The sequence below is a fragment of the uncultured Rhodospira sp. genome (assembly GCF_937138205.1).
Taxonomy (GTDB): domain Bacteria; phylum Pseudomonadota; class Alphaproteobacteria; order Rhodospirillales; family Rhodospirillaceae; genus Rhodospira.
In genome coordinates, this window is record NZ_CAKZOT010000040.1 from 1 (window position 1) to 55800 (window position 55800).

Annotated in this window: 55 protein-coding genes (1 of these 55 only partly in view); 19 read left to right on the top strand and 36 right to left on the bottom strand. The window is 67.8% G+C overall.

Annotation, left to right across the window (positions count from 1 at the left end):
- Window positions 1–375 precede the first annotated feature (375 nt).
- A complete protein-coding gene (locus tag Q0309_RS04250) occupies window positions 376–546 on the bottom strand; it encodes a YdcH family protein (RefSeq protein WP_299437805.1) in 171 nt (56 codons plus the stop codon).
- A 148-nt stretch (window positions 547–694) separates the two neighbouring features.
- On the opposite strand from Q0309_RS04250, the gene Q0309_RS04255 reads away from it, so the two are divergent.
- Entirely contained in the window at window positions 695–1276 is a 582-nt protein-coding gene (locus Q0309_RS04255; protein WP_299437808.1) for a UbiX family flavin prenyltransferase, read from the top strand.
- A gap of 10 nt (window positions 1277–1286) precedes the next feature.
- Here Q0309_RS04255 and Q0309_RS04260 read toward each other — a convergent pair whose 3' ends face one another.
- Complete coding sequence (locus Q0309_RS04260) at window positions 1287–2228, bottom strand: DMT family transporter (RefSeq protein WP_299437810.1); 942 nt, start codon at window positions 2226–2228, stop codon at window positions 1287–1289.
- Window positions 2229–2398: 170 nt separating this feature from the next.
- Complete coding sequence (locus tag Q0309_RS04265) at window positions 2399–3289, bottom strand: class I SAM-dependent methyltransferase (protein WP_299437812.1); 891 nt, start codon at window positions 3287–3289, stop codon at window positions 2399–2401.
- A gap of 1154 nt (window positions 3290–4443) precedes the next feature.
- On the opposite strand from Q0309_RS04265, the gene prmC reads away from it, so the two are divergent.
- Together prmC and Q0309_RS04275 are read left to right on the top strand one after the other, a co-directional pair.
- Window positions 4444–5304 carry a peptide chain release factor N(5)-glutamine methyltransferase gene (prmC, locus tag Q0309_RS04270; RefSeq protein ID WP_299437814.1) on the top strand — a complete coding sequence of 287 codons (861 nt, stop codon included), beginning with the start codon at window positions 4444–4446 and terminating at the stop codon, window positions 5302–5304.
- A 543-nt stretch (window positions 5305–5847) separates the two neighbouring features.
- Window positions 5848–6642 carry a DUF4167 domain-containing protein gene (locus Q0309_RS04275; RefSeq protein ID WP_299437817.1) on the top strand — a complete coding sequence of 265 codons (795 nt, stop codon included), beginning with the start codon at window positions 5848–5850 and terminating at the stop codon, window positions 6640–6642.
- 74 nt (window positions 6643–6716) lie between these two features.
- On the opposite strand, the gene Q0309_RS04280 is transcribed toward Q0309_RS04275, so the two are convergent.
- The 10 genes from Q0309_RS04280 to Q0309_RS04325 form a co-directional block, all read right to left on the bottom strand.
- Window positions 6717–7007, bottom strand: coding sequence for a hypothetical protein (locus Q0309_RS04280; protein ID WP_299437819.1), 291 nt, complete (start codon window positions 7005–7007; stop codon window positions 6717–6719).
- A 164-nt stretch (window positions 7008–7171) separates the two neighbouring features.
- Complete coding sequence (locus Q0309_RS04285; RefSeq protein WP_299437821.1) at window positions 7172–7684, bottom strand: DoxX family protein; 513 nt, start codon at window positions 7682–7684, stop codon at window positions 7172–7174.
- Window positions 7681–8514: a DUF2063 domain-containing protein gene (locus tag Q0309_RS04290; protein WP_299437823.1), complete on the bottom strand. Its 834-nt coding sequence runs from the start codon at window positions 8512–8514 to the stop codon at window positions 7681–7683. Before Q0309_RS04290 ends, Q0309_RS04285 begins: the two co-directional genes overlap by 4 nt.
- On the bottom strand, window positions 8514–9428 hold the full coding sequence (locus Q0309_RS04295) for a DUF692 domain-containing protein (protein WP_299437825.1): 915 nt from the start codon (window positions 9426–9428) through the stop codon (window positions 8514–8516). Before Q0309_RS04295 ends, Q0309_RS04290 begins: the two co-directional genes overlap by 1 nt.
- Before the next feature lie 117 nt (window positions 9429–9545).
- Window positions 9546–9806 carry a DUF2282 domain-containing protein gene (locus Q0309_RS04300; RefSeq protein ID WP_299437827.1) on the bottom strand — a complete coding sequence of 87 codons (261 nt, stop codon included), beginning with the start codon at window positions 9804–9806 and terminating at the stop codon, window positions 9546–9548.
- A gap of 325 nt (window positions 9807–10131) precedes the next feature.
- Window positions 10132–10614 (bottom strand): DUF2269 family protein, encoded by a 483-nt coding sequence (locus tag Q0309_RS04305; RefSeq protein ID WP_299437829.1) that lies wholly within the window; start codon window positions 10612–10614, stop codon window positions 10132–10134.
- Window positions 10615–10628: 14 nt separating this feature from the next.
- Window positions 10629–11720 (bottom strand): glycine betaine/L-proline ABC transporter ATP-binding protein, encoded by a 1092-nt coding sequence (locus Q0309_RS04310; protein ID WP_299437831.1) that lies wholly within the window; start codon window positions 11718–11720, stop codon window positions 10629–10631.
- A complete protein-coding gene (locus Q0309_RS04315; RefSeq protein ID WP_299437833.1) occupies window positions 11707–12600 on the bottom strand; it encodes a proline/glycine betaine ABC transporter permease in 894 nt (297 codons plus the stop codon). Before Q0309_RS04315 ends, Q0309_RS04310 begins: the two co-directional genes overlap by 14 nt.
- A 142-nt stretch (window positions 12601–12742) precedes the next feature.
- Window positions 12743–13747 (bottom strand): ABC transporter substrate-binding protein, encoded by a 1005-nt coding sequence (locus tag Q0309_RS04320; RefSeq protein WP_299437835.1) that lies wholly within the window; start codon window positions 13745–13747, stop codon window positions 12743–12745.
- 186 nt (window positions 13748–13933) lie between these two features.
- A complete protein-coding gene (locus Q0309_RS04325) occupies window positions 13934–15085 on the bottom strand; it encodes a diguanylate cyclase (RefSeq protein WP_299437837.1) in 1152 nt (383 codons plus the stop codon).
- 255 nt (window positions 15086–15340) lie between these two features.
- On the opposite strand from Q0309_RS04325, the gene Q0309_RS04330 reads away from it, so the two are divergent.
- The 4 genes from Q0309_RS04330 (at window position 15341) to parA (ending at window position 19443) form a co-directional block, all read left to right on the top strand.
- Complete coding sequence (locus tag Q0309_RS04330; protein ID WP_299437839.1) at window positions 15341–16492, top strand: DUF2336 domain-containing protein; 1152 nt, start codon at window positions 15341–15343, stop codon at window positions 16490–16492.
- Window positions 16493–17105: 613 nt separating this feature from the next.
- The gene (locus Q0309_RS04335; protein ID WP_299437841.1) at window positions 17106–17576 is read left to right on the top strand and encodes a hypothetical protein; all 471 of its coding nucleotides are present in this window, start codon (window positions 17106–17108) and stop codon (window positions 17574–17576) included.
- 88 nt (window positions 17577–17664) lie between these two features.
- Window positions 17665–18699 carry a hypothetical protein gene (locus tag Q0309_RS04340; RefSeq protein ID WP_299437843.1) on the top strand — a complete coding sequence of 345 codons (1035 nt, stop codon included), beginning with the start codon at window positions 17665–17667 and terminating at the stop codon, window positions 18697–18699.
- 90 nt (window positions 18700–18789) lie between these two features.
- Window positions 18790–19443: a ParA family partition ATPase gene (gene parA / locus Q0309_RS04345; RefSeq protein ID WP_299437845.1), complete on the top strand. Its 654-nt coding sequence runs from the start codon at window positions 18790–18792 to the stop codon at window positions 19441–19443.
- Between the two features lie 10 nt (window positions 19444–19453).
- Here parA and Q0309_RS04350 read toward each other — a convergent pair whose 3' ends face one another.
- Complete coding sequence (locus tag Q0309_RS04350; RefSeq protein WP_299437848.1) at window positions 19454–20176, bottom strand: Crp/Fnr family transcriptional regulator; 723 nt, start codon at window positions 20174–20176, stop codon at window positions 19454–19456.
- A gap of 292 nt (window positions 20177–20468) precedes the next feature.
- On the opposite strand from Q0309_RS04350, the gene fba reads away from it, so the two are divergent.
- Window positions 20469–21536 carry a class II fructose-bisphosphate aldolase gene (gene fba / locus Q0309_RS04355; RefSeq protein ID WP_299437850.1) on the top strand — a complete coding sequence of 356 codons (1068 nt, stop codon included), beginning with the start codon at window positions 20469–20471 and terminating at the stop codon, window positions 21534–21536.
- Window positions 21537–21643: 107 nt separating this feature from the next.
- Here the strand turns inward: fba and Q0309_RS04360 are convergent, their stop codons facing one another.
- Together Q0309_RS04360 and Q0309_RS04365 are read right to left on the bottom strand one after the other, a co-directional pair.
- Window positions 21644–22147 (bottom strand): hypothetical protein, encoded by a 504-nt coding sequence (locus tag Q0309_RS04360; protein WP_299437852.1) that lies wholly within the window; start codon window positions 22145–22147, stop codon window positions 21644–21646.
- Window positions 22148–22151: 4 nt separating this feature from the next.
- Window positions 22152–23051, bottom strand: a complete 900-nt coding sequence (locus Q0309_RS04365; protein WP_299437854.1) for a hypothetical protein — start codon at window positions 23049–23051, stop codon at window positions 22152–22154.
- A gap of 329 nt (window positions 23052–23380) precedes the next feature.
- Here Q0309_RS04365 and hslV point away from each other — a divergent pair, with 329 nt between their 5' ends.
- Genes hslV through Q0309_RS04380 form a run of 3 tightly spaced genes read left to right on the top strand, consistent with a single transcriptional unit; the run spans window position 23381 to window position 25683 of the window.
- On the top strand, window positions 23381–23950 hold the full coding sequence (gene hslV / locus Q0309_RS04370) for an ATP-dependent protease subunit HslV (RefSeq protein WP_299437856.1): 570 nt from the start codon (window positions 23381–23383) through the stop codon (window positions 23948–23950).
- A gap of 58 nt (window positions 23951–24008) precedes the next feature.
- On the top strand, window positions 24009–25322 hold the full coding sequence (gene hslU, locus Q0309_RS04375) for an ATP-dependent protease ATPase subunit HslU (protein ID WP_299437858.1): 1314 nt from the start codon (window positions 24009–24011) through the stop codon (window positions 25320–25322).
- A 22-nt stretch (window positions 25323–25344) separates the two neighbouring features.
- Window positions 25345–25683, top strand: a complete 339-nt coding sequence (locus Q0309_RS04380) for a YqcC family protein (protein WP_299437860.1) — start codon at window positions 25345–25347, stop codon at window positions 25681–25683.
- A gap of 32 nt (window positions 25684–25715) precedes the next feature.
- Here Q0309_RS04380 and Q0309_RS04385 read toward each other — a convergent pair whose 3' ends face one another.
- The 5 genes from Q0309_RS04385 to Q0309_RS04405 form a co-directional block, all read right to left on the bottom strand.
- Window positions 25716–26120 (bottom strand): F0F1 ATP synthase subunit epsilon, encoded by a 405-nt coding sequence (locus Q0309_RS04385; protein ID WP_299437862.1) that lies wholly within the window; start codon window positions 26118–26120, stop codon window positions 25716–25718.
- 242 nt (window positions 26121–26362) lie between these two features.
- Window positions 26363–27796, bottom strand: coding sequence for a F0F1 ATP synthase subunit beta (gene atpD, locus Q0309_RS04390; protein WP_299437864.1), 1434 nt, complete (start codon window positions 27794–27796; stop codon window positions 26363–26365).
- A 104-nt stretch (window positions 27797–27900) separates the two neighbouring features.
- Window positions 27901–28794 (bottom strand): F0F1 ATP synthase subunit gamma, encoded by an 894-nt coding sequence (locus Q0309_RS04395; protein WP_299437866.1) that lies wholly within the window; start codon window positions 28792–28794, stop codon window positions 27901–27903.
- Between the two features lie 39 nt (window positions 28795–28833).
- Window positions 28834–30366 carry a F0F1 ATP synthase subunit alpha gene (gene atpA / locus Q0309_RS04400; protein ID WP_299437957.1) on the bottom strand — a complete coding sequence of 511 codons (1533 nt, stop codon included), beginning with the start codon at window positions 30364–30366 and terminating at the stop codon, window positions 28834–28836.
- Window positions 30366–30926 (bottom strand): F0F1 ATP synthase subunit delta, encoded by a 561-nt coding sequence (locus Q0309_RS04405; protein ID WP_299437868.1) that lies wholly within the window; start codon window positions 30924–30926, stop codon window positions 30366–30368. Before Q0309_RS04405 ends, atpA begins: the two co-directional genes overlap by 1 nt.
- Before the next feature lie 502 nt (window positions 30927–31428).
- Here Q0309_RS04405 and Q0309_RS04410 point away from each other — a divergent pair.
- On the top strand, window positions 31429–31851 hold the full coding sequence (locus Q0309_RS04410; RefSeq protein WP_299437870.1) for a c-type cytochrome: 423 nt from the start codon (window positions 31429–31431) through the stop codon (window positions 31849–31851).
- Between the two features lie 215 nt (window positions 31852–32066).
- Here the strand turns inward: Q0309_RS04410 and Q0309_RS04415 are convergent, their stop codons facing one another.
- A complete protein-coding gene (locus Q0309_RS04415) occupies window positions 32067–32900 on the bottom strand; it encodes a hypothetical protein (RefSeq protein WP_299437872.1) in 834 nt (277 codons plus the stop codon).
- Window positions 32901–33136: 236 nt separating this feature from the next.
- Between Q0309_RS04415 and Q0309_RS04420 the strand changes: the two genes are divergently transcribed.
- The gene (locus tag Q0309_RS04420) at window positions 33137–33484 is read left to right on the top strand and encodes a carboxymuconolactone decarboxylase family protein (protein WP_299437874.1); all 348 of its coding nucleotides are present in this window, start codon (window positions 33137–33139) and stop codon (window positions 33482–33484) included.
- Window positions 33485–33541: 57 nt separating this feature from the next.
- Here the strand turns inward: Q0309_RS04420 and Q0309_RS04425 are convergent, their stop codons facing one another.
- From Q0309_RS04425 to efp, 8 genes are all read right to left on the bottom strand, one after another.
- Window positions 33542–34126 carry a hypothetical protein gene (locus tag Q0309_RS04425; RefSeq protein WP_299437876.1) on the bottom strand — a complete coding sequence of 195 codons (585 nt, stop codon included), beginning with the start codon at window positions 34124–34126 and terminating at the stop codon, window positions 33542–33544.
- Window positions 34127–34135: 9 nt separating this feature from the next.
- A complete protein-coding gene (dapE, locus tag Q0309_RS04430; RefSeq protein ID WP_299437879.1) occupies window positions 34136–35305 on the bottom strand; it encodes a succinyl-diaminopimelate desuccinylase in 1170 nt (389 codons plus the stop codon).
- Between the two features lie 37 nt (window positions 35306–35342).
- Entirely contained in the window at window positions 35343–36185 is an 843-nt protein-coding gene (dapD, locus tag Q0309_RS04435) for a 2,3,4,5-tetrahydropyridine-2,6-dicarboxylate N-succinyltransferase (RefSeq protein WP_299437881.1), read from the bottom strand.
- Window positions 36186–36304: 119 nt separating this feature from the next.
- Entirely contained in the window at window positions 36305–41179 is a 4875-nt protein-coding gene (locus tag Q0309_RS04440; RefSeq protein WP_299437883.1) for an NAD-glutamate dehydrogenase, read from the bottom strand.
- A gap of 164 nt (window positions 41180–41343) precedes the next feature.
- Window positions 41344–41814, bottom strand: a complete 471-nt coding sequence (locus tag Q0309_RS04445; protein ID WP_299437885.1) for a hypothetical protein — start codon at window positions 41812–41814, stop codon at window positions 41344–41346.
- A complete protein-coding gene (locus Q0309_RS04450) occupies window positions 41814–42935 on the bottom strand; it encodes an AAA family ATPase (RefSeq protein ID WP_299437887.1) in 1122 nt (373 codons plus the stop codon). Before Q0309_RS04450 ends, Q0309_RS04445 begins: the two co-directional genes overlap by 1 nt.
- A 105-nt stretch (window positions 42936–43040) precedes the next feature.
- Complete coding sequence (locus Q0309_RS04455; protein WP_299437889.1) at window positions 43041–43841, bottom strand: inositol monophosphatase family protein; 801 nt, start codon at window positions 43839–43841, stop codon at window positions 43041–43043.
- A 6-nt stretch (window positions 43842–43847) separates the two neighbouring features.
- Window positions 43848–44414 carry an elongation factor P gene (gene efp / locus Q0309_RS04460; protein ID WP_299437891.1) on the bottom strand — a complete coding sequence of 189 codons (567 nt, stop codon included), beginning with the start codon at window positions 44412–44414 and terminating at the stop codon, window positions 43848–43850.
- 101 nt (window positions 44415–44515) lie between these two features.
- On the opposite strand from efp, the gene epmA reads away from it, so the two are divergent.
- Entirely contained in the window at window positions 44516–45610 is a 1095-nt protein-coding gene (gene epmA, locus Q0309_RS04465; protein ID WP_299437893.1) for an EF-P lysine aminoacylase EpmA, read from the top strand.
- Window positions 45607–46089 carry a GNAT family N-acetyltransferase gene (locus Q0309_RS04470; RefSeq protein ID WP_299437895.1) on the top strand — a complete coding sequence of 161 codons (483 nt, stop codon included), beginning with the start codon at window positions 45607–45609 and terminating at the stop codon, window positions 46087–46089. The genes epmA and Q0309_RS04470 overlap by 4 nt, the downstream gene beginning before the upstream one ends.
- 26 nt (window positions 46090–46115) lie before the next feature.
- Here Q0309_RS04470 and Q0309_RS04475 read toward each other — a convergent pair whose 3' ends face one another.
- Both Q0309_RS04475 and Q0309_RS04480 read right to left on the bottom strand, forming a co-directional pair.
- The gene (locus Q0309_RS04475; RefSeq protein ID WP_299437897.1) at window positions 46116–48953 is read right to left on the bottom strand and encodes a chemotaxis protein CheW; all 2838 of its coding nucleotides are present in this window, start codon (window positions 48951–48953) and stop codon (window positions 46116–46118) included.
- Between the two features lie 229 nt (window positions 48954–49182).
- Window positions 49183–49824 carry a histidine phosphotransferase family protein gene (locus Q0309_RS04480; protein ID WP_299437899.1) on the bottom strand — a complete coding sequence of 214 codons (642 nt, stop codon included), beginning with the start codon at window positions 49822–49824 and terminating at the stop codon, window positions 49183–49185.
- A 232-nt stretch (window positions 49825–50056) separates the two neighbouring features.
- On the opposite strand from Q0309_RS04480, the gene Q0309_RS04485 reads away from it, so the two are divergent.
- Complete coding sequence (locus Q0309_RS04485; protein ID WP_299437901.1) at window positions 50057–50269, top strand: DUF3553 domain-containing protein; 213 nt, start codon at window positions 50057–50059, stop codon at window positions 50267–50269.
- A gap of 80 nt (window positions 50270–50349) precedes the next feature.
- Here Q0309_RS04485 and Q0309_RS04490 read toward each other — a convergent pair whose 3' ends face one another.
- Window positions 50350–51981, bottom strand: a complete 1632-nt coding sequence (locus Q0309_RS04490; RefSeq protein WP_299437903.1) for a calcium-binding protein — start codon at window positions 51979–51981, stop codon at window positions 50350–50352.
- A 227-nt stretch (window positions 51982–52208) separates the two neighbouring features.
- On the opposite strand from Q0309_RS04490, the gene Q0309_RS04495 reads away from it, so the two are divergent.
- On the top strand, window positions 52209–52463 hold the full coding sequence (locus Q0309_RS04495) for a YnbE family lipoprotein (RefSeq protein ID WP_299437905.1): 255 nt from the start codon (window positions 52209–52211) through the stop codon (window positions 52461–52463).
- A gap of 61 nt (window positions 52464–52524) precedes the next feature.
- Entirely contained in the window at window positions 52525–52857 is a 333-nt protein-coding gene (locus tag Q0309_RS04500; protein WP_299437907.1) for a DUF1318 domain-containing protein, read from the top strand.
- Here the strand turns inward: Q0309_RS04500 and Q0309_RS04505 are convergent.
- The gene (locus Q0309_RS04505) at window positions 52839–53267 is read right to left on the bottom strand and encodes a helix-turn-helix domain-containing protein (protein ID WP_299437909.1); all 429 of its coding nucleotides are present in this window, start codon (window positions 53265–53267) and stop codon (window positions 52839–52841) included. The two genes, Q0309_RS04500 and Q0309_RS04505, sit on opposite strands and share 19 nt — an antisense overlap.
- An 89-nt stretch (window positions 53268–53356) precedes the next feature.
- Between Q0309_RS04505 and Q0309_RS04510 the strand changes: the two genes are divergently transcribed.
- Window positions 53357–54022 carry a cation transporter gene (locus Q0309_RS04510; RefSeq protein ID WP_299437911.1) on the top strand — a complete coding sequence of 222 codons (666 nt, stop codon included), beginning with the start codon at window positions 53357–53359 and terminating at the stop codon, window positions 54020–54022.
- 9 nt (window positions 54023–54031) lie between these two features.
- Here the strand turns inward: Q0309_RS04510 and rpoN are convergent, their stop codons facing one another.
- Window positions 54032–55573 carry an RNA polymerase factor sigma-54 gene (rpoN, locus tag Q0309_RS04515; RefSeq protein WP_299437913.1) on the bottom strand — a complete coding sequence of 514 codons (1542 nt, stop codon included), beginning with the start codon at window positions 55571–55573 and terminating at the stop codon, window positions 54032–54034.
- Between the two features lie 86 nt (window positions 55574–55659).
- Window positions 55660–55800 carry the 3' portion of an LPS export ABC transporter ATP-binding protein gene (gene lptB, locus Q0309_RS04520; RefSeq protein ID WP_299437959.1) on the bottom strand. It continues 642 nt past the right edge of the window, so the window shows 141 of its 783 coding nt (coding positions 643–783); its start codon lies off the right edge, out of view; its stop codon occupies window positions 55660–55662.

The following is a 55800-nucleotide window of genomic DNA, read 5'->3' on the forward strand; positions in this document are numbered from 1 at the left end:
AAGAAAAACAATGCTCTCCGCCAGGGCGCCATCCATGTCCATCATCCGTCCCTCCTCCCCCATTTATGGGGGAGGTCGGGAGGGGGGGCAGGCGGAAAACAGCGGCTTTGGATCTGTATGAATCGGATAGCCGGCTTGGCGAGGGCCGGTCCCGGACACAGTTCGGGGCGACCCGCAGGCCGCCCCGATTCGGCGTTGATCAACGTCCTTCTTACTATTGAACCCTTCCTATTGAACCCTTGGACGCCCGGATCCAAGGAGCGCTGCCACGATCCGGGCAGAAGGCTGGCCTTCGAAATCAGGTCCTTTCGATCAACTTGGTCACCAAGCTTGCCGGTCGCCGACGGCTGCCGGGGCACGAATGCCGCAGGCAGGTCAGGCTGGCCGGGACATGCGGCTCATTTCGTCCTTGATCGCCAGTTTCTGGCGTTTCAGCGTCGCGATCAGACTGGAGTCCGGCATTGGGCGCGCGGTTTCACTTTCCAACAGCACCTCCAGTTCGGAATGCCGGCTATGCAGCGCATCCAACCTTGCATCACGACCCATGGCATGACCCTCCTTGATCAGGTGAGAAACGGGTCGAGTCTACCCGAGCCTCGGGCGTAGATAAAGGGTTTCCGCGACGCTTCCGTGAATTTGTCCTCTTTTCCCTTGATCCCGCGTTCCGGATCCGTATTGTCAGGAGTTTTTTCGAATGAGTCTATCCTTGCCCCTGGTCGTCGGCATCAGCGGCGCGTCCGGAATCGCGTACGGTGTGCGCCTCCTGGAGGTGACCCGCCGACTCGGGATTCCGACCCACCTCATCATGACCCGCACGGCCGAGATCACGCTGGCCTATGAAACCGCGCTGAAGGTCGCCGACGTGCGCGCGCTGGCCACCGCGTGGCACCGCGTCGACGACATGACGGCGCCGCCCTCCTCCGGCAGTGTGCGCACCCGGGGCATGGTGGTGGCGCCGTGCTCGGCGCGCTCGCTGGGGGCCATCGCCGCCGGCTCGGGCGATACCCTGCTCAGCCGCGCCGCCGACGTGACGCTGAAGGAACGGCGCCGCCTGGTGTTGATGGTGCGGGAGACGCCGCTGCACCTGGGCCACATCCGGGCCATGGCGGCGGTCACCGAGATGGGCGCGGTCATCGCTCCGCCCATGCCCGCGTTCTACAGCAAACCACAGTCACTGGATGACGTGGTGGATCACGGGGTCGGCCGGGTGCTGGACCTGTTCGACATCGACGCCGGACTGGTCAGCCGCTGGCGGTCCGGCGATCCGGAGGACTGAGGCGAAACGCCTACCGGCGTTCCGACGGGTCCGGCGCCGGCGCATCCCCGCCATGCGCTGGAACCCGCCGGCCCAGCTGCGTCTCGCGGTAGACGATGTACAGCGCCGAGGCGATGATCACCGCCGCGCCCACCAGGGTCCAGACGTCGGGCACCTCGGCGAACGCGATCACGCCGATCAGCGTCGCCCACAGGATTTGCGAGTAGTCGAACGGCGTGACCAGCGACGCCTCGCCCTCGCGGTAGGCGCGCACGGCCAGGTACTGCCCGCCGCTGGCGGCGGCGCCGATGGCCGCCAGCAGCACCCAGGTCAGGGGCTCCGGCCAGCGCCACACCAGCGCCGCCGGCACCGCCGAGGCCAGCACCGCGCCGATGGCGAACCACATCAGGATGGTCAGGGGCTGCTCCGTCTCCGACAGGATCTTGACCATGGTCAGGGCGCCGGCGATCAGCGCCGCCGAGGCCAGGGCGGCGAGGGCATTCACATCCAGCGCCGACGGATCGGGGCGCATGACGATCAGCACGCCGACGAACCCCACGGCCGTGGCCAGCCCGCGCCGCCAGCGCACCACCTCGCCCAGGACCAGCACCGCAAGCACGATCATGAACAACGGCCGCGCGTAGGTGATGGAGATGGCCGCCGCCAACTGCATGTGGGTGATGGCGTGAAACAGGCAGAACATGGCCAGGATGCCGATGGTCACCCGTACCGCATGAAGCCCCGGGCGGGCGGTGCGCAACACGCCCAGGCCGCCGCGCCGCATGAACGGCAGCAGCGCCAGCAGGCCGAACAGGCAGCGGAAGAACACCACCTGGAACGAATGCAGCTCTCCGCCGACAAACTTGATCAGGCCGCCCATGGCCGAAAAGACCATCGCGCTCAGCAGCATGAACAGAACGCCCCGGGCGTTGCCGGACAACGCCCGCCAGCGGGTGGTGACGGACGGGGACACACAAAGACTCCTCGCGGGAGGACACGCGCGGCGAACCGGCCGGGCGGACGCCAAGCCTACCGCCTCGCGCCGGCCGCTGACGACGGAATTCACGGGGTGAGGCCAAGCGTCAGCTATGCGTATAGCGCATAACTGGTCATGTCCGCCCGCCGTCCGTGTGTCCGTCCGGATCAGTCCCCCACCGGGCGCCCCGCCGCCGGCCGGCGCGGATCCACCTTGCGCCACAGGCGCGGCAGGCCGTGGATGTCCTCGCCCGGGAACAGATAGGGGCGGAACTCCAACACGAAGCCAAGCTGGACCAGCGCGCGGTCCAGCTCGTGGTCGAACGCCGCGTCGCTGTCGTCGCGAAGGTACAGCCCCCCGCCCGTGGCCAGGCAGCGGTGGAACAGCGGCAGCATGTGCCGCAGCAGCCGCTGCGTCAGGTGCGGCAGCACATCGACGCAGATGATCATGTCGAAGAACCCGGGGGGCAGCAGGTCGAACCGCCACGTCGGCAGGTGATAGATGCCGGCCTGCTCGCGCAAAGCGAAGTCACGCGGATCCACCACATAGTCGCTCACGGGCAGAACGTTGGCCCGCCGAAAATACTCCGCCTGGGCGACATAGGCCGCCTCGTCCGACTCCAGGGCGGTATAGACCAGCCCCGGCACCTCCTGGCACCAGATGTTGAGCTGGCGGCCGCACCCTGGGTGAAAGTCCAGAATCCGCCGTGTCTTCCAGCGCGTTGGGCGCGGGTAGAGATCCTGGAACCGGTAGTCCTCGGCGTTGCGGATGTCCATGGCCAGCGGGCCTGGCGGCACCGTGTCGATCAGGCCATCGCGGTGCAGGCTCTCCAGCACCAGCCGGGTGACGGCGTGGCTCTGCGCGGCGCGGGCGGGATCGGCGCTGGCATACAACGGCGCCGGCGTGCGCGCCGGGTCGATCAGGCGGGGGACCAGTTCGACCACCTCCGGCTCCAGGTCCTCCGGCGTCTCGCCCGACGGGGCGATCCACGGGGCGATGCCCGGCGGCAGGGCGCGCAGGTCGGTCTTGCGGCGCTGGCGGAACAGGTCGGGCGTCATGGTGGCGCTTTCAGGGTGGCGCGGTCGGATGCGGGATGATGGATCCAGGACGGCTCGTTCCGACTATCGCATCCTGCGCGCCTTGGCAAACACCGCGCGCGGGGTTCCCAAGGCAATCGTGTGAAGGGGGTTCCATCGCTGAGACGGACCCCGGGGCCAGAAGCCAGCACGAACCCCGTATCAGGTCGGAGGGGACCTCGCGGTTCCCCTCCTCCCACACCACCCTGCGTACGGTTCCGTACACGGCGGTTCATGTCGTGTTCAGCTTTGCGGTCCTCCTCGCCCGACACCCTTTAAGCGCCCAGCCTAGCCTTGCGGGTACTGCCCGCTACCTCCGGCTTCAGGCCCTCGTGCGAGGCATCTGCTCAGGGTGATCGGAAACTCGGTCCTGCCTCCTTCGACATGTTCGGCCCTTCACCGCCCGGTCTCGCGGATCCTATGGCCTCTGCTGACTCCTGCCGCCCCCCACCCGTCTACAATGCCGACACCTCTCGGCGCCGGGTGCCCTTGAAACCAAGGGCAAGGCGACAGGCCTCCCAGGGTAAGACGCGCGACCTTCATCCCATATACCCGCCGCATCTACGCCCAGACCCTCCGGGTGACATCGGGCTTCGGGTCGAATGGCCCCCTCGCCCAGGGTCTTGACGCCTCGTATGCGGTTCCTGTCCGTCGGGCCAGGACTTTGCTTACAGCTTCCTTCAGACCCCGCCTCGCGACGACGCCCTTGCTGTTCGGCTAGCGGTTCCCGTCACCAGGGTCCGCAGAGGACTTCCACCCCCAAGTCGCCCGAACCGCCACCACAGCGGACCGGACAGCGCCAGTCACGGCGCTACGGCCCATGCCTGGCGCACCATTGCGAACCCTATTGCGAACCCTCGTCGCAAGGCGAGGGTGAAGCAATCCAGAGCGTAGGGTTCAAATATCCGCTCTGGATTGCTTCCTCGCTGCGCTCCTCGCAATGACGATTACAAACCAAGACGTGTGGATCGGATAGCCTTTTACGGGGAGGGCTGGGGTGGGGTCTTTCGCCGGCCGGCCGGCTCTCGCCAACGCTGGCAGCGAAATGCGACTGTGGTAGGAGCCTTGGCATCTGGGCTCAAGAGCCGGCAGGATAGGGTCCTCACACCATGCCCGTTGACCGGGACGCCTCACCGATGGCTCTGACAACCGCCGCCCTTCTGGCCACCGCGACCGAGCGCCTGCGCGCGGCGGGCGTGCCCGATCCGCGCCTGGATGCGCGTTTGCTCGCCGCGCACGCGCTCGGTGTGGCATCGCCAGGGGCGCTTACCGTCCGCGCCGACGAGCCGGTGCCGGCCGAGGCGGCGGCCCGCTTCGAGACTTTGGTTGAGCGTCGGGCGGCGCGCGAGCCGGTGGCGCGCATCCTCGGCCGGCGCGGGTTCTGGACCCTGGACCTGGTGCTGGGTCCAGACACGCTGGAGCCGCGCCCGGATACGGAAACGGTGGTTTCGGCGGTGCTCGACCGGGTGGCGGACCGACAGGCGCCGCTGCGGCTGTTGGACCTGGGGACCGGGACCGGAGCGATCCTTCTGGCGCTGCTGGCGGAACTGCCGAACGCGCACGGGACCGGCGTCGACATCGCGCCCGGCGCCGTCGCCACCGCCCGCGCCAACGCCAACGCGCACGGCCTGGACGACCGGGCGCGCTTCGTCGCGGCGGATTGGCGAGACGGCCTGCCGGACCCGGCCGGTCCCCTCGACGTCATCGTGTCCAATCCGCCCTACATCCGGACGGCGGACCTGAGCACCCTGGATCCCGAGGTGCGGGGACACGACCCGGCCGTGGCCCTCGACGGCGGACCCGACGGGCTGGACGCCTATCGGCTGGTGATCCCGCTGGCGGCCCGGCGCCTCGCGGCCGGCGGCTGGCTGGCGGTTGAGGTGGGGGCCGGCCAGGCCGAGACCGTGGCCGCGCTCATGCGGGCGGCCGACTTCGGGGCGCCCGCGTGCGTCACCGACCTGGCCGGCGTGCCCCGCTGTGTGATCGCACAGGGTTGACCCGGAAAAAACACGCGGACGGGTGAAAAAGTTCTTGGAAAGACGCGACGGGCGCCCTACGGTCTCGACGACGCGCCTGTTCGGACGAAGTTGCCCGTCGGAAGACGAGGCCCGGGCGTGCGGCGGGCCAGGGATGATTGCGCCCGCACTGGCGGGTTCCGGCCGGCGAGCTGGTGGCGCACACGCCGCGATGCCGCGTGACATCCCAAAACGGATCGCGGCAGCGTCGGGACAGTGGCTCTCTCGTGCGAGATATTTTCGCTCTGAAGGCCGGGTGTCAGCAGACGCCTTCAGGGACCGCGGCGGTCACCGCCGCCGCCCCCCCGGAACGGACACACCGCCGGTGGCGTGTGGTGTGCGGACCGGTTCGGCCCGAATGCGTGAAACCGTCCCGAGATGGGACGATCGTTGTTTCCTTGGCGGACTGAAGCCGGCGGATCCGCCTCGCACCGACCCGACGCGTCGGGTCGCGGGCCGGCTGACCATGATCCAACGCCGATTTGGCGCGATGTGGACCGATTCATCAGGCAACCAGACGGACTCATGAAACAAGGCTCGAATACCCGGGGACGCCCCCGTGGCCGCGTCGGCGGCGGCAGTGGCGGCAAGCGCACACCGAACCGCAACCAGACCTTTGACAGCAATGGACCGAGCGTCCGGTTGCGGGGCAATGCCATGCAACTGGTCGAGAAGTACACGGCCCTGGCCCGCGACACGAGTTCGCAGGGCGACCGCGTGCTGTCCGAGAATTATCTTCAGCACGCCGACCACTACTATCGGGTCTACATGGCGTTGACCGGGCAGATCGACACAAGCCGGCCCGGCGCCTCGCCCCATCACCGCGCGCCGGGGCAGGCCGTTGGCGGCGGCCCGGACGACGACACCGACACGGCGGCGGCCGACAGCGGCGCGCCCGAGGGGGCCGGCAACGGCAACGGAAACAGTGGCCGGCGCGGCAACGGGCGGAGCCGCCCCGGCAACGGCGCCGACCGGTCCGACGAGGCGCGCGCGGACGAGCAGGCCGCAGACGCGACCGCTTCCACCGAGACCGGCGACGATGAGTCCGGGACGGACGAGGGCGAGCGGGACTCCGGCCCGCGCCGCCGCGCGCCGCGCCGGACATCGCGCGGCGGAGGCCGGACCACCCGCGAGGCCCGGGACACGGACGCCGACACCGGGGACTCTGCCGGAGCCGACCAGAACGGCGACGGCGGCAGTGGCTCCGAAGAGGAGGGGACGGCGCGGCCGGCGCGCCGCACGCGCCGTGGATCGCGGCGGAGTTCCCCGTCCGGGGAGGGCGAGTCTGGCGACGGCAACTCCGACGCCCAGATCGCGTGACACCTTCGCCTGACCAGAACGCCGACACGGGCGCGTCGGGACACCGCGCCCGGCGGACAGCGGGCGCGGTCTCTCTATGCTGTCGTTTTCGGCGAGATCATGAGCATGAACGGGATCTCGCCGTGCGCCAGCCGCAAGGCGCCCATGGCGGTGACCACTTTCAGGTCCTTGTTCTTGAACGCCGAGTAGATCTCATAACCCACGTCTTCCTTCGGCAGTTCGACGTGATCGACGTGTTCCATGAACTTGGCGATCAACTCCATGCGCGGGCGGTCAAAGATGTTTTCGTCGGCCTCGAACTCGTAGCTGGCGTCGGGGCCGTCGGCGGCGTCCATCATCTGGGCCACGAAGGTGATGTTGGCCATGGCAGGGGTGTCCTCTTGGCGGTCGGAGGGAACCGGGCGCGACCACGCTGCGCGCGGCGCGTGCCGGGAAAGAGACCTCCACCTTAGGGCACTCCCCGCGCGGACTCCAGAACAGCACCCCAACCCCAGCGGGGGAATTCACGGAACCGCAACACGGGCCGGCCTCACCCGCGCCGGCACCAGAGGCGACCGAACAGGGCGTCCAGCGACACCGGGCCCGGTCCGCGCAGCAACAGCAGCAGCAGCGCCGTCGCCCACAGGGTGTGTTCCGGCCAGTTGCCGGGGTAGACGAAAACCTGGATGACGGCCGTCATGCCCAACAGGCCCAGCGCCGACAGCCGCGTGAACAGGCCCAGGATCAGCAGAATGGGGAACAGGTGCTCGGCGGCGGTGGCGATCTGCGCGGCCAGCTCCGGCGGCAGCACCGGCACGGCGTATTCATCCTGGAACAGGAAGTACGTGCTGTTGGTGATCTCCCAGCCGGACACCTTGGTCTGGCCGGAGCGCCAGAACACGCCGGCGATGCCCAGGCGGGCGAACAGGCCGATGACCCACAGCGGCACGGCGGCGCCGGCGCCGGTGATCGCCAGCCAGGTGCGCGTCAGCGGGCCGCACTGGCCGCCGGCGCGGGCGCTGTGGGGGGCGGTGGATTCCGTGGCGGACGGGGCGGGTGTCATGCGGAGGTCTCCGAATGGCTGAGGGGCGTGCTTAGGGCGTGGTTGTCGCGGGCCGACTGCGGCACGGCGATCTCGGTCAGCAGCCCCAGCGACAGCACACAGGCCAGGGCGCCGGTCAGGTCGAATCCGGGACTGCCGCGCGTGGCCGCCTGGGCGGCGGTTTCCAGCGTTTGCCCCATGTCGAGCGCGAACAGCAGCGACAGGGTGCCCTCGTCGGCCCGCGCCATCCGCACCCTGTCATGGGGCCGGCAGATCAGGATGGTGGCGCCGCCTTCGTCCAGCGAAACGGTCTCGGTCTCGTCCCAGCCGGGCTGGTGCATGTCCCAAATGCGATCCACCGGCCAGGCCGAGACCACGAACCGGAACGACGGATGCACCGCACAGCGGACCATCGGCAGCACCGACGGCGGCACGGCGGCCAGCGTGTCGTGCGCGGCCGGCCGGGCGTCGGCGGCATACAGGGCGCCCAGCCGCGCCCACTCCAGCCGCGCCACGTCGGCCAGATACGGCAGCTTGGCGGCCGGCTCGAACCCGGCCAGGAAGTCCGCGAACCGCTCGCCGTAGTGTGACAGCACCGGCGAGTCCGGCGGCGCCCGGCGGATGAAGGCGCGCGCGGTCTGGGCGAAGAAGGCCTCGCCGACCAGCGCCTTGACCACCGGGAAATTGGCTCCCAAAGCCTCCGTCAGGGTGATCAGGGTGTTGTTGCGGTGGATGGCGATGCGCTGCATCGGGCTCAGGCCCCGACCGTCGATCAGCGCCGCCAGCGCCGGCTCGTCACCCGACAGCACGGCCCGGCCGATCATCTCCTGGATGGCGGCGACTCCGGGCATCACGCGGGCTCCCGTTCCGGGGTCAGGATGGAGGCGACGCGGGCGGCCTCGGCGGCCAGTTCCGGCCAGGGCGGGATGTTGCTGTCGCGCTCGATCAGGGTCGGGCGCGGCCCCGCCAGGCGCAGCGTCAATTCGTACAGGGCCAGCACGGTCTCGCTGACGGCGCTGCCGTGGTCGTCGATGCGGATCTCGACGCCGTCGACGTGGCGCACCGCGTGCCCGGCGAGGTGGATCTCGCCGACCGCATCCAGCGGCAGGCCCTTCAGATAGTCCAGCGGGTCGAACCCGAGGTTGCCGGCGCTGACGACGATGTTGTTGACGTCCAGCAGCAGGCCGCAGCCGGTGCGCCGGACCATCTCGGTGAGGAACGCCGTTTCCTCCATGTCGCTGATGGTGAAGGCGAAATAGCGCGACGGGTTCTCGACCAGGATGCGGCGACCGAGCGCCTCCTGCGTCTGGTCGATGTGGCGGACCAGCAGGTCCAACGACTCGTCGGTATAGGGCACCGCCAGAAGGTCGTTGAGATAGGTGCCGACGGTGCCGCACCAGGCCAGGTGCTCGCTCACCAGGGCCGGCTGATAGCGGTCGACGACGGCGGCCAGTTTCGATAGGTGCCCGCCGTCCAGGTCATGCGCGCCGCCCAGCGACAGGCCGACGCCATGCACCGACAGCGGAAAGTCGCGCCGCACCGTCTCCAGCGCGCGGTGCTGCGGCCCGCCCGGGTGCATGTAGTTCTCGGCGTGGATTTCGACCCAACTCACGGACCCGGGATCGGCCAGCAGGGCGTCGACGTGCTCCGGCTTGAGCCCGACGCCGACCGAGGCCGACGGAATGGCGTCCGGAATGGCGCCCGGAATGGCGCCCGGAATGGCATGGGGTCGCGGGGCGCGCGTGAGACCCTGGGACAGAGACATAACGGACTCCGGCCGTGAGGACCCCGGGGCGGGCGTGACGGGCCGCACCGGCCGTGACCGGTCCGTCCCGCCAACACCCCGTCCACGGGCGTGGGACGCGAGGTGGAGACCGCTGGGTCAGGAGCTCTTCGGCTCCAGGCTGCCGCCCACCAGCTTTTCGCAGGTGCCCTCGGGCAGGGCGATGAAGGCGTCACCCTGGCCGTCCACCTTGGACGTGCCGGCGCAGGACGAGTTGGCGGTCTGGCAATCGTTGTGGCCCGCTTTGACGACGCCGTAACACTTTTCCATGTCGGCGGCGGACGCCGTGGTCGGCGCGGCCAGGGCGAGGGCGGCGGTCATGGCACCGGCGACGAGGGTCGAGGTTTCGATCACTTTCATGGTCTGAGTCTCCTGGTCGGTCAGAGAGTGAGGATCGTTCGATGGCGCGATCCCGGTGGTCCGGTCTGCCGGCCGGGGCTCGGTCGCTGCGTCCGGCCCGGCCTGGGGGTGGCGAAGGCTGATCGCCACCGCCCACACCTCCAATCTGGCGCCGCGATGCGAATAAGTGAAATTCCAATGTGGCATTCTTTTCATAGCCGCCAGGCATGATGCCCGTGCATGGGTGTCATGCGCTGGTGTGATGTCGGGTAGATTCGCAGGCCGATGAACGCGCACCGCGATCGCCCGGCCGCCAACGCGACCACCTGCCGCGCGGCGACCTTGCTCACGGCTTCGCGATCATCAGGTACAGGTTCACCGCCGCAAGCCCCGTGGCGACGATGCCGACCCACAGCCACCGCAGGGCCAGCCGGCGGTAAGCCGGCGGCACCTCGCCGTCCTGTTCGAACCGCAGGGCCATGCGCGCCTGCCGGATCTGGATCGGGATCAGCACGACCAGCCACATCAGGCCGGCGACCACGAACAGCCCGATGCCCCACCACAGCCACGCCGCCCCGGCGGTCCACCATCCGCCCAGGATCATCAAGGCGATGCCGCTGACCAGCACAAGGACCACGCCGCCGAAGGTGAAGACCCAGTCGGTATAGGTGACCAGTCTCTGCGCGAAGGCGATGGTCGCGGGATGGTGGGTGCGGTCGGCGAAGACCTTCCAGACCGCCGTGACGGTCACGTTGCCAACGAACAGGACGACGCCGACGAGGTGAATCACAAGCCAGTGCGTATAATCAAACAGCAGGAAGGTGTCCATGCGGGCTCCGGGGGTCAGGTCATGGCCGACGCCCGCGCATCCGAAGGACCCACATTGGGGCGCTCGACGGCCCGCAGGATCTCCGGCAAGCCGACCGATCCCATGACACCGCGCTCTTCCACATGCACCGGGCGGCGACCCGAGGGGTCGCTGTGGAAGAACGTCAAGGCCTCCTCAAGGGTTGCCTGGGCCGGGACAACCGGGCCGCACGCGCCGTTCGTCTCGGCGGACATCACCGCTTTCACCCGCAACACCCGCGCCCGGTTGATGTCCTTGACGAAGTCGGCGATGTAGGCGTCGGCGGGGTGCATGACGATCTCGGGCGTCGTGCCTTCCTGGATCACGGCGCCGTCGCGCAGGATGGCGATGCGGTCGCCGATGCGCAGGGCCTCGTCCAGGTCGTGGGTGATGAAGACGATGGTCTTCTTCAACTCCCCCTGGATGCGCAACAGCACGTCCTGCATGTCGGTGCGGATCAGCGGATCGAGCGCCGAAAACGCCTCATCCATCAGCAGAATGTCGCAGTCAGTGGCCAGCGCGCGGGCCAGGCCGACGCGTTGCTGCATCCCTCCGGACAGGGCGGCGGGATAGCGGTCCTCGAAGCCGCCGAGCCCGACGCGGTCGATCCACACGCGGGCGCGCTCCTCGGCCTGCGGTCGCGTCAGTCCCTGCACGCGCAGGCCGTAACCGACGTTGCCCAGGACGGTGCGATGCGGGTGCAGGGCGAAGCGCTGGAACACCATGCTCGCCCGATGGCGGCGGAAGGCACGCAGGTCCGGCGGCGCCAGCGCCAGGACGTCATCGCCGTCGACGACGATGGAACCGGCCGTCGGCTCGATCAGCCGGTTCAGGTGGCGGATCAGGGTGGACTTGCCGGAGCCCGACAGGCCCATGACCACGTGCACGTCGCCCTCGCGCACGTTCATGGTGATGGCGTCCAGGCCGAGCACGTGGCCGTGCTGCTCCAGCAACTCGGTCTTGCCGATGCCGTCGCGCACCAGCGGCAGCACCGAGGCCGGGGCGCGCCCGAAAATCTTGTACAGGTCACGGATGGCGATCTTGGCGCCGTTGGCGCCGTTGGCGCCACCGGCCTCAGCGGGACTCATGGCGGTACCTCTGCATCCGGCGCCCGTAGGACTGGGTGACCCGATCAAAGATGATGGCCAACAGCACCACGGCGAGGCCGTTCAGCACGCCCATGGCGAAGTACTGGTTGGTCACGGCCCGCAGCACCGGCTGGCCCAACCCCTTCACTCCGATCATCGAGGCCACCACGACCATGGCCAGGGCCATCATGATCGTCTGGTTGATGCCGGCCATGATGTTGGGCAGCGCCAGCGGCACCTGCACGCCCCACAGGCGTTGCCACGGGCTGGCGCCGAAGGCATCGGTGGCCTCCAGCACCTCCTTGTCGACCAGGCGAATGCCCAGGTCGGTCAGGCGGATCACCGGCGGGATGGCGTAGATCACCACCGCCAGCAGCCCCGGCACCTTGCCCAACCCCAGCAGCATCACCACCGGGATCAGGTAGACGAAGCTGGGCATGGTCTGCATGACGTCGAGCACCGGCACCACGCCGCTTTTCAGGCGGTCGGAACGCGACATCAGAATGCCGATGGGGATGCCGACGACGATGGCGATCAAGGTGCACACCGAGATCATGGCCATGGTGCGCATGGTGTCTTCCCACATGCCCATGACGCCGATGGCCATGAAGGACGCCACCACCAGCACCACCAGCGTCCAGCCGCGACTGGCCGTCCAGGCCAGCCCGGCGACAATGGCGATCACCAGCCACCAGGGCGCGCCGAGCATCGCCTGCTCGAACCACACCATGAAGCGCAACAGCGGGGTAAAGGCGTCCTCGATGGCCGCGCCGTAGGTGCGGGTGAAGGCCAGATAGGCGTCGTCCACCGCGCGGTTGAAGGCACGCAGCGTCGCGTCATCCAGGGCCGGGAACTCGATCAGCCAGTTGGACTCGGCCATGGGTGGGGTGCTCCGGGTGGGACCGGCGATTCAGCCCGTCAGGTGCGTTCGCGCGGCAGGCGCGGGCGCACCATCCGTGGGTTCCCGGTGCGTTGGCCGCCACATCGCCCCGCGACGCGACGGCCGAACGCATCCGACCGCGCTACAACGCCGCCTTGACCTTTTCGGCCACATCCGCCGGCACCCACCCGGTCCAAACGTCCGGGTATTCCTGCAGGAAGTGCACGGCCGCGCCCTCGGCGGTGGCCTGGGAGTCCTCCTGCCACGCCAGCACGGCGTTGATGACGTCGTTGGGCACCGTCACGCTTTCAACGAAGCCATAGGCCTCCGGCGCCGATTCGGCGAATCGGGTCGTGGCCACCGTCAGCACGTCGGACGAGGGGTACATGTTCGGCCGCGGATCGGCGCAGTCCCGTTGCGTCACGCAATCCCAGGTCTCCGGGTCGTGCTCCATGCCGCCGATCATAACCATGTCGTACTTGCCGAGCACGGCCGTGGGCTCGAAGTAGTAGGCGAAGATGGGCTCGCGCCGCTCATAGGCCTTGGCGATGGCGCCGGCCAGGCCGGGGCCGGAGCCCGGATCGAACATGGTATAACCGGCCTCGTCCAGGCCGTAGGCCTCGAACAGGTTCTCGTTGACGATCTGGCACTGCCAGCCGGCCGGACAGGTGTAGAAGCGGCCCTTGCCCGGCTCCTCGGCGTCCGGGAACAGGTCGGGGTTGGCCTTGATGCCCTCGATCGTGGCCAGCTCGGGATGCTCCTCGACCATGTAGGACGGCACGAACCAGCCCTCCTGGCCGCCGTCCTCCAGGGTGTGGGTGGCGACCTTGATGCGCCCTTCGTCGACCGCCTTGGCGATCACCTCCTTGGCGGCGTTGGGCCAGATCTCGGGGGCCAGGTCGGGCTCGCCCTTCTCGGTCATGGAGGTGATGGTTGGCACGGTGTCGCCCGGCACCAGCTCGGCGTCGCAGCCGTATCCCTCGTTGAGGATGATCTTTTGCATGTGGGCCAGCATGGCCGCCGAGTTCCAGCTCATCTCGGCGATGGAGACGTCGCCGCAGTCGGCGGCCCGGGCGGTGGACGGCGCGGCCAGCATGGCCAGCGACGACGCCAGCGCCACGGCGGCGCCCGCGATTAGCGTTTTCATGATGTGAGGTTCCCTGTTCCGGTGACGCTTGGGGTTCGGTCGGATCGGATGGGGCGGGTCCCCGGGAAAGCACTGCGAGGCGCGTCGGTCGGCCGATGGCGATGTCGCGCCCCGTCCCGGCGTGTGTCTTCCAAACGTAGCGACCCGGGGCCGTGGGTGCAAACCCCGGGCGGGCTCCGGGGGCATTTAACCGGCGCGAACCCAGCCGGCCAGTTCCTCCAGCGTCTCCGCGTCCAGCATCAGGGCCTCGACGTGGAGCGCGTCCTCCATCGAGATCGGGCGGCCGTCGACGATCAGGTCCTCGGCGAACGGCGCGGCGAGGCGCGGTCCCAGGTCGGCCACGTCGTCCGCCTGGGCCACGGGCACCAGGGCGACAAAGGTCTCGTCGCCCACCCAGGACAGAGTCCCCGCCTGCGGCAGCGCGGCGGCCAGCCGTTCGGTGGCGGCGGCGAACAGGGTCTCGCCGCCCTCGGTGCCCAGGTGCTCGGCGATGCCGGCCAGCCCGTCCATGCGCACAAGCGCCAGCACGGCCGGCTGGGCGTTGGCGAGGGCAGTCCGGGCGGCCTCGACCAGGGCGGGCGCCGGCGTCAGATGGGCCAGGGCGGCGACGGGATCGGGACCGAACAGGCCCGGTGTGGCGGTATCCGGCTTCGGCGCCGGCGCGGTCTCTGGGTCCGGTGTGGGTGCGGGTGGCGGGGCAGGCGCGGACTCAGCGGCCGGCGTTGGCGTTGGCGCGGGCGGCGGGGGCGCGTCCTCCCTGGCCACCGGCTCGGCCGCCGGCTCGCGCACTGGCGCGCTCAACGCCACCAGCGCCGACGGGGCCAGCGCCGCCGCCAGCAGCGTCACCACCAGCGGCGACACCGCGCCCCCGCTCACCAGGACCGCCGCGCACAGGCCAAGGACACGGGCCGCCTGGGTGATGGCCGCCGACCCCTGCGGCGTCCGGTCCACCAGCAGCACCAGCGACTGCCCGCCCAGGATCACCAGTCCGAGCGGGTTCCAGACCATCAAGGGGAGCGTCACGCCGAGCAGGGCGCCCGCCGCCCCGAGTCGGGCCGCGCCGAGGCGCGCGGCAGCATAGCCTCCCACGGCGGCGACGCCGGCCAAGCCCGCCAGCGTGGCCAGCCCGCCCGGCGTCCAAAGCACCGCCGGCGGCGGCGAGAGCCACCCGCCCAGCGGCAGCGGCAGCATGGCGAGCAGACCGCCGGCACCCAACGCCCAGGCGTGCCCGGCCACGGCCACGCCGAGCAGGTCGGTCAGGCCGAGCAGCGCGAAGGCCGCGAGCGCGGACGCCGTGATCCCGGCCGCCATCCGCGCGGCGGAAGGGCCGTTGCTCATGGGCGCCCCCGCCGGTTCGACGGGTTCGGGGTGGGCGAAACCTGTGAATCAGCCATGGCCATGCCACCTTTGCTCGGCATCGGACGGGGCCCCATCCTTACCCCATTCCACCGTTCGGGGGGAGCCCCGGCGCAAGGGGACGCAGTGACCACAGTCACTGCCGCGCTCGACGTTTTCCGTCAAACGTCTTGTTGAGAGATCGTTTGACGTGCCGATGACGAGGCGCCGCAATCAGCCAGAGTCCGAGGGCGGGCGATGACGCAACACGGGGACAACAGCGTGCCCAACAAGGGGGTCCCGCCGTCCGGGAGTCCGCGTTCCTGGCGCGACGTGGTCGAGCCCTTGGACGCCGGAAACCTGCTGGACCTGGCGCGCCAGCGGTCCCAGGAATCGCGGGAATCGCTGGCCTCCTTTATGATCGAGTTGCTGGACGGTCAGTCCGGCGTGCTCTCGGACAGCGAACGCTCGCTGACGAGCGACATCCTGCGCACCATCATCTTCAAGGTGGAACGGTCGATCCGCGACCGTCTGGTCAGCGTGATCGCGGACATCGAGGGGTGTCCCTATGACCTGATCTGGTTCCTCGCCAACGAGCCGATCGAGATCGCCTATCCGATCCTGTTGCGCAGCACGGTGTTGCGCGACGCCGACCTGATCGAACTGGTCCAGCGCAAGGCGATCGAACATCGGATGACGATCGCGGCGCGGCCCAACCTGTCGCCGGCCGTGTCCGACACGATTGCCCGCGTGGCCGAATCAGAGGTGATCGTCAGGCTGCTGCGCAACGAGACGGCGGCCCTTGGCGAGTCCACGCTGGCGTGCCTGGTCGAGCGGGCGCGAACGGACCAGGTCCTCCACGAGCCCTTGGTGAAACGCCCCGAAATGACGGCGGAGCTGGCGCAAAAGCTGGTCCACTGGGTGTCCGACGCCTTGCGCGAGTACATCCTGTCGCACTGGACGATCCCCGCCGCGACCCTTGACGAGAGCCTGGAAACCGTTCTCGAGGATGCGGCAATCCTTACGGACACGGACGAGATCGAGGCCCCGGTGGACCCCACGATTCAGACCGTGCCCGGCGATCCGGATCGCCTGAAACGCCTGATCATTTCAGCCATGGGCGTGGGCGACCTGCGCTTGGTCGTCTCGCTGATCAGCGCCTCCCTCGGCGTGCGCAAGGCCCTGATCCGCCGCGTCCTGGCCGAACGCTCCAGCGAGTCGCTGGCTGTTGTGTGCCGAGCCTTGGGCATGACGTCACACGAGTTCCTCAGTTTCAGCGCCGCCGCGCGCCTGAAGGCGCACACGTCCGGCGGCGTCGATGAGGACCCCGCGACCCTGGCAGCCGTCTACGACCGCATCAGCGCGGAAACAGCCCGGTCCGTGGTCGCCCACTGGTCTGCTCCACGGTGAGGAGTCCGAGCGGCGGACGCCGGCCGGCCGACGACCGAACGGTCTTTATGCGTCGGCCGGGAACAGCCTTCCCATCCCGAGACGCGCCCCGCCTCGCCCCACCGTGTTGACCAATCTGAGTCACACGTTTTTGTCATTGCGAGGAGCGTAGCCCAAAAAACAAAACTGGGGCAATCCAGGGCGAATACATCATGACCAAGCCCTGGATTGCTTCGCCGGCGTCCAAAGACGCCGGCTCGCAATGACGAGTCCGGCTTATTCACTTGGCTCCGGTAAACCCAACATGGTGCGCTGGACAGGTGTCCCATCGTACCAGATCGCGCATCTACCGGAGCCAAGTGAATAAGCCTTTGACGAGTTTTGTGCGGGCCTCTGGCCCCAGGGGCCGTCTCAGCGATGGAACCCCCTTCACCCGATTCCCCTGACGCCTCACCCCACCGTCTTGACTCGGGGCGAGCAACACCGTACTCCGCTTCGCGGCGTCTGGACACCGGCGGGCGACACGGGCGCTCGGGGCCGCGCCTGCCACGGCACTGCGCACGCAGACGCGCCTATCTCATGCAAATCACCTCTCATGAAAATCACCGGGTCTTGTCAATAAAGGGATCGTGTCATGGGGACCGAACTGGCCGGTTACGACCTGTTCACTGGATTTAACTGGTTCATCACGCAGGTCTTTCTGGGTCTTCTTCCGTGGCCGAATATATTTGCCTTTCTCATACCCATTGTCTTCATTCTCGTGCCCCTGTTTCCCCAATACCTGCTGTTCAACGTCGTCAAGATCCCCCACCTGCGCAACCGCGTCCGTCTGGCATTTCTGCCGGTGATCTGGTCTTCGGTGGCCCTGTACGGATACCTGTTCCGGGACAAGGGACCGGACCATAGCTCGGCGCCCATTCTGACCGATGTGCTGATCCTGCCGTTTATCGTCTTCGCGGTGCTGAGCATTTATCAGGTCGTCCACAATGAGCAGTGCCGCAAGTTTGTTGTCGTCTTTGTCGCCCTTAATTTCTATTTCCTGTTGACCCTGAACAACCTGGCGTTCATGGCGATCACCGACCGATGGACCTTCGCCGACGTGTAACGAGGATCCTCGCCCCCGATCGCCCCTTGCCATCCGGCGGGGGAGACGGTTCCCTGCGGTTGACCGGTCTGTTCTGTGAGACTCCCGCATGACGCGTCGGTTTCCTTTTTCCCCGCGCGGCCTTCTGCTGGCCGGGTTCGGCGGCCTGGCCCTGGCCTTCGCGGCCGCCCTGATCGCGGTGACGCTGCCGGCCGGCGGCGCGCACCCCCAGGAGCCAAGGCTGGCGCGGGCCGCCGTGCTTGCGAACGGGCTCGACGGATGGGTGCGGGCACGCCTGGAGGCGCTGCAGGCGGTGGCGGAGACCACGCAGGCGACGGTCGCGGCCGGCCTCCTGACGCTGGACGATGCCCGGGAGGTGGATGCCTACGTGCGCGGCCTGATGGCCGGCGCGCCGGCCCTGGAAAGCCTGGCCCTGATCACGCCGGACGGCCGGGCGCGGCGGTACGGGCGGGACGGAGCGCCGGTCCGCGAGGACTGGGGCGAGCGGCCGGCCGTCTCCGCCATGGTCACGGACATGCTGGCGCGCCCGGCGGCGGGTGATCCGACCGTGGAGTGGGGCCACCCGGTGTGGCGGTCCCGGGCCGGGCACGCGGTGTTCAACATCCGCGCCACCCTGGTTCGAGACGGCGCGCCGGTGGGGGTTCTCCTGGCCATGGTCGGCCTGGATCCGATCGCGCCGGCCGTGTCCCGCCACGCGGACGAGGACGGGGCCGACGCGGCACCGACCCCGTATGTCCTGTATGGCGGCGAGCGTGTGCTTGCCCATCCCCGGCTCGACGGCGGTGGGACGGGCGACGGCGTGGCGAACAAGGTGGCGGTCGCCGCCCTGCCGGCCCTGTCGGACCTCAACGACCCCGCCCTGGCCGCCCTGTCCGAAGCCGGCCCCGCGCCGAATGGCGAACCCGTGCGGCACGTGCGTCTGCCGGAGGCCGGCGTGGTCCATGTGCTGCGGCGGGTGGACGGCGTCGCGCCGGAGCCGCTGCTGGTCGGCGCGCATGTCGCGGTGTCTTCCGCAGGGGTGTTCAGCCGGACGGCCCTGGCCATCGGCGCGGCGGTGGGTCTCGGGCTGTCGGTCGTCGTCCTGGTGGGTCTGGCCTGGCGGCGGGCGGCGCCGCCCGCCTAGGGGCTTTCACGGGGCGGCCGGGGGCTCTACCATCGGCCGCGCGAGGGGGCGATCCCCCGTGTATCGGCGACAGCGGAGGGGACCGAACGCATGGCCGCACGCATTATCACCGTGGCCCAGCAGAAGGGCGGCGCCGGCAAGACGACGCTGGTCGCGCAACTGGCCGTCACCTGGGCGCGGCGCGGCAACAGCGTGGCCCTGGTCGACATCGACCCGCAGCGCAGCCTGGCCAGCTGGCACGCCTTCCGGGCCGACCAGGTTCCGGACGGCGCGCCGCTGCATCTGTCGGACGTGGCCGGGTGGCGGCTGGGGACGGAGCTGGACCGCCTGCGCCACCACTATGACATCGTCGTTGTCGATACGCCGCCACACGCCGAGACCGAGGCCCGGGCCGCCGTGCGCGCCGGCGATATCCTGCTGCTGCCGATCCAGCCCAGCCCCATGGACCTGTGGGCCACCAAGCCCACCGTGGATATGGCGGACAAGGAAAAGACCGCCGCCCTGATCGTCATGAACCGGATGCCGCCGCGCGGCAAACTGCCGGAGGTGATGCTGGAGAAGCTGCTGGAGGAGGGGCTGCCCATCGCCCACACCAAGCTGGGCAACCGGGTCGCCTACGCCGCCAGCATGATGGAGGGCAAGGGGGTGGTCGAATACCAGCCCAGTTCGACCGCCGCACGGGAGATCGGCGCCCTGGCCACCGAGGTCCTGGCGACCCTCAAGGGCCGGGCCAAGGCGCGGTAAGACACGGCGCCTACGCCGTCAGTTCCTGCACCAGCATCTCCAGGCGCGCCACGTCGTGCACCACCAGGGCATCGCGCTCACGCGTGACCATGCCCTTGCGGGCCAGGTCGTTCAGCACGCGGGCCACCGTCTCGCGCGTGGTCGAGACCCGGCTGGCGATGTCGGCGTGGATGGGGATCGGCCGGATGACGGCGCGGCCCGCGTCGTCCACCCCGGCGGCCTCGGCCTGGCGCAGCACCTCGGCCTGGACCCGGTTGTTCGCCCCCAGCGTCGACAGATCAACGATGCGTTCGGTGGCCGCGCGGATGGTGGCCGACAGGCGCCGCATGACGATCAGCGCCAGCGGCGGATGATCCGCCAGCAGCGTCAGGAAGGCCGTGGCTGGCAGGGTGGCGATCCAGCAGTCGGTGACCGCCAGCACGCTGGCCGAGCGGGGCGCGCCGTCGAACGCCGCCAACTCGCCGAAAAAGCTGCCGGTCTCGACGTCGGCCAGCGCCACCTCGCGCCCCGAGACGGTGTAGATGATGATCCGCGCCGTGCCCTGGGCCACGAAATAGACCTCGCGGCTCTCGCAGTCGCGGTCCAGGATCTGTTCCTGGGCCGCGTAGCGCCGCCAGCCGCACTGGCGGGCGATGCGCGCGCGCGCCTCCTCCGGTACATCGGCGAACAGATGCACCCCGGCCAGTCCGGGCGGCCGGGCGGCGATCTCGGGCGTGCGCTGGCTTCTGGTCATCCCGGTGTCCAACCCCGCGGGACCCCGCGTCCGTCACGTTAAGGCGTCAGATCCTTGGTATATCGGACCCCCAGTTTCTCACACGTTTGTCAGTGAAGGGTTAATGGCGGCGGCACGGCGCTGTTTCCGCTCTGGACCCGACCCGGGGTTCGTTGCTATATCCGCGCCGAAGCTTAATGAAAAAGCGGCGCAACGCCGCGAGTGTCGTGTGCCGGTGCCGACGAGACGGCCACCGCACACCCCTCAGCGCGGCGCGCCGGCCCCTTCGGAACAGGAAAAGGAGTCTTCCCCCATGGCCCTGGTCTCCCTGCGGCAAGTCCTCGATCACGCCGCCGAACACAGCTATGGCGTGCCGGCCTTTAACGTTAACAACATGGAACAGGTGCTGTCGATCATGAACGCGGCGCAGAAGACCGATTCGCCGGTCATTCTGCAGGCCAGCCGTGGCGCCCGCTCCTACGCCGGCGACGTCATGATCAAGCACATGATCCAGGCCGTCACCGAGATGTACCCGGACATCCCGGTCGTCATGCACCAGGACCACGGCAACGCCATGTCCACCTGCCTGTCGGCCATGGCGAACGGCTTTTCCTCGGTGATGATGGACGGCTCGCTGGAGGAGGACGCCAAGACCCCGGCGTCGTACGACTACAATTGCGCGGTCACCGGCAAGGTGGCCGAGGCCGCGCACATGATCGGTGTGTCGGTCGAGGGCGAACTGGGCTGCCTGGGCTCGCTGGAGACCGGCAAGGGCGACAAGGAGGACGGCCACGGCTTCGAGGGCGAGCTGGACCACTCCATGCTGCTGACCGACCCGGACGAAGCCGCCGACTTCGTCGCCAAGACCAAGGTGGACGCGCTGGCCGTGGCCATCGGCACCAGCCACGGCGCCTACAAGTTCACGCGCGAGCCGACCGGCGACATCCTGGCCATGAACGTCATCAAGGCCATCAACAAGCGCCTGCCGGACACCCACCTGGTGATGCACGGCTCCTCGTCGGTGCCGCGTGACCTGCAGGAGATGATCAACGCGTACGGCGGCGAGATGCCCGAGACCTACGGCGTGCCGGTGTCCGAGATCGTCGAGGGCATCAAGAACGGCGTGCGCAAGGTCAACATCGACACCGACTGCCGCATGGCCATCACCGCCGCCATCCGCAAGGTGCTGGCCGAGAAGAAGGCCGAGTTCGACCCGCGCAAGTACCTGAAGCCCTCCATGGAAGCCATGCAGAAGATCTGCGAGGACCGCTACGAGGCCTTCGGCACCGCCGGCCAGGCGCACAAGATCAAGCCGATCCCGCTGGCCGAGATGGCCAAGCGCTATGCCTCCGGCGCGCTGGACCCGAAGGTGAAGGCATAACACCGATCCGACCGGGCGGGAGGAGACCTCCCGCCCGGAACCGGTCTTGTCCCTCATCACGAAACGGTTCCGGACCGGAGAACACCCCCGTCCGGCAAGGGCACGCGCTACGGCGTGTCGTTGGAGCCGTTTTTCTTTATCCCTTGTCGACGCGATCGAATTTCTTGATCAAGTCGCTCTCTCTGAATTCTTGCCAGCTCACCCGGCAGCGCTAGAGAGACTATAAATCCAAACGTCGACATGCCTGCAAAGATATTATGCACAAAGTACAAATGAGACCATTCTTTTGCCTCTACAATCTCTGAAAACACCAAAAGACCCAGTATCACAATATACAACAAAAAAAGAGCATTGAATCTCTGAAGGTCCCCCTGTATTTGCTTCGCGCTCTCCCAGGCAACGCGCCAGTTTCCTGGCAACAACATACCAGGATCGCCGATTATTGAAACAACTGCGAAGAGGGAAGCTGCCAGAACTGAGAAAGTCAGCCCAATATACGCTGCTGGCGCCTCTGATTCTCTAATAGAGTCACCAAGATAGTATCCGGACCAGATGGATATGACAAGCGCAAAAGAAATGAACACGATTCTTTTTTTGTCAAATTGCCACATGTTTTCACTCCAAAAGCCCAGTCTGATCAAAGGTGTCCAGAGTGTCCCGCAACTTATCTTCGCAGTCCGAGGGGTTCAGAATCCTCTTGTCCCCTGCAACTTTGTAATCCTTGTGCAGCGTCATCTTGCTTCTCGTCACCCGTAGTCCGCTTTTTGTGACGATAACAAATTCATCCTCATGATTTCGTAGAACGCTAGATGCCATGGTCGACAATAACGATTTTACTTGTGGTTTATCCCAATTCCGACCCGCCCTTAGCATCATTCGGCCAGCTACATCTGATGCTGCCGCAACTTGATTTGGGCTCAGCCGCTTGGTAATCAACGACTTAAGAAACCCTACTCCAGGATCCCCATTCGAACTCAACAATGATTCTAACACAGGGCGAAAATCTCCTACGTTCAGGTCTATTTCAGCGACGCCAGCCTGAAAGACCTTTTCGAACGCATCCCTATCAAGTATTGCTTCCAGTTTGAAATCGCAGTCATCGCGGTCAAAATGTTCAATCATGTTGATCAACAACGCATTTACTGTGCCGTCCCTTAACGTAGTGTTATGGCCGGTCCATACAACATCATTCGCGCGAATAACAACGAAAAGCTGTGACTGAATAAACTCCATGCCTTTTGGCGGGTCCGTCACATCGGCATCAAGGGCCTCAACACCAGTTGCGGCAGGGATTACCGCCGCAGGGGCTCCCTTTTCGAAGACGACCAAATGCAGAAAGCACGATGTCCGCTTCATTGACCGACGCGCGACAACAACATCAAAGTCATCACCGTATTCAAAAACCGGGCACTCCGCCCTCGGGACGCCACTGAAACAGTCTTTAATCACCTCTGAAAGGTCTGATCTTTGGTTTGAAAACCAAACTACACGGCGATAATGGGCGGTCTTTCGCATTCATCCCTCCATAGTGTTTCGGGAGAGTATACTGCGGAACTCGCCAAACGGTCAATGCGCCGTGAACACGACCGATGCGACCGTCTTGGGGGGATTGTGCCGAGCTGGTCGGACGAGCGGTTTCATCCGCTCTGGATTGCTTCGTCGCTTCGCTCCTCGCAAAGACAGGCTTCTCGGCGTATTTCTAGCTTGCGCCCTGGCACGCGACGACGCGACCTCTTTTCGTCGTCGCGGTGGAGTGTCGGCATTCCACCCTTGACCCGTTGCGAGTCGGCGCCCCATGTAGGGCCTTCTCCCACGCTTTCCCGCCCGCCCGGAGGTTTCCGCCGATGACGCCCGCTCCCGCCCATGACCCGATCCAGTGGCACGGCACCACCATCCTGTCGGTGCGCAAGAACGGGCGGGTGGTGATCGCCGGCGACGGGCAGGTGTCGTTCGGCCAGACGGTGATGAAATCCAACGCCCGCAAGGTCCGCCCCCTGTCGGACGGCAAGGTGCTGGCGGGCTTCGCCGGCGCCACCGCCGATGCCTTCGCCCTGCTGGAGCGGCTGGAGGGCCAACTTGAGAAGCACCCCGGCCAGCTCACCCGCGCCTGCGTCGAGATGGCCAAGGACTGGCGCACCGACCGCTACCTGCGCCGGCTGGAAGCCATGATGGCGGTGGTGGACAAGGACGTCTCGTTGGTGCTCACCGGCAACGGCGACGTGCTGGAGCCCGAGGACGGCCTGATCGGCATCGGCTCCGGCGGCTCTTATGCCCTGGCCGCCGCCCGCGCCCTGGCCGACCGCGACGACATGGACGCCGAGGCCATCGCCCGCAAGGCCATGACCATCGCCGCCGACATCTGCGTCTACACCAACCACAGCGTCATCGTGGAAACCCTGGGCGGCGAGACCTGACCCTCGCCATCATTCCGCCGCGTTTCACCCGCCCCGCCCAACGTCTCCGGACCTCGTCATGCCTGCCTTCAGCCCCCGCGAAATCGTCTCCGAACTGGACCGCTTCATCATCGGCCAGGGGGAGGCCAAGCGCGCCGTCGCCATCGCCCTGCGCAACCGCTGGCGCCGCCAGCAGTTGCCCGAGGGCTTGCGCGAGGAGGTGCTGCCCAAGAACATCCTGATGATCGGCCCCACCGGCGTCGGCAAGACCGAGATCGCCCGCCGCCTTGCCCGCCTGGCCGAGGCCCCGTTCCTCAAGGTCGAGGCCACCAAGTTCACTGAGGTCGGCTATGTCGGCCGCGACGTCGAAAGCATCGTGCGTGACCTGGTCGAGGTGGCCATCACCGAAACCCGCGAGCGGATGCGCAAGCGCGTCCACGCCAAGGCGGAGCTTGCCGCCGAGGACCGGGTCCTCGATGCCCTGGTGGGCAATACCGCCAAGGACAGCACGCGCCAGAACTTCCGCAAGATGCTGCGCGAGGGCCGGCTGGCCGACAAGGAAGTCGACATCGAGGTGCGCGACAATGCCGGTATGTCCATGCCCATGATGGACATCCCCGGGATGCAGGGCACCCAGGCCGGGATGCTCAACCTGGGTGATCTGTTCGGCAAGGCCTTCGGCGGCCGCACCACCCGCAAGCGCATGACGGTCGAGGCCAGCTACGAGGTTCTGGTGCGCGAGGAGGCCGACAACCTGCTCGACGAGGACCAGGTGGTGAAGGAGGCCATCGCCGCCGTCGAGGACAACGGGATCGTCTTCCTGGACGAGCTGGACAAGATCACCGCCCGCAGCGACACGCGCGGCGGCGCCGACGTCTCGCGCGAAGGCGTGCAGCGCGACCTGCTGCCGCTGATCGAGGGCACGACGGTGACCACCAAGCACGGATTGGTGCGCACCGATCACATCCTGTTCGTGGCCTCCGGCGCGTTCCACCTGGCCAAGCCGTCGGACTTGCTGCCGGAGTTGCAGGGCCGCCTGCCGATCCGGGTGGAGCTGTCGGCCCTGGGGCGCGACGACTTCGTGCGAATCCTGACCGAGCCCGAGGCCAGCCTGATCAAGCAGTACAAGGCGCTGATGGGCACCGAGGGCGTGACGCTGGAGTTCGAGGACGACGCCATCCTGGCCATCGCCGATCTGGCGGCCGAGATCAACACGTCGGTCGAGAACATCGGCGCGCGGCGCCTGCACACGGTGCTGGAACGGCTGTTGGAGGAGATCTCGTTCACCGCCTCGGACCGCGGCGGCGAGACCATCGTCGTCAACGCCGAGATGGTGCGCGAGCGCGTCAACCCGCTGGCCAAGTCGTCCGACCTGTCGAAGTTCATTCTCTGACGGTCGGGGACCGCGTCAGGGGATGGCGACCGAAGCGCAGCGGGCCGCCATCCTGGCGCGCCTGGACGAGATCGAGGCGGAGATGAATCGCGCCGGCCTGTGGCTGGAGCGGCTGCCCGACCCACCGGCCACGGGGCCGCTTGATCCGGAGACGGGGTTCGAGGCGTGGCTGCAGGGCGTCTTCCTGCCCAACGCCCGGCGGGCGGCCGAGTCCGACACCCTGCCCTCGCGCAGCCAGGTCGGTGTGATGGCGCAACGCCAGTACGACTACCACAGCATCGTGCCGGAGGCGTTGCGGCTGGTCGAACTGCTGCACGATTTTGACCGCATGGTCGAGGCGGCGGCGCGGCGGCGCCGATAACACTGGCCGCGTCCCGTTCAACAGGCCGGAGATCAGCCCCCGACGGCGGCCACCAGGGCCTCGGCCACGCCCACGGCCTTGGCGGCGCGGCCCTTGGCGAACTCGTCGTCGGCCTCGGCTAGGTCGTCGCGGGCGGACTGCAGCCGCTCGCGGGCCTTTTCACCCGACACGCCCTCGAGGTCGAACGCTTCCTCGGCCAGAACGGTGCAGCGCTCCTCGGTCACCTCGGCGAAACCGCCGGCGACGAACAGGCGCGTCCTCACCTTGCCGCCTTCGTGGATGTCGATCACCCCCGGCCGCACGGTCGAGAGCATCGGCGCGTGGCGGGGCAGCACGCCGAAGTCGCCCTCGACGCCGGGCACGACCACCATCTCCACCGGCTCCGAGATCAGCAGCCGGTCCGGCGAGACCAGTTCGAATTCCGTCGTTTCCGCCATCGCCTGCATCACTCCTGAGGATCTCCGCCCCGTAGACCGGCCTGCGTCCATGGCAGGACCACCGCCGTCCCGGGTCTTTTCACCACGCCTGGGATGGGGCAAGGCATCGCCCCATATGCTCCGTCATTGCGAGCCGTCACCGTTGAGAGTGACGCAATCCAGGGCGAAGCAAAACGCCCGGTGCCCTGGATTGCCTCGCCGCTTCGCGCCTCGCGATGACGGGTCCTGTTTGCCCCGTCCGGTTACGCCGCCTCTGACGCCATTTTCTTGGCCGCCTCGATGGCCTCGTCCATGGTGCCGCGCATGTAGAACGCCTGCTCGGGCATGTGATCGTACTCACCCTCGACCAGGCCCTTGAAGCCCTTGATGGTGTCTTCCAGCTTGACGTACTTGCCCGGCGAGCCGGTGAACACCTCGGCGACGAAGAACGGCTGCGACAGGAAGCGCTGGATCTTGCGGGCGCGGGCGACGACCAGCTTGTCCTCTTCCGACAGTTCGTCCATGCCCAGGATGGCGATGATGTCCTGCAGCGACTTGTAGGTCTGCAGAACACGCTGCACCTCACGCGCCACGCTGTAGTGCTCCTGGCCGACGACGTTGGCGTCGAGCGCGCGCGAGGTCGAGTCCAGCGGGTCCACGGCCGGGTAGATGCCCAGCTCGGCGATCGAGCGGTTGAGCACCGTGGTGGCGTCCAGGTGGGCGAACGAGGTGGCCGGCGCCGGGTCGGTCAGGTCGTCGGCGGGCACGTAGATGGCCTGCACCGAGGTGATCGAGCCCTTCTTGGTCGACGTGATGCGCTCCTGCAGGTTGCCCATGTCGGTGGCCAGGGTCGGCTGATAGCCCACCGCCGACGGGATGCGGCCCAGCAGCGCCGACACTTCCGAGCCCGCCTGGGTGAAGCGGAAGATGTTGTCGACGAAGAACAGCACGTCCTGGCCTTCCTCGTCACGGAAGTACTCGGCCAGGGTCAGGCCGGACAGGCCGACACGGGCGCGCGCACCCGGCGGCTCGTTCATCTGGCCGTAGACCAGGGCGGCCTTGGAGTTGGTGCCCTCCAGGTCGATCACGCCCGACTCGATCATCTCGTGATAGAGGTCGTTGCCCTCGCGGGTCCGCTCACCCACGCCGGCGAACACCGAGTAACCGCCGTGCCCCTTGGCGATGTTGTTGATCAGCTCCATGATCAGCACGGTCTTGCCCACGCCGGCGCCGCCGAACAGGCCGACCTTGCCGCCCTTGGTGTAGGGCGCCAGCAGGTCCACCACCTTGATCCCGGTCTCCAGGATTTCCGTCTCGGTGGACTGGTCCACGAATTCCGGCGCCGCCTTGTGGATCGGGCTGGTCATCTTGGTCTGCACCGGGCCGCGCTCGTCGATGGGCTCGCCGATCACGTTCAGGATACGGCCCAGGGTTTCCGGCCCGACCGGCATACTGATGGGCTCGCCGGTGGCCCGCACCTCCTGGCCGCGCACCAGGCCGTCGGTGCTGTCCATGCCGATGGTCCGCACGGTGGACTGGCCGAGGTGCTGCGCCACCTCCAGCACCAGCCGCCGGCCGTGGTTGTCCACCTCCAGCGACGACAGGATGGGCGGCAGCTCGCCCTCGAACCGGACGTCCACGACGGCGCCCAGCACCTGGGTGATCGTGCCGACGGTATTCGTGCTCGGGGTCGCCATGTCCATGTGCTCCTGCTTGGCTGGTCCGTTGCTTGGCGGTTTCGGTTACGGTCGTATGCGTCTGGGTGCCCGGGTCGAGGCGCGAGCGGCCTGGATGGCCGCGTCTACAGCGCCTCGGCGCCGGAGATGATTTCGATCAGTTCCTTGGTGATCATCGCCTGGCGGGTGCGGTTGTACTGCAGCGTCAGGTCGTCGATCATCTCGCCCGCGTTGCGGGTGGCGTTGTCCATGGCCGTCATGCGCGCCCCCTGCTCGGAGGCGTAGTTCTCGGTCATGGCCCGGAAGATCTGGGTCTTGACGTTGAGCGGCAGCAGATCGGCCAGGATCTCTTCCTCGGAGGGTTCGAACTCGTAGATCGCCTTGGCCTCGCCGTCGCCCGCCTCGTTGTCGTTGGCGCTTTCGGGTACCGGGAACGGAATGAGCTGCTGGCGAGTCGGGATCTGGCTGATGGCCGACCGGAATCGGTTGTAGATCACCGTGCAGACGTCGAACTCATCGCCCTCGAACATGTCCAGCACGCGCTGGGCCACCGGCTCGGCCTCGGCGTAGGTGACGGTGCGCCGGCCCCAGTCCTCGAACGTATCAACGATCAGCTTGTGATGATCGCGCTTGAGGATGTCGCGCACCTTGCGGCCGACGCACAGGATCCGCACGTCCTTGCCGTCGGCCTGCAACTCGCGGATCAGGGCGCGCGCGTTGCGTGCGATGTTCGAGTTCAAGCCGCCGCACAGGCCCCGGTTCGAGGAGACGACGACGATCAGGTGGCGTTGTGTCGAACCGGTCCCGGCCAGCAATTTGGGCGCGCCGGGCAGGCCGGCCACGCTGCCGGCCAGGGTGCCGAGCATCCGGTCCATGCGCTCGGCGAACGGGCGGCTCGATTCGGCCGCCTCCTGCGCCTTCCGCAGGCGCGAGGCGGCGACCATCTTCATGGCCGAGGTGATCTTCTTGGTCGACTTGACCGAGGAGATCCGGCTGCGGAGGTCCTTCAAGCTGGGCATGAAACGCGGTGCCTTTCGTCCTGGAGGAAGCGGTCACACTCAGGCGAAGGTCCGGGCGAAGCGCTCCAGGAACGCGACCAGCTTTTTCTCGGTGTCCTCGGACAGCACCTTTTCGGTGCGGATCGAGTCCAGGATGTCCGACGCCGAGGAGCGCATTTCGCTCAGCATGTCGTGCTCGAAGCGGGTCACCTCGCTCGTCTTGACGGCGTCCAGGTAGCCCTTGGTGCCGGCGTAGATGGACACCACCTGCTCCTCGACCGGGAACGGCGAGTACTGGCCCTGCTTCAGCAGCTCCGTCAGGCGTTCGCCACGGTTCAGCAGTTTCTGCGTCGCCGGGTCGAGGTCAGAGGCGAACTGGGCGAAGGAGGCCATCTCGCGGTACTGCGCCAGTTCCAGCTTGATGGAGCCGGCGACCTTCTTCATCGCCTTGACCTGCGCCGACGAGCCGACACGCGAGACCGACAGGCCGACGTTCACCGCCGGGCGGATGCCCTTGAAGAACAGGTCCGTCTCCAGGAAGATCTGGCCGTCGGTGATGGAGATGACGTTGGTCGGAATGTAGGCGGAGACGTCGTTGGCCTGCGTCTCGATGACCGGCAGCGCGGTCAGCGAGCCGCCGCCGTGGTCGTCGTTCATCTTCGCCGCCCGCTCCAGCAGGCGCGAGTGCAGGAAGAACACGTCGCCCGGGAAGGCCTCGCGGCCCGGCGGCCGGCGCAGCAACAGCGACATCTGGCGATAGGCCACGGCCTGCTTCGACAGGTCGTCATAGAAAATGACGCAGTGCTTGCCGTTGTCGCGGAACCATTCGCCCATGGCGCAGCCGGTGTAGGGCGCCAGATACTGCAGCGGCGCCGGCTCCGACGCGGTGGCGGCGACGACGATGGTGTAGTCGAGCGCGCCCCGGTCGGCCAGGGTCTTGACCACCTGGGCGACGGTCGAGCGCTTCTGGCCCACGGCCACGTAGATGCAGTAGAGCTTCTCGCTCTCATCCTTCGCCTTGGCGTTCACGTCCTTCTGGTTGAGGATCGTGTCCAGGATGATGGCGGTCTTGCCGGTCTGGCGGTCGCCGATGATCAGCTCGCGCTGGCCGCGACCGATGGGGATCAGGGCGTCGATGGCCTTGATGCCGGTCTGCACCGGCTCGTGCACCGACTTGCGCGGGATGATGCCCGGCGCCTTGACGTCGGCGCGGCGGCGCTCGACGTCCTTGACTGGGCCGAGGCCGTCAATGGGGTTGCCCAGCGCGTCCACCACGCGGCCCAGCAGGCCGGCGCCCACCGGCACGTCGACGATGGCCTGGGTGCGCTTGACGGTGTCGCCCTCGCGGATGCCGGTGTCATTGCCGAAGATCACGGCGCCGACGTTGTCGTCCTCCAGGTTCAGGGCCATGCCCATGACGCCCCCGGGGAACTCGACCATCTCACCGGCCTGGATGTTGTCGAGGCCATGGATGCGGGCGATCCCGTCGCCGACCGACAGCACGGTACCGATCTCGGCGGCATCCGCCTCGGCGCCGAAGTTGGCGATCTGTTCCTTCAGGATCGCGGAGATTTCCGCCGCGCGGATTTCCATCATCCAACCCCTTTCATGGAGAGACTCAAGCGTTGCAGGCGGGAGCGCAGGGAACTGTCAACCATGCGCGACCCCAGGCGGACGACCATGCCGCCCAACAGATCGGGATCGACCCGCGATTCAATGGTCACCTCGTTGCCGACCACCTGCTTCAGGCGAGCGGCGAGGTTGGCGCTCTGCTGGCTGCTCAGCGGGCGGGCGGTGACGACCTCGGCCGTCATCTCGCCGCGCCGCCGCGCCAGATGGCGCTGGAAGGCGAGGATCATGCCCGGCAGGGCGAACAGGCGGCCCTTGCGCGCCACCAGTCCCAGGAAGTTGCGCGTGACCGGCGCCGCCTCGATGCGCTCGGCCAGGGCCAGGATGGCCTTTTCCTGGTCGGCACGCGACACCAGCGGGCTGGCGATGACGCGGCGCAGGTCGTCGCTGTCCGCCAGCATGTCCCGCAGGGCCTTGAGGTCGGCGGCCACCGCGTCGACGGCCCTGGACTCGTCGGCCAGATCATAGAGCGCCGTCGCATAACGAACGGCGAGGCCGGATACCCGTGTCGATTCCGATGCCACTGTCGCGCTGTCCCGATGTTTCGTGCTGACCGCCGCCGCCGCCCGACGAATCCGGCAGGGCACTGAATTTAAACATGAAAACTGGCCTTCGGAGGGGGTGCCGCCGAAGACGGGGGTTCCTTAGCACACTCCTTTCGCGGTTTGCAAGTGGCCGCCGAGCCGTTCCAACCGCGTTCCGCCGGCCGCGCACGGGCGTTGCGTGCCCCGACACCACCCGCGCGGGGTCACAAACCGGCCATAAAGGGGCGCCACGCTGATCCTGTGAGCCAACGCCCGACGCCATGGACCCGACACGAGCCTGACACGAGACTGCAAACCCGATTGAGCCGGGGAGTCGGATCCAGTATGAAGTTCGGTGTCCTGTTCCGCCGCGCGGCGAGGACAGCCGGCGCCAGCGCCGGGGAACTGCTGGACGCCGGGCGGGTTCGACCACGCGGGCTCTTGCGGTTCGTTGAACCCTCATTCAACTGGTTTCTTGGAAGAACACAGAGGAGACTCTCCAATGCTGAGGACCTTGATCGCGGCCACCGGTATCGCCCTGACCATGGGCGTGGGCGCCACTGCCGCCTCCGCCGCCGACGTGGAAAACGGCGAAAAGTGGGCCAATCGCGTCTGCAAGGCCTGCCATACCTTCGACGAGGGCGGCAAGCACATGGTCGGCCCGAACCTGTGGGGGATCGTCGGCAAGACGCCCGGCACCATCGAGGGCTATGACTACGAAGCCCGCAACCCGAACGGCAGCGCCGCGATCCACTTCGCGGACAACGGCATCGAGTCCTGGACCGAGGAAAAGCTCGCCGAGTACATCGCCAACGTGACCGCGTTCCAGGACGAGTACGGCAACGGCAACCGCAGCGCCATGGTCGTCAGCCTGCCGCCGAACGCGGCCCCGGACGTGGCCGCGTACCTTGGCACGCTGAAGTAAGAGGGACGGCCCGCCAACCACGGCGGGCACCCCCGTCGAAGCCGCCGCCCTGGTCCCTGGGGCGGCGGTTTTCGTGTGCGAAGACCGAGCGGAGTCGGGCGGTGACAGGACAAGGTCGGGTCAGTCTGGGAGACGAGGCCCCGACCAACGAGCGAAGCGGCCACGACCGCCCGACCCTCCATGCTGTAGGCGGTGGCGACGTTCAAGCGGGGGCGTCATGACCCTTCAGGTGGCGGTTCGCGAGCGGCGCGGATCTGGTCCTCGGTCATGCCGGCCCGGCGCATCTCTTCCTCGGCCTTGGCCCAGTACGCCTCGGGATCGCCCCAGATCAGCCGGCGGACCTCCGGGTCGAGGGGAACGACCCCACCCGCTGGCTCGTCCTCAATGGGGTCGCATTGCCAGTCGATAGGCCCTTCCCGAAGCGTGGTCCAGTAGTCGGCCCTGGGATTGAGCGGCGCGATCACGTCCCAAAGGGCGCCAGGATCATAGAGTGTCTCACCCTCGTGCCCGTTCTCGTCGTGCTGGGCACGGAATCGGATGACGCCGGCCTCCTGCGCCGCGACGATTGAGCGCAGCATGGCCAGCACGCTGTCGAAGGCGATGAACAGGCGCGGGGAGAGGCTCCCAAGGTTGGCGACGACAGGCGCTTGGCCGTTCTCGCTCCAGTGGGGAAACACATCGAAGCTGACGGCGTCTCGGGTCGCGTCTCCCCGGAAGGCGAGAAGCCTGTCGAAGGCATGGCGCTGCTTCTCAATGCGGATGATCTTGAGGCCACGGATGACCCAGTCGATGGGGTCCCAATGATGGCCGAGGAAGATGGCGCTCTTCCACTGCGACATGGTATTCGGTTGCGGGACGCCGTCGAACACGGTGTAGAGGGCGGCGTAGTCCTCCGGGATCGGGTCGAAGAACGCCCGCAGTTCGTCCAGACGCGCGCGGGCCTTCGATGACTTCTTGATGCGCCGCGCGATGGCCCGCCCATTTTGCGCGTGGAAGTCACGGATGGCGAACACCAACTGTTCGATTTCGTCGAGGAGGTCCTGGCCCATGTCACTCCCGCCCAGCTTCGCCCTAAAGAATATGGCATGTAAGGGGATCACGAGGCGCGAAATCTTGGACAATGGCGGCGGTGTGAGAACAGCCCCATGCGGTATCGATCTGGGTCCGTCGGCCCCTTTTTCTTCCCTACAAAATGAATAGGTATGGCGCGGTCCGCCGGCCCGGCCGGCCGGGCGCACCGTCCTCGCTTTCCCACCCCAAGATCCCGCGAATGGAGACACCGACGATGACGAATTTCGTGCAGGTCGGAGAAGACCTGGCCGCCGGCATGGGCACCCTGGCCAAGGCCGAACCCGAGACCATGGCCGCCTTCAAGGGCCTGATGGGCGCCACCGCCGGCAAGGACGGCGAACTGTCCGTCAAGATGAAGGAGCTGATCGCGCTGGCCATCGCCATCACGGTGCGCTGCGACGGCTGCATCGCGCATCACGTCAAGCTGTGCATCGAGGCCGGCGCGACGCGCGGCGAGGTGGTCGAGACCATCGGCGTGGCCCAGCTCATGGGCGGCGGCCCGGCCACAGTGTACGGGGTCGAGGCCCTGAAGGCCTACGACCAGTTCAAGGCCGCCGCGTAATTTCGTGCGATGGCGGAGGGCGGCCCGCCGTCGCGGGCCGACTCCGCCGGCCCCGCGTCACCCCGTCGTCATGACGAAGGCGATGGCGTTGATGAACAGGCTGAGGGTGAAGCCCAGCACGGTGATGCCGATGGCCGGCCCCCAGCCGACCAGCAGGCCGTACCGTGCCAACAGGGTGGTGATCACCAGCGATCCGCCGATCACCAGCAGTCCGATGAAATCGCCCAGACCCGCCGCCAGAACGTTCAGACGCGCCAGCAGCCCCAGCGGCAGCACCACCAGGCCCAGCGGCAACTGGATCCAGTTGAACGGCACCAGGAACCGGAACAGCATCGGCGCCACGCCGAGCATCGGCGCCATCGACAGCAACAGCACCGGAAACGCCACCCAGTCGATGACGTAGGCGATCAATTCGACCGAGATGTAGCGCAGCGGATGCACCACCTGCCCGATGTCGAGCAGGGTCAGGTCCATGATGATGTGCAGCCCATACAGCGGCAGCAGGGCCACCGCCACCCAGAACGACTTCAGCAGCCCAAGCGGGCTGGCGTCGAAGTACTCGAACCCCTCCCGATCCAGGCGAATCAGCCGGGCCAGGCCATGCAGGGCGGCGGCGAGTTCGGCGATGCTCAAGGGCGGCATGGCGTGTCCTCACCCGCGACCGTAGCCGACGAGGACGCGACGGTAGATCTCCGTCAACGCCTCCAGATCGGCCAGGGCGACCTGTTCGTCGGCCTGATGGATGGTGCGCCCGACCAGCCCGAACTCGGCCACGGCGGCGATGTCCTTGATGAACCGCGCGTCCGACGTGCCGCCCGAGGTGGACAGCGCCGGCCGGCGCCCGGTGACCTCTTCGGCCGCGTCCTGCAACAGCGCCGCCAGCCGGCCGGGGGGCGTCAGAAAACTCTCGCCCGAGACCTCGACCTCCAGGTCGAAACGGCCGGGGCGCCCGGCCTGTACCGCCTCGCACACATCCTGAAGATGGCGGGTCAGGCTCGCCCCGCTGTGGCGGTCGTTGAAGCGGATATTGAACCGCGCCTGCGCCCGGCCGGGGATCACATTGGATGCGGGATTGCCCACATCGATGCTGGTCAGCGTCAGTGTCGACGGCTGGAACTGTGCCGACCCCTCGTCCAGCGACCGCTCGGTCAGGGCGGCCAGCATGTCCAACAGGCGCGGGATCGGGTTGTCCGCCCGTTCGGGATACGCCGAATGGCCCTGCGTCCCGTGGACCGTCAGGATGGCGTTGAGGCTGCCGCGTCGGCCGACCTTGATCATCTCGCCCATGTGGTCGGGGTTGACCGGCTCGCCGACGATGCAGTCGTCGATGGCCTCGCCCTCGGCGGCCAGGGTCTCGACCATACGCACCGTGCCGTTGAGCGCCGGTCCTTCCTCGTCGCCGGTGATCATCAGGCTGATGGACTCCGGACCGGTTTCGCCGGCGGCCTGAAGCCGGGCGCAGGCGGCGACAAAGGCGGCGATCCCGCCCTTCATGTCGTTGGCGCCACGCCCGTACAACACGCCGTCCTCGACCTCGGCGGCGAAGGGATCGCGGGTCCAGCCGTGCCCCGCCGGCACGACGTCGGTATGCCCGGCGAAGCACAGGTGCGGCCCGGCCTCGCCCCGGCGGGCATAGAGGTTGTCCACGTCCGGCGTGCCCGGCCGCGAGAACGGCATCCGCCGGCAGCGGAAGCCCAGCGCCCGCAGCGCCCCTTGCAGCACGTCGAGCGCGCCGTCGTCTGCCGGCGTGACGCTACGCCGATGGATCAGGGCGCGGGCCAGCGGCAAGGGGTCCGTCAGCGCCTCCGCCGTCCAGTCCACGACGGGCGCGGGCCCTTCCGAAAGGGGGGTGGCGGGATCAGTCACGCAGCAGTTCGTTGATCGAGACCTTGGCGCGCGTCTGTTCGTCCACGCGCTTGACGATGACGGCACAGGCCAGCGCCGGCCCCGGCGATCCATCCGGCAACGGCGCGCCCGGCATGGCCCCCGGCACCACGACGGCATAGGCGGGCACGCGGCCCCGGAACACCTCGCCGGTGGTCCGGTCGATGATCTTGGTCGAGGCCCCGATGAACACGCCCATGGAAAGCACCGCGCCCTCCTCGACGATGACGCCCTCGACCACCTCGGAACGGGCGCCGATGAACACGTTGTCCTCGATGATGACCGGGTTGGCCTGCAGGGGCTCCAGCACGCCGCCGATGCCCACGCCGCCCGACAGGTGCACGTTCTTGCCGATCTGGGCGCAGGACCCGACCGTGGCCCAGGTGTCGACCATGGTGCCCGAGTCCACGTAAGCGCCGAGATTGACGAACGACGGCATCAGCACCACGCCGGGCGCGATGTAGGCCGAGCGGCGCACGGCGCAGGGCGGCACGGCGCGGAAGCCGGCGGCCTTGAACTGGGCGGCGTCCCAGCCGTCAAACTTCGACGGCACCTTGTCCCACCACGTCGACCCGCCGACCGCGCCGGAAATGGGCGTCATGTCGTTGAGGCGGAAGCTGAGCAGCACCGCCTTCTTGAGCCACTGGTTGACCCGCCAGGCGCCGCCGGCCTTCTCGGCTACGCGATAGACGCCTGCGTCCAGCCCATGCAGCGCCGCATCAACCGCGTCGCGCACCGGCCCGGTGGTGGTGGCGGTGACGACATCGCGGGACTCCCAGGCCTCGTCGATGGTCCGTTCCAGGGCTTCCAGGGTCATGGCGGTGCGGAGTCCTTCGGTGAAAACAAGACGACCACGGGCGGGCCGAAACCCGCGCTGACCATACCCGCCGCGGCGATCAAGTCAACCGGACGGTCCCGTTCTCCGGTTGGGCCGGCTCACACCCCCGCCAGCGCGCGGAACTGGCGGCCGGCGACGGTCAGCATGGCCAGGTCGACGGCCCCCGAGGTCCCGCGCAACTCGCCCAGCACCTGGGCGGCGCGCTCGACGGTGATGGGGTTGGTCTCCACCCAGGCGGCGATGGCGGCGTCGGGATCGTCCAGATCGCGGCCGTGTTCGATCACCCGCTCGGTGATCTGACGCTGGTGGCTGTAGAACTCCTCTTCCAGGGCCGCGACGGCCAGCTTGGTCCAGTGGCTGCCGGCCTCGCGGCGCTCCGCCGTGCGGCGCAGCCAGCCAAGGCCCAGCCGCGTGCCGACGGCGAAATACAGACGCGCCGCCGTGTCCATCGGCACCCCGTGCGCGGCGCTGATGCGCACGATGTCTCCCGACGCGCCCATGACCGGCAGGCAGGCCACCCCGGCGGCCAGGGGCGCCGGGACGCCGGCCTCCTGCCACACGGCGATGCGGGCGCGGGCCGTCTCCAGCGTTTCGGCGGTGGCCCACGCGTCCAGGTTCGCGGACAGTTCCTGCACCGCCGGGGCCAGTTCGGTCACCGTGGCCGAGACATCCAGCGGCCAAGTGCCGTGGCGCAGCATCCATTGCGTCTGACGCCCGACCAACTGGTTGACCAGGTGCAGCAGGTCCAGTTGCACGTCGGCGCCGACCTGGCCGTCCAGCGCCTCGATCTGGCTCCAGATGGCCCGCAGGCCGTACACCTCGCGCACCGCCATGTAGGCGCGGGCGATGTCGACGGGGCGCATCCCCGTCTTTTCCATCATGTCGACGATGAAGGCGGCGCCGACCCGGTTGATCATCGAATTGGCGATGTAGGTGGCGATGATCTCGCGCCGCAACCGGTGCCCGCCGATCTGGTCGCGGAACCGGGTCTGCACAGCCGAGGGGAAGTACAGGCGCATGGACTCGGTCAGCATCGGATCCTCTGGCAGGTCGGAGTCCATCACCTCGTCGAACACCCACAGCTTGCCGTAGGGGATCAGCACCGCCAGTTCCGGCCGGGTCAGGCCGCGCCCGGCGGCGAGGCGCTCGGCGATCTCGTCGTCGCCGGGCAGGAACTCGACCGCGCGGTCCAGCCGGCCGAGCCGTTCCAGCGTGCGCATCAAACGGTGCTGCGCGTCGAGCATGGCCGCCGAGTCCCGCTCCATCAACGAGATGGCCTGGGTCTGCAGGTAGTTGTCGCGCAGCACCAGCGCCGCCACGTCGTCGGTCATCTCGCGCAGAAGCTGGGTGCGCTGCTTGTCGGTCAGATCGCCGGCCTCGACGATGCCGTCGAGCAGGATCTTGATGTTGACCTCGTGGTCGGAGCAGTCGACGCCGGCCGAATTGTCGATGGCGTCGGTGTTGAGACGCCCGCCACGCTGCGCGTATTCGATTCGCGCGCGCTGGGTGACGCCCAGGTTGGCGCCCTCGCCGATCACCTTGACGCGCAGGTCGTCGGCGTCGACGCGGATGGCGTCGTTGGCCCGGTCGCCCACGTCGGCGTGGCTTTCCCGGCTGGCCTTGACGTAGGTGCCGATGCCGCCGAACCACAGGAGATCGGCCTGCCCGCGCAACAGGGCGCGGACCAGTTCGGTGGGCGTGACCACGTCCTGGCGCAGGCCCAGCATGGCCTTGATCCGCGGGGTCAGGCGCACGGTCTTGGCGCGACGGTCGTACACTTGGCCGCCCTCGGACAGCACCGCCGGGTCATAGTCGGCCCAGGTCGAACGCGGCAGGTCGAACAGCCGCTTGCGCTCGTCCCACGAGGCGGCCGGGTCGGGGTCGGGATCGACGAAGATGTGCAGGTGGTTGAAGGCACCGATCAGGCGGATGTGTCGGGACAACAGCATCCCGTTGCCGAACACATCGCCGGACATGTCGCCGACACCGATCACCGTGACATCCTGCGTCTGGGTGTCGTGCCCCATCTCGCGGAAGTGGCGCTTGACCGCCTCCCAGGCGCCCCGCGCGGTGATGCCCATGGCCTTGTGGTCATAGCCGTTGGACCCGCCCGAGGCGAAGGCATCGCGCAGCCAGAACCCGTACGCCTCGGAAATCCCGTTGGCGATGTCGGAGAACGTGGCCGTGCCCTTGTCGGCGGCGACCACCAGGTACGGGTCGTCGCCGTCGCGCCGGCGCACGCGTGGCGGCGGGATGACCTCGGTCCCCTTGAGGGTGTCGGTCAGGTCGAGCAGCCCGCGCATGAAGGCGCTGTAGCAGGCAATGCCCTCGGCCTGGATGGCCTCGCGGCCGGCGCCGGGCGGCGGTGGGCGCTTGACCACGAACCCGCCCTTGGAGCCGACCGGCACGATCACCGCGTTCTTGACCATCTGCGCCTTCATCAGGCCCAGCACCTCGGTGCGGAAATCCTCGCGCCGGTCGGACCAGCGGATGCCGCCGCGCGCGACCTTGCCGCCGCGCAGGTGGATGGCCTCGACGCGCGGCGAATAGACGAACACCTCGACCCACGGGCGCGGCAGCGGCAGGTCGGCCAGGGCGCGGCTGTCGATCTTCAGCGACAGCCACGCCTTGGGCGCGCCGTCGTCGGTGGTCTGGAAGGCGTTGGTCCGCAGGGTCGCCTTGATGAGGTCGTGATAGCGCCGCAGGATGCGGTCCTCGTCGGGGTTGGTGACCTGATCCACCGCCTCCAGGATGGCCGCGTCGAGGTCGGCCTCGGTGGTGTCCGCGCCGGCGCCGCCGTCGGGATCAAAGCGCGCCTCGAACAGGGCCACCAGCCGCGCCGTGATGGCGGGATGCCCGGCCAACGCCTGCATGATGTAGCTCTGGCTCAAAGTGAACGCCGTCTGGCGCAGGTAGCGCGCGTAGGCGCGCAGCACCGTCACCTGGCGCCACGACAGCCCGGCGTCGATGACCAGCCGGTTGAAGCCGTCGCTTTCCAGATCGCCGGACCAGACGCGGCGAAAGGCCTCCTCGAAGAGCGCGCGCGCCCGGTCCACGTCCACCACCGTGCCGGAGGCGGCGGTCATGGCGAAGTCGTGAATCCACACCGGCGCCGACGAGTCCGAGCCGGTGGCCGTGGGATCCAGGCGGGGCCGCAGTTCGAACGGCACTTCGCCCAAAACGCGGAAGCCCATGTTTTCCAGCACCGGCAGCATGTCCGACAGCGGCACGGCGTCGCTGGGCTGGTAGACCTTGAATCGCACCTCCCGCTCCGGGCTTTCCAGCGGCCGGTACAGGCTCAGCGCGAACGTGCCGCTCTCCAGGGCCTGTTCGATGCGCACGATGTCGGTGACGGCGGCCTGGGGCGTGTGCCGCTCGCGGTAGCTGGCCGGGAAGGCAGAGCCGTGGCGGCGGAACAGATGCACCCCCACCTCCTCGCCCTTGGCGGCCACCAGCACGTCGGCCAGATGGTCGGCCCAAGACCGCGTGGCGGTGGTGATGCGCGCCTCGATCTCTTCGGTGTCGGATCCGGGCACAACCCCCGGCGTGGTACGGATGATGACGTGCAGGCGCGCCAGCGGCGAGTCGTCGACCTGGGTGGACCACGTCTCGACCCGCCCCTGCAGGTGCGTTTCCAGGATCTCCTGGACGCTCAGCCGCAGGGCCGTGTCGTAGCGGTCGCGGGGAATGAACACCAGGCACGAAACGAAGCGCTGAAAGTCGTCGTGGCGCAGGAAGAGGGCGGCGCGCTGCCGTTCCTGAAGATCGAGAATGCCGAGCGCCACGTCCAGCAGCGTCTCCTCGCCGCTCTGGATCACCTCGTCGCGCGGCAGGGTCTCCAGGATATGCTGCAGCCGCTTGCCGTCGTGGCCGCGCGGATCGAAACCGCTGCGCGCCAGCACCCGGGCCAGCGTCCGCCGCACCACAGGGATACTGGCCGCCGAGTTGGTGTAGACGTCGGCGGTGAACAGACCGACAAGCAGGGTCAGGCCGGTCAGCCGGTGCGCCTCGTCGAAGCGCTTGACCACCACGGCGTCCATGGGCGCGGCGCGGTGGACGCGCGCCCGCGCGGCGGTCTTGGTCAACAGCAGCGGGTCCGGCCCGCGCACATAGGCCTGGACATCCTCGGGCAGGACCTCCAGGTCGCGCAGTTGCCCGAAGACGCGCACCTCTGCGTCGCGCAGGATGCCCAGCCCCGGCTCCGGGTCGGCGCGCACGCCGGTCTCGGTCTCGGCAAGCACGTAGTCGCGGCTGCCCAGGAAGGTAAAATGATTGTCGCTGAGCCAGTCGAGGAAGTGGGCCGCCTCGACGACGGTTTCCCGGTCGCCCGGCACCGGCACGGTCTCCTCACGCAGGGCCGTGGCGGCGGCACGGGTGAGGTCGCGCATGGCTGGCCAGTCCTCGACCGCCGCGCGCACCTCGGCCAGGGTCGAGCGCACCGTCTCGGCGACCGTTTCGAGCACGGCCGGGTCGGTCTGCTCGGCCAGGTGCACATGGATCAGGGAGTCCCGCGCCGTGCCGTCCGCCGCACCCTCGCACAGGTCGGTCAGCTCGCCTTGGTCGGTGCGCCGCACCCACACCACGGGATGAATCACCAGCCGCACGACCATGCCCAGGGTGGTCAGGGCCGCGGTGACCGAGTCCACGAGGAACGGCATGTCGTCGGTGACGATCTCCAGCACCGTGTGCTCGATGTGATAGCCGTGCTGCTCGTAGATCGGATTGTAGACACGCACCCGTGCCTCGCCCGGACGGCGGTGGCGCAGGAAGGCGAGCGCCGACAGGGCGATGCCATATAGCGTCTCGGGGTCGTGGCGCACGATGTCGGCCGGCGGCACGTGCGCGAAAAAGGCGTCTACGAAGCGGGTGGCCTGGGCGGCGTCGGTCCCGTCGGCGGCGGCGAGCCGCTCGGAGACCAGGGCGCGGACGCGCCGCAGGTGTTCGGCCTTACGGGCGGCCTGTTTCTTGGGCATGACACATCCTCTTCCGAACGGACCACCGATCGGCCCGTTCCACCGATCCGGGATCCAGCGGCACCCCGGTTGTGTCAATATCGCACGTTAAGGCTTGGGTTTCGAGGGGGAGAGGGGCAGCTTCGGCGTCCGGGTCGGGGCCGGGATGGTGCCCGCGCAGAGGCTCAGGCGACGCAATAGACGCGACGCAACAGCGAAAGCTCCGCAGTATTGTGTTTCATTAGGTCGTGGGCCCACAGTCCCTGCACGCCCTGCTTGAAGTCCTCGGCCAGTGTCCGGCCGATGGCCTCGAAGGACCCGAGCCCCTGGCGCTTCAGATCCTCCGGCTCCGACAGCACGCCGAGAATGAACACCCGCCCCGCGACATCCTCGGGAATGCTCGCCCTGATGCTGGCGATCCGGCCTTCATCCTTGTCGCTGTCGATCATGAGAACGAAGAACCGGTGAGGGAACCGCCGCATCTCCCTTGCGTGAACACCCAGGAATTCGTCCCGGACATGCGTCCATCCGCCGGCCACCGGCAGGACCTGGATCTGCGAAAGATCAAGATTGAGTTCGAAGCCGTTCGCCAGTTGCCGGTTGGCGTCGTCTTCCGGAAGGATGTGAATATGGGGCCGGTGTCTGTTCACGCCCATCACGCGACATCGCCTCGCAGCAGCGCCCCCACAAGGTCACCGTGAACGTCGCCCGCCGCCCGGATATCCGCCACGGACCGCGCTTGTGTCGGCTCCTGATGACTGTTTCGATACAGCACGAGCGTGTTTTCGTCCGAAAAGCGACGGATCGCCTCCGGATTATGTGACGTCACGACAAGCTGGCCGCCGCTCCGTTCAAAGCTCTTGCGCAGCATCATGATGGAGGGGCTGACCTCTGACGGCGCAAGGAAATTGTCAGGCTCGTCCCAAAAACACAGAAGCGGGCCGTATTCTTCATTGGCCGCCATCGCCAGCGCGAAGACCAGAAAGCATTTTTCGCCGTCCGAGAGATGCTCAAAGGGAAGCTCAACGAAGTCTTTCTTTTCACCAAACTGAACGGACAGATCCCGGCCCCTCGCCCCGACCGTGGGATTCTTGATCGCCAGAAAATCGGGCATCACTTGCTTCAGGTACGACTCCATGCGGGCATAAACGGACGGAGCCGAGACCAACACGCCGGAAATCCACTCGCCCAGGTTTTCCACATGCCGATCAGGCTGGAGGGTCTCCGTCTCTGACTCGCCCTTCATCCCTTGCGGGATTGGCTGCAAAATCAAGGCATTGGCAAGCCATTCCGAGAACCGCCGGACCTCATCGTTCCGCGAGGGAAGCTGAACGATGGGCAGGGCGACCAGATGCCAGTCGATCCCGAAACTGGACGACGAGTCCCACCCCGGCCGCTCCACGGTGACGCGCGCCGCCTCGCGCGAAAACACATCGGTCCCGTCGACCGTCAGCCATTCTTCAAGAACGCGCAGCTCCCGAAATCCTTCCGGGAACTCAAGGGCCAGCGTGTAGGAAAAGACGGCGCCCTCCAAGTCCACCTCGAGTTCAAACCGCATGGGCACCTGTGACCGGCCCATCGACAGGTCTGACGGGCGGATAAGGCCGCCGACCCGGTTTGACCCCCTGGCGATCATCTGCAAGACTTCGAGGGCGGCCCCCACCGTCGTCTTGCCAGAGCCGTTCCGGCCAATAAGCAGCACGGAATGCATGTCCTCGAGCTTCAGCTCGAAGTTTTCAAGGCAGCGGTAATTGTGGACGTAGAGTCTGCGGAGCATGGCGGCCCAATCCTGTTCGTCGAACCGACCATGGCATGACCGCGCGCGCTCTATCAACGTCGCCGGTCGGGGCCGCCCGTCGTGGGTCGAATTGGATTCGTTGGATTACGCCGCCGCCGGCGTGGCCACCAGGTCCTTCAGCGCCGCGTGCAGGGTCTGGTTGGCGGCCAGGATGGTGCCCGAATGCACCGGGTCGGGGCCTCCACCGAGTTCGGTGACGAAGCCGCCCGCCTCGCGCACCAGGATCACCCCGGCGGCGACGTCCCACGGCTGCAGGTCGCTCTCCCAGAAGCCGTCAAAACGCCCGGCGGCGGTGAAGGCGAGGTCCAGCGAGGCCACGCCCATGCGGCGGATGCCGGCGGAGACGGCCATGACACGGCCCATCTGTTCCAGGAACGCCGCGTGGCCGGGCTTGCCCCGGAACGGGATGCCGGTGGCGAACAGCGAGATACCCACGTCGCGCCGCGCCGCCACACGCAGCCGGCGGTCGTTCATGAACGCGCCCTGGCCCTTTTCGGCCCAGTACAGCTCGTCGGTGATCGGGTTGAGCACCACACCGGCGATGATCTCGCGGTCCCGCTCCAGGGCGATGGAGATGGCGAAGTGCGGGATGCCGTGCAGGAAGTTGGTGGTGCCGTCCAGGGGATCGACGATCCAGCGGTGACGTGGATCGCGGCCGTCCTCCGGCGCACTTTCCTCCATCAGGAACCCGTAGTCGGGGCGCGCCTTCTTCAGCTCGGCCTTGATGGTGCGTTCGGCCTTCGTATCGGCGGTGGAGACGAAGTCGCTCGGCCCCTTGACCGAGACCTGAAGCTGCTCGACCTCGCCGAAGTCGCGCACCAAGCCGCGCGCCGCCTTTTGCGCGGCGCCGACCATGACGTTGATGTTGGCCGAGCGGAAGGCCATCGGCAGCTAGTCCTTCGCCCGTTCGACGTAGGTGCTGTCCTCGGTGTTGACGACGATGCGGGTGCCGGCCTCGACGAACGGCGGGATCATGACGCGCACGCCGTTCTCCAGGATGCCGGGCTTATAGGAGGCGGCCGCCGTCTGGCCCTTCACCACCGGGTCGGCCTCGACCACCTCCAGGGTGACCTGCTGCGGCAGTTGCACCGAGATGGGGGTGCCCTCGATGAAGCTGACCTGAACCTTCATGCCGTCCTGCAGGAACGGGGCCTGCTCGCCCATGGCCTCTTCCGGCAGCTGGAACTGGTCGAAGGTCTCGTCGTCCATGAAGTGGCAGCCGGTCTCGTCCTTGAACAGGAACTGGCAGTCGCGTTCGCGCACGTCCAGGCGCTCGACCGTGTCGGCGGTGCGCCAGCGTTCGTTGGTCTTGTTACCGGTCTGGATGTCGCGCATCTCCACCTGGATGAAGGCGCCGCCCTTGCCGGGCTGGATGAGCTGGATCTTGAGCACGGACCACGTGCGGCCCTGGTGGTCCAGGACCATGCCCGGCCGGATGGTGTTGGCATTGATTTTCATGCGTTCATTCCCTTGAATGCGGGCGGACCCTAGCAGGTTGCCCCGATCCAGGCAACCGGTTGGGGGCGACCACGCACCCCACTGAAAACACTGGATTTCCGATGACTGACCCGCGTCCCGGCCGGCCCTGGTGGCACCCCGACGCCGTGGCCGAGCGGCGCCCGGCCCTGGCCGCGCGCGCCGCCGTGCTGGGCGCGACGCGGGCGTTCTTCGCCGGGCAGGGCTATCTGGAGGTGGAGACCCCGGCGCTGCAAATCTCACCGGGCCTGGAGCCGCACCTGAAGGCCTTCGCCACCCGATGGACGCCGCCCGACGGGCGCCCGCCGCTGCCGCTGTCCCTGCACACGTCGCCCGAGTTCGCCATGAAGAAGCTGCTGGCCGGCGGGCTGGAGCGGATTTTCCAGATGGCGCGGGTGTACCGGGACGGCGAGCGTTCGACGACGCACCATCCCGAATTCACCATGCTGGAGTGGTACCGGGCGGGGGCGACGTACACCGACCTGATGGACGAGACCGAGGCCTATGTCGCCGCCTGCCAGTGGGCGGTCGGGGGTGCGCCGCTACGCTGGCGCGGCCACCAGGCGGACGCGACGCGGCCGTGGCGCCGCCTGTCGGTGGCCGAGGCCCTGGCCGAGTACGCCGGCGTGGACCTGATGGCCTGCCTGCCGCCAGAGCCAACCAAGGACCCCGACCCAGGACCCCTGGTGGCGGAGGCACGGCGGCTAGGGCTGACGGTGGGCAAGGGCGACCGCTTCGACGATGTGTTCTTTCGCATCTTCCTGGCGTACGTGGAGTCCCGCCTGGGGATCGGCACGCCGTGTATCCTCTTTGACTATCCCGTCTGCATGGCCGCGCTGTCGCGGCCCAAGGCCGCCGATCCACGCCTTGCCGAACGCTTCGAGGTCTATGTGTGCGGTTTGGAGTTGGCCAACGCGTTCGGCGAACTGACCGACGCCGCCGAGCAGCGCGCCCGCTTCGAGGCCGACATGGACCTGAAGGAGCGGCTGTACGGCGAACGCTACCCCATCGACGAGGATTTTCTGGCCGCGTTGGAGCACGGTCTGCCCGACTGCGCCGGCATCGCCCTGGGGATCGACCGGCTGGTCATGCTGTGCGCCGGCGCGCGGCGGATCGAGGACGTGCTGTGGGCGCCGGTGGCCGACGCCCCGCCCCGTTCACCCAAGGACAAGCCATGATCATCCGACCCGCCCGACCAGAGGACGACGAGGCGATCTGGCGCATCATCGGTCCGACGATCCGCGCGGGCGAGACCTATGCCCTGCCCCGCGACATGACCCGGGACGCGGCGCTGGCCTATTGGCGCGGCCCGGCGCACGAAGCTTTCGTCGCCGAGACCGACGACGGCATCCTCGGGACCTACTACATGCGGCCGAACCAGCAGGGCGGCGGATCGCACGTCGCCAACTGCGGCTACATGACGCGGGCCGACGCCACCGGCCGGGGCATCGCCCGCGCCATGGCCGAGCACTCGCTGGTCCACGCCAAGGCGCGCGGCTTCCTGGCCATGCAGTTCAACTGCGTGGTCAGCACCAACGCCCGCGCCATCGCCCTGTGGCAACGCCTGGGGTTCGCCATCGCCGGCACCCTGCCCGGCGCCTTCGACCACCCGACCCATGGTTTCGTGGACGCCTACGTGATGGTCCGGTGGCTTTAGGGTCGATTGATCCCTCGCCCGCCCCGTCACGCCTCCTCGGGCGAGCGCATCTGGTGCTCGGTGATGAGCTGTTGCAGCGAGACCAGCAGCGCGTCGCGGTCGAACTTGGCCACGTAGTCGTCGAAGCCGGCCTCGCGCCCCTTTTCCAGATCGCTCTCGGTGGCGTGCGAGGACAGCGCCACCAGCGGCGTGGCCGCCCAGTCGGGCGTCTGTCGCACGGCCACGGCGAACTCGAAGCCGTCCATCTCCGGCATTTCGATGTCGCTGATGATGGCATCGAAGCGCGCACCGCGCTCGCGCAGGTCCAGCGCCTCCGGCGCGCTGGCCACGGCGGTGACGTTGAACCCGGCGGCCGACAGCAGCGGTGTCAGCAGGTTGCGGAAGAAGGCGCTGTCGTCCACCAGCAGCAGGGCACGCCCACTCGTCGGCCGGCGCCCGGTGCTGCTTTCGATGCTGCCGAACCAGTCGCCGAACGCCTGGGTGAGGTAATAGCCGGTGTCGATGATGTCGGTGGACTTGCCGTTGAGGACGGCCGTGCCGATGACGCCCATCTGCTCGGCCTTCAGTTCGACCTTGAGATGTTCCTCGACGATGTCGACGATCTCGTCGACCATCAGGCCCATGGACCGCTCGCGGTCGGAGAACACCAGCACCGGCTGGCGGCCCTCGGTCTTCATGCCCATCATGCCGTCGACACCGATCAGCGGCATCAGTTCGCCGCGATACTGCACCAGCGGCTTGCCGTAGCTGTACTCGACCTTCTCGACCTCGATCTCCTCAAGACGCGCCACCAGCCCCAGCGGCACCGCCTTGCGCTCGTTCGAGCCGGCGCGGAAGATCAGCAGCGATGTGGTGTCCTCGGCGCCCCGGCCCTCGCGCGCGGCCACGGACTCGGCGGCGGCGCCGCTGCCGATGGTGCTCTCGCCCGTCGCGCCGGCGATGCCGTTGGGGTCCAGGATCATGATGACGCTGCCATCGCCGAGGATGGTGTTGCCGGAGAACATGCTGATGTGACGCAGGATCGGCGCCACCGGCTTGACGACGATTTCCTCGGTGTCGAACACGCGGTCGACGATGATGCCGAAGCTGTAGGTGCCGACCTGGGTGACGACGATGAAGGTCTCCTCCTGGCCCTTGACCTCTTCCTCCAGGCTGTCGCGTTCCTCGTCCAGGCGCAGCAGCACGGCGAGGGACACCAGCGGCAACAGGCGATCCCGCAGCCGCAGCACCGGGGCGCGGTTGATGCGTTCGATGCGCGTGTCGGACTTCTCGGTGACGCGCACCAGTTCGAGCACCGAGATCTGCGGGATGGCGAAGCGTTCGCCGGCGCTTTCGACGATCAGGCCGGAGACGATGGCCAGCGTCAGCGGGATCTTGATGATGAAGGTCGATCCCTTGCCCGGCCAGGTCTTCAGTTCGACGGTGCCGCCGATCTGCTCGATGTTGGTGCGCACCACGTCCATGCCGACGCCGCGCCCGGAGACGCTGGTGACCTTCTCGGCGGTGGACAGGCCGGCGCGGAAGATGAACTGGGCGATCTGCTGATCGCTCATGGCCTCGACCTCGGCCTCGCTGGCCAGGCCGTTGGCGATGGCCTTGTCCTTGATCTTCTTGATGTTCAGGCCGCGCCCGTCATCCGAGATTTCAATGATGATGTGACCGCCCTCGTGATAGGCGTTCAGCTTGATGACGCCCACCTCCGGCTTGCCCACGGACAGGCGTTCGTCGGCGTTCTCCAGACCGTGGTCGCCGGAGTTGCGGACCATGTGGGTCAGCGGGTCCTTGATCAACTCCAGCACCTGGCGGTCGAGCTCGGTGTCGGCGCCGTACATCTGCAGGTCGATCTTCTTGCCCATTTCCTGGGCCAGATCGCGCACGATGCGCGGCAGCTTGGCCCAGGCATTGCCGATCGGCTGCATCCGGGTCTTCATCACCCCTTCCTGAAGGTCGGATGTGATGTGCGACAGGCGTTGCAGGGGGGCCGCGAATTCCGAGTCGTCGCTGCCACGGACCATCTGGAGCAACTGGTTGCGGGTCAGCACCAGCTCCGAGACCAGGGTCATCAGCTTTTCCAGCAACTCGACGTTGACGCGGATGCTTTGCGCCGCGACCGATTCCTTGCGCGCGCCGTCACCGTCCGGCTGTGCGGTGGGCGCCGGGACGGAGGCTTTCGACTCGGCCTTCGGCTTTCCACTTTGGGCCGAGGCCGCCTCGGCGGCCTTGCGCTCCTCGTCGGCGGGGATGCTCGCCTTGGCGGCCTCGGCGGCGCGTTCGCGTTCGGCCTCGGCGGCCAGTTCGGCGGCCAGTTCCGCCTCGGTTGCCGCGCGCTTGCCCTGGCTGATGGCCTCCTCGACCTCGGCCAGCAGTTCGGCGGCGACCGGGAACCCGTTGGCGTCCAGGTGCGGTCCGGACCCGGTGGAGGCCGCCTCGGCCGGCTCGGGCGCGGCGGGCGCCTCGGCGGGCGCCGGGTCCGCCTCGGCGGCGGACTTGCCCTCGGCCAGCGCGGCGAGCTTCGATTTCAGGTCCTGATCCTCGCCCGGGGGTTCGCTTTCGGTCTGCTCCAGGTGCGTCAGGATGTCCTTGATGCGGTCGATGGTGTGCAGGATCACCGTCACCGCCTCGGGGGTGACCTCCAGTTCACCGTCGCGGAACTTGCCCAGCACGTTCTCGCCCGAATGGGCCAGGGTTTCCAGACGCGGCAGACCGAGGAACCCGCAAGTCCCCTTGATGGTGTGCACCAGCCGGAAGATGTTGGACAGAATGTCGCGATCGTTCGGGTTCTGCTCCAGATGGACCAATTCAACGTCCAGCGTGGCCAGGCTTTCCGACGTTTCGGTCAGGAATTCACTGAGCAGATCATCCATGGTGGCTTCTCCCCTGCTGTGCCGGCGCTCGCCTGCCAACCCGGATCACGGCGACACACCCCCACTCCGCATTCATGCGCGAAGTCTTGACCCCGCTTGTATAGCATGAAGACAGAGCGGGAAACAGGCGCCAGTGTGTATATCCGTTGGGCAGCAGACGTATTCCTTTTCGCCAAAAAGACCTGAACGCGCCAGCACGGGGAACCCGCCCGACGCCATGCTCGGAAGACTATGGTGTGTGGAGGGATACATGGAGTGTCCCCGGTAGCGACTCAACCCGGACCCTCGCGCCCAGGTCGTGAGCCAGCAATCCGGCATAATACCCCATGATGTTGCGCGGGTCAGAAATCAATGCACGATTGTCCAGGCCCGCCGCCAGGGCCTCCAACGGCGGCTGGCGCACCGGCGCGGCGCCGGAGACCTGAATGTCGCAGGTGCCCGGCAGGGTGCCGTTCACGGCGATCCGGTCGTGCCGGGGCATGGCTTCCAGGGCCACGACGGTCAGGGTCAGCAGCACCTGAACCATCGGCCGGACCCGCTCATCCGGACCGCTCGCGCTGACGCGCCAGGACAGCTCGGGCGCGTGCGAACCGCTTCCCATCGCCAGATGCTCGGTAAGGACGCCGCGAGCCTCGGTGGGATCGTGGCTGCGACTCGTCGGCTGTCCCAGCAGGGCGCGGCACACCCGCAAGCGGCCCGATGCGGCGGCCGCGCTGCGGCTGAGCAGGTCGATGATCTCTCCGTCCGTTTCCCCGGCGTCCTCCTCCAGCAATTCCGCCCCGGAGCCGATGGCCCCCAGCGGCCCGGCCAGGTCGTGGCACAACCGGGAACACAGGGCCTGGGCCAGCAGCACGGCATCGCGATCGGGCATGATGGTTCTGACCTTTCGAAGACCGTGGTCGAAGACCCTTGGATTAACGGGCCGGCGGCGGCGTGGCGGGGGAATAAGGGAGCGGCTTGGTATACCTGACTTTTGTGGGGTGGTATTGCCGGGCTGTGTGCGCTATGTGACAAAAGGGAGACGTTTTTCGCGCCGGCTTGGACCACCCTCGGCGGGATCGCCGCCAGGCCGGAGGTGTCGCACCACCAAAGGAGACCTTACCATGGCCCCAGACACGATGATGCTCGATTGCGATATCGTCACTCCGGGGGCCTGGGTCCGCCTGCCGGCTCAGCCGGACTGGGGCCGGGGGCAGGTCCAGTCGGTGGTCGGCCCGCGCGTGACGGTGAACTTCGAGAACACCGGCAAGCAGGTCCTGAACGCCCACGCGGTGAACCTGGATGTCATCGAGGACGCGCGGCCGCCCCGCACCTGAGGCCCGGCTGAAGGCCGGACGCGGATGCGGGGCCGCACGGCGACGCGCGCGCCGTGGTTGGGGTTCGGCCGCCATCGCGCTCACACCAGTTCGAAATCGTCGCTGGTCAGGGCGGTGTTGAACGTGCCGATCAGGGACAGGTCCGCGACAGCGTCATCCGCGTTGTAATACAGTTCGCCCTCGTCTTCCTGGTAGATGAGGTATTTCGCGGTTCCCGCCGTGTCGACCGCGTCTCTCGCCGTCTGGTCGGCGACAGAGGCGAAGTCGTTGGTGAAGGTGCCGGTCAGGCTGGCGAACGTTGCCGCGTCCAGCCTGACCAAATCAGTTCCGTTGCCGAAGTCGGTGATCGTGTCTGCGTCGCCGTATTCGCTGAAGGCGAACACATCGTTGCCCAGGCCGCCGCTCAGGGAATCGTTGCCGGCCCCGCCGGCGATGACATCGTCGTCGAACCCGCCGTCCAGGGTATCGTTGCCCGCGCCGCCGCTCAGGCTGTCGGCCCCTTCCGCGCCCGATAGGACGTCGTCGCCGGCGTCGCCCTCCAGGGTGTCGTTGTCCGCGCCGCCGTAAAGGCTGTCATTGCCAGTGCCGCCGGTCAGAGAATCGGCGCCGGTGTTGCCGGACAGGGAATCGTCGCCGCCCTGACCGTCCAGGGCATCGGCGCCGGCGCCGCCGAGCATCGTGTCCGCGCCGTCCGCGCCGATCAGGGAGTCGGCGCCTTCGCCGCCCTCCATCCGGTCGTTGCCGGCGCCGCCGACCAGGGTGTCGTTGCCCTCGCCACCGACCAGCGTGTCGTCTCCGGCGCCGCCGTCCACCTCGTCCACGCCGGCGCCGCCGTCGAGGCTGTCGTTGCCGGCGCCGCCCTCGATCTGGTCGGCGCCGTCGCCGCCGGTCACCACGTCGTCACCCTCGCCGCCCAGCAGGACGTCGTCCCCATCGCCCCCCACCAGCGTGTCGTTGCCGGCGCCGCCGTCGAGGGAGTCGTTGTCCGTGCCGCCATCCAGGGAGTCGTCGCCCTCCTGGCCGATCAGATCGTCGTTGCCGGCACCGCCGCTCAGCGTATCGGCCTCGGCGGTGCCTTGCAGGCTGTCGTCCCCGCTGGTGCCGCCTTGCCCGGTGCCGCCGTTTTCGGCCGGTGGTGCCGTCAGGCCCGCGTCCTCGCCGATCTGCAGGTAGTGCTCGAAGGGCGAATAGCCGCTGACGATCGCCTCCGGGTTGGCGGTGGCATACCCGCTTGAACTGAAAGAGGCGCTGGGATTGCGCAGCTCATACTGCCCGTTTTCGATGAAATGCTGGTACGGATTGACGCCGGCCGCCGCCACGTCGCTGTAGGTGGCGAGATAGTATGCCGCGTCGAACAGCGGGCTCGCCACCCGTCCCTCGGCATAGCCGTACTCAAGGAAATGCTTGAGCGGGTTGATGCCGGTCCCGGCCAGATCGGTGCTGTTCACGAGATAGGTGCGCGTGTTGAAAAACGGGCTGGGGTTGCGCAGCTCGTTGACGCCGTACATGGCGAAGTGAGTCAGGGGATTGACGCCGGCCTCTTCAACGTCCTGGTTCTTGTCCAGGTAATACGCGGGATCAAAAAAGGGGTTCGGCTTGCGGCCTTCATTCCATCCGTAGGTCATGAAGTGTTCGTAGGGATCCCAACCCGATGCCGCCACATCCTCGTTCTGCTCCAGGTAATAGGCCTCATCGAACAAATCGCGGCTCATCGGACATCCCCTTGACCTTGCAAACCCTTTCGGACCCACGTCCCAGGTCTCGGCAGTGTAGCGGCGCCCACTTAACCGGACGTTACGATCGGCCGCAGCCACAGTCGATGCCCCGCCCCGGCGCTGCCACATTCGGCGTCTTGAATGGCGTCAGCATGTGGGCGACAGTCCCCGGACGGCGCCCCGCGACAGGCATTGCACGGGTCAAGCACGGCATGAGGCACGAAATGGCAGCGTTCCGACGGGTCGCGAGCGGATTGTTTGGCCGGTCCGGCAACCGCTCCACCCGATCTGGCGTCGTGACGGCGGGGGCGGGCGCTCTACTTGCATTGGCTGTGACGGCCTGCCAGCCGAGCGTAAAGGTCGAGGCACCGGACAAGCCCATCGTCATCAACCTGAACGTCAAAATCGAACAGGACGTCCGTGTGCGCCTGGAAAAGGGCGTCGAGGACGTGCTGAGCAAGAACCCGGACATCTTCTGATCGGGACGATCGCGCCCGAGAGTGGGGTGCCCAACAGAGGGACGTGAGAGGGAGGCGACCCATGATGCACCGCCTGGTCACCATGACACGGCACAGCGCGCGGTCTCTTGTCGAGTGGGCCGGCGTGGTGCTGGTGGCGGGCACGCTGGCCGCCGCGCCGGCGGCGGCGCAGAGCCTGGACCAGCTACGGGCCAGCAACGCGGTGTGCGAGCGGCCGGACGGCCTCTTGCGCGCCCTCAGCTCCGACCCGTCTGTCAACCAAAAGGTGAACACGATCAACCAGGAGCGGCTGGCGACCTACGAGCGGCTGGCGCGGGAGACCAACACCACGGTCGAACAGGTGCGCGTGGTCTCCGGCGAGAAGCTGCAGGGGCGCTACGGCGGCTGCCCCTGATCCGGCCCGGCCTCGGCCACGGTGGCCTGGGGTAGGGATTCCAATACGCCACAGCGTTCCACCACTCCGCCCTCGCACTGTTCCATCAACTGGGCTAACTCGTCGCGCAGCCGGTGCAGGTGGGCGATCTTCTCGTCCACCGCCAGCAGGTGGCGCGTGGCCACCGCGTGGATGTCGGTGCATGGCCGGTCGGCCTCGCCGCCCAGCGCGATCAACTCCCGCACCTCGTCCAGCGTGAAGCCCAGCCGCCGCGCGCCGCGCACGAACGCGAGCCGGCGCAGGTGCTCCCGGTCGTAGACGCGCTGGTTGCCGCCGGTCCGCGCCGGCGTCGGCAGCAGGCCGATGCGCTCGTAGTAGCGCACCGTGTCGACCTTGGTGCCCGTCAAGCGGGCCACGGTGCCGATGTTCATGGGGCCACTTTTCCCTTGAAGCTCGAGTGACTCGAGGATCCATCGTGTGGATCCGCGAGTGAGTTTCAAGAGCGCAAAAGAGAGATCCGATGGCCGGCTGCGACTGTTCCCAAAAAACACGGTTCGAGGGCGTTTCGCGCGCCTATCGGCGGGTGCTGTTGGCGGTGATCGCCATCAACGCGACGATGTTCGGCGTCGAGATGACGAGCGGCATCTGGGCCCAGTCCATGGCCCTGAAGGCCGACGCGCTCGATTTCCTGGGCGACAGCGTCACCTATGGCCTGTCGCTGGCGGTGATCGGGATGTCGCTGCGCACGCGGGCGACGGCGGCGTTGCTGAAGGGTTTGAGCCTCGCCGTGATGGCCGCCGTGATCCTGGGGGCCAGCCTGTACCGGGTGTTCGTGCTGGCGCAGCCCGACGCGGCGGTCATGAGTACCATCGGCGTGCTGGCCTTCGCCGCCAACGTGGCCTCTGTGCTGCTGCTGATCCGGTTCCGCGAGGGCGACGCCAACGTGCGTTCGGTCTGGTTGTGCAGTCGCAATGACGCCATCGGCAACCTGGGCGTGATCGCGGCCGGCGGCCTTGTGGCCTACACCGGCACGCACTGGCCGGACCTGGTGGTGGCGTCGGTGCTGGCCGGGCTGTTCCTGACGTCGTCGGTGCAGATCATCCGCCGCGCCCTGGCCGAGCGGCGGGAGGCGGCGTCATGCGGCCTGGAGGCGGGCGCCGCCGCACAGCCCACGGCGGCGGAGTAGGTCACCAGATCACCCGCTCGCCAGCGCCGCCTTTTCCCGCCGACGCTGCACCGACGACGGGATGCGCATCCCTTCGCGGTACTTGGCGACGGTGCGCCGGGCGATGTCGACGCCCTCGGCGCGCAGGATGGCGACGATGCGGTCGTCCGACAGCACGCCCTTGGGCGGCTCGGCGTCGATCAGCGCCTTGATGCGCGCGCGCACCGCCTCGGCCGAATGGGCCTCGCCGCCGGCGCTGCTGTTGATCGCCTGGGTGAAAAAGTATTTCAACTCGAACAGCCCGCGCGGCGTGGCGATGTACTTGTTGCTGGTCACACGGCTGACGGTGCTTTCGTGCATCCCGATGGCGTTGGCCACGTCGCGCAGGATGAGCGGCCGCAGACCGGGCAGGCCGAGTTCCAGAAAGGCGTCCTGCTGGCGGATGATCTCGGCGGCCACCTTGATGATGGTCGTGGCCCGCTGGTCGAGCGCCTTGACCAGCCAGTTGGCGTTCTGCATCTGCTCGCCCAGGAAGGCCCGCACCGCCTTGTCGCCCTTGGCCGACGGCTGCACGCGGGCCAGATAGCGGCGGTTGACCAGCACCCGGGGCAGAGTGTCGCTGTTCAACTCGACCAGCCAGCCGCCCTCGGGGTTGGGGCGCATGACCACATCGGGGACGACGGTGCGAATCGGCTCGCCCTCGAACGCCAGGGCCGGTTTGGGATCGAGCGCGCGGATCTCGGCGATCATGTCGCGCAGATCCTCGGCGTCGACGCCGCAGACCTTCATCAACGCCGGCAGGTCGCGCCGCCCCAGCAGCTCCAGATGGTCGAGCAGCGCCACCATGGCCGGGTCGAGACGATTCCGGTCGGCCAGTTGCAGGGCCAGGCATTCCTTCAGCGAGCGGGCGAACAGCCCCGGCGGATCCAGCGCCTGCATCCGGGCCAGCACGGCCTCGACCCGGGACACGGGCACGCCCAGCGCCAGCGCCGCCTCCTCGACCGACACGGCCAGATAGCCGCAGGCGTCCAGGTGGCCCACCAGGTGGGTTCCGATCATGCGATCGACGGGGTCGGTCAGGTCCACCGCCATCTGCGCGTCCAGGTGCTCGCGCAGCGACGCCGGGCGGCTGAGGGTTTCCTCCAGGTCGCGGGTGTCCTCGCCGAAGTCGTGGGCGCCGCCCCCGCCGCCGCCCCAGGCCCCCATGCCGAGCCCCAGCGCGTCCAGCCCGCCGGCGCCGTCGGCGGCCGCCGCCATGTCGCCGGCGCCGGCCTCGTCGCGGTCGGTGTTGTAGTCCTGATCCAGGGGCGAGGGACCGTCGGCGCCCTCACCGGCGCCGCGGTCCACCACCACGGCCGCGTCGGCGTCGGCGCGATCCTCGGCGCGCGCCGCCGGGGCCACGAAATCGGCGCGTTCGTCCCGCTCCAGCAGCGGGTTGCGTTCCAACTCCTGCTCGACATAGGTGGACAGGTCGATGTTGGACATCTGCAGCAGCTTGATGGCCTGCTGCAATTGCGGTGTCATCACCAGGCTTTGCGCCTGCCGAAGATCAAGCCGCGGTGCCAGGACCATGTCCACCAACCCTCATGTCATGCCAACGGTGCTCGGGACCGCCCGTCGGCCAAACCGGCCGGCCCGTACCGATCACGGACCCGGCCCTAAAGACTGAAGCGTTCTCCCAAATACACCCGCCGGACACCCTCGTGGGCGACGATCTCCGACGGGCGCCCCTCCATCATAACGCGGCCTTCGTGAAGAATGTAGGCCCGGTCCACGATGTCGAGGGTTTCGCGCACATT

Coding starts and splice junctions, on each gene's coding strand:
- Q0309_RS04250 (WP_299437805.1), bottom strand. CDS start 546: ATGGGTCGTGATGCAAGGTTGGATGCGCTGCATAGCCGGCATTCCGAA.
- Q0309_RS04255 (WP_299437808.1), top strand. CDS start 695: ATGAGTCTATCCTTGCCCCTGGTCGTCGGCATCAGCGGCGCGTCCGGA.
- Q0309_RS04265 (WP_299437812.1), bottom strand. CDS start 3,289: ATGACGCCCGACCTGTTCCGCCAGCGCCGCAAGACCGACCTGCGCGCC.
- prmC (WP_299437814.1), top strand. CDS start 4,444: ATGGCTCTGACAACCGCCGCCCTTCTGGCCACCGCGACCGAGCGCCTG.
- Q0309_RS04275 (WP_299437817.1), top strand. CDS start 5,848: ATGAAACAAGGCTCGAATACCCGGGGACGCCCCCGTGGCCGCGTCGGC.
- Q0309_RS04280 (WP_299437819.1), bottom strand. CDS start 7,007: ATGGCCAACATCACCTTCGTGGCCCAGATGATGGACGCCGCCGACGGC.
- Q0309_RS04285 (WP_299437821.1), bottom strand. CDS start 7,684: ATGACACCCGCCCCGTCCGCCACGGAATCCACCGCCCCCCACAGCGCC.
- Q0309_RS04290 (WP_299437823.1), bottom strand. CDS start 8,514: ATGCCCGGAGTCGCCGCCATCCAGGAGATGATCGGCCGGGCCGTGCTG.
- Q0309_RS04295 (WP_299437825.1), bottom strand. CDS start 9,428: ATGTCTCTGTCCCAGGGTCTCACGCGCGCCCCGCGACCCCATGCCATT.
- Q0309_RS04300 (WP_299437827.1), bottom strand. CDS start 9,806: ATGAAAGTGATCGAAACCTCGACCCTCGTCGCCGGTGCCATGACCGCC.
- Q0309_RS04305 (WP_299437829.1), bottom strand. CDS start 10,614: ATGGACACCTTCCTGCTGTTTGATTATACGCACTGGCTTGTGATTCAC.
- Q0309_RS04310 (WP_299437831.1), bottom strand. CDS start 11,720: ATGAGTCCCGCTGAGGCCGGTGGCGCCAACGGCGCCAACGGCGCCAAG.
- Q0309_RS04315 (WP_299437833.1), bottom strand. CDS start 12,600: ATGGCCGAGTCCAACTGGCTGATCGAGTTCCCGGCCCTGGATGACGCG.
- Q0309_RS04320 (WP_299437835.1), bottom strand. CDS start 13,747: ATGAAAACGCTAATCGCGGGCGCCGCCGTGGCGCTGGCGTCGTCGCTG.
- Q0309_RS04325 (WP_299437837.1), bottom strand. CDS start 15,085: ATGAGCAACGGCCCTTCCGCCGCGCGGATGGCGGCCGGGATCACGGCG.
- Q0309_RS04330 (WP_299437839.1), top strand. CDS start 15,341: ATGACGCAACACGGGGACAACAGCGTGCCCAACAAGGGGGTCCCGCCG.
- Q0309_RS04335 (WP_299437841.1), top strand. CDS start 17,106: ATGGGGACCGAACTGGCCGGTTACGACCTGTTCACTGGATTTAACTGG.
- Q0309_RS04340 (WP_299437843.1), top strand. CDS start 17,665: ATGACGCGTCGGTTTCCTTTTTCCCCGCGCGGCCTTCTGCTGGCCGGG.
- parA (WP_299437845.1), top strand. CDS start 18,790: ATGGCCGCACGCATTATCACCGTGGCCCAGCAGAAGGGCGGCGCCGGC.
- Q0309_RS04350 (WP_299437848.1), bottom strand. CDS start 20,176: ATGACCAGAAGCCAGCGCACGCCCGAGATCGCCGCCCGGCCGCCCGGA.
- fba (WP_299437850.1), top strand. CDS start 20,469: ATGGCCCTGGTCTCCCTGCGGCAAGTCCTCGATCACGCCGCCGAACAC.
- Q0309_RS04360 (WP_299437852.1), bottom strand. CDS start 22,147: ATGTGGCAATTTGACAAAAAAAGAATCGTGTTCATTTCTTTTGCGCTT.
- Q0309_RS04365 (WP_299437854.1), bottom strand. CDS start 23,051: ATGCGAAAGACCGCCCATTATCGCCGTGTAGTTTGGTTTTCAAACCAA.
- hslV (WP_299437856.1), top strand. CDS start 23,381: ATGACGCCCGCTCCCGCCCATGACCCGATCCAGTGGCACGGCACCACC.
- hslU (WP_299437858.1), top strand. CDS start 24,009: ATGCCTGCCTTCAGCCCCCGCGAAATCGTCTCCGAACTGGACCGCTTC.
- Q0309_RS04380 (WP_299437860.1), top strand. CDS start 25,345: ATGGCGACCGAAGCGCAGCGGGCCGCCATCCTGGCGCGCCTGGACGAG.
- Q0309_RS04385 (WP_299437862.1), bottom strand. CDS start 26,120: ATGGCGGAAACGACGGAATTCGAACTGGTCTCGCCGGACCGGCTGCTG.
- atpD (WP_299437864.1), bottom strand. CDS start 27,796: ATGGCGACCCCGAGCACGAATACCGTCGGCACGATCACCCAGGTGCTG.
- Q0309_RS04395 (WP_299437866.1), bottom strand. CDS start 28,794: ATGCCCAGCTTGAAGGACCTCCGCAGCCGGATCTCCTCGGTCAAGTCG.
- atpA (WP_299437957.1), bottom strand. CDS start 30,366: ATGGAAATCCGCGCGGCGGAAATCTCCGCGATCCTGAAGGAACAGATC.
- Q0309_RS04410 (WP_299437870.1), top strand. CDS start 31,429: ATGCTGAGGACCTTGATCGCGGCCACCGGTATCGCCCTGACCATGGGC.
- Q0309_RS04415 (WP_299437872.1), bottom strand. CDS start 32,900: ATGGGCCAGGACCTCCTCGACGAAATCGAACAGTTGGTGTTCGCCATC.
- Q0309_RS04420 (WP_299437874.1), top strand. CDS start 33,137: ATGACGAATTTCGTGCAGGTCGGAGAAGACCTGGCCGCCGGCATGGGC.
- Q0309_RS04425 (WP_299437876.1), bottom strand. CDS start 34,126: ATGCCGCCCTTGAGCATCGCCGAACTCGCCGCCGCCCTGCATGGCCTG.
- dapD (WP_299437881.1), bottom strand. CDS start 36,185: ATGACCCTGGAAGCCCTGGAACGGACCATCGACGAGGCCTGGGAGTCC.
- Q0309_RS04440 (WP_299437883.1), bottom strand. CDS start 41,179: ATGCCCAAGAAACAGGCCGCCCGTAAGGCCGAACACCTGCGGCGCGTC.
- Q0309_RS04445 (WP_299437885.1), bottom strand. CDS start 41,814: ATGGGCGTGAACAGACACCGGCCCCATATTCACATCCTTCCGGAAGAC.
- Q0309_RS04450 (WP_299437887.1), bottom strand. CDS start 42,935: ATGCTCCGCAGACTCTACGTCCACAATTACCGCTGCCTTGAAAACTTC.
- Q0309_RS04455 (WP_299437889.1), bottom strand. CDS start 43,841: ATGGCCTTCCGCTCGGCCAACATCAACGTCATGGTCGGCGCCGCGCAA.
- efp (WP_299437891.1), bottom strand. CDS start 44,414: ATGAAAATCAATGCCAACACCATCCGGCCGGGCATGGTCCTGGACCAC.
- epmA (WP_299437893.1), top strand. CDS start 44,516: ATGACTGACCCGCGTCCCGGCCGGCCCTGGTGGCACCCCGACGCCGTG.
- Q0309_RS04470 (WP_299437895.1), top strand. CDS start 45,607: ATGATCATCCGACCCGCCCGACCAGAGGACGACGAGGCGATCTGGCGC.
- Q0309_RS04475 (WP_299437897.1), bottom strand. CDS start 48,953: ATGGATGATCTGCTCAGTGAATTCCTGACCGAAACGTCGGAAAGCCTG.
- Q0309_RS04480 (WP_299437899.1), bottom strand. CDS start 49,824: ATGCCCGATCGCGATGCCGTGCTGCTGGCCCAGGCCCTGTGTTCCCGG.
- Q0309_RS04485 (WP_299437901.1), top strand. CDS start 50,057: ATGGCCCCAGACACGATGATGCTCGATTGCGATATCGTCACTCCGGGG.
- Q0309_RS04490 (WP_299437903.1), bottom strand. CDS start 51,981: ATGAGCCGCGATTTGTTCGATGAGGCCTATTACCTGGAGCAGAACGAG.
- Q0309_RS04495 (WP_299437905.1), top strand. CDS start 52,209: ATGGCAGCGTTCCGACGGGTCGCGAGCGGATTGTTTGGCCGGTCCGGC.
- Q0309_RS04500 (WP_299437907.1), top strand. CDS start 52,525: ATGATGCACCGCCTGGTCACCATGACACGGCACAGCGCGCGGTCTCTT.
- Q0309_RS04505 (WP_299437909.1), bottom strand. CDS start 53,267: ATGAACATCGGCACCGTGGCCCGCTTGACGGGCACCAAGGTCGACACG.
- Q0309_RS04510 (WP_299437911.1), top strand. CDS start 53,357: ATGGCCGGCTGCGACTGTTCCCAAAAAACACGGTTCGAGGGCGTTTCG.
- rpoN (WP_299437913.1), bottom strand. CDS start 55,573: ATGGTCCTGGCACCGCGGCTTGATCTTCGGCAGGCGCAAAGCCTGGTG.